The organism is Sinomicrobium halophytocola (genome assembly GCF_052983395.1).
Map to the genome: position 1 here is coordinate 1 of NZ_JBRKIT010000001.1, position 57,671 is coordinate 57,671.

The following is a 57,671-nucleotide window of genomic DNA, read 5'->3' on the forward strand; positions in this document are numbered from 1 at the left end:
ATGTAGCAAAAGTAAGTCATTGCACTAAACAAAAAAACCTCCCGGATGGGAGGTCATTTAAACTGTGGGCCCTACTGGGTTCGAACCAGTGACCCCCTGCTTGTAAGGCAGGTGCTCTGAACCAGCTGAGCTAAGAGCCCGGAAAATAATAGATCAAATTTAAACTGTGGGCCCTACTGGGTTCGAACCAGTGACCCCCTGCTTGTAAGGCAGGTGCTCTGAACCAGCTGAGCTAAGAGCCCTCACATATTACGATCTGTCAATAAAATATGAACTTATGAAGAAGCAGCGCCGTAAGTGACTGCCCTTGTTGTAAATCGCGGATGCAAAAATACGATTGTTTTTTACACGTGCAAAATATTTATTATATTTTTCTATAATATTTCAGCGACCACAAAGGTGCTTCCGCCGACATATATAAAATCGTTTTTCTCTGCCCGGGAAAGGGCATTTTCATATGCTTGTATGACAGAGGGATACGCTTCTCCTTCCAGGCCATACTCCAGGGCCTGTTGACGTAATTCTTCTGCCGGGAGCCCCCTGGAAATACCGGGTGCGGCGAAATAATAGATCGCATTTTCCGGAAAAAGAGGCAAAATACGTTTCAGGTCTTTGTCACGCACCACACCCAGGACAATATGAAGCCTTTCGAATTTCTCGCTTTTTACCTGGCGCAGGACAAGTTCCAGTCCTTCCGCATTATGTGCGGTATCGCATATGACTTTAGGTGCAGTTTGCAATTGTTGCCATCTTCCTTTCAGGCCGGTGTTCTGCACGACCCGGGACAATCCGGAAATGACATTGTCGCGGCTGATATTATATTTTTTCAGTTGTTGCACTGTTGCTATGACGGCACGTATATTTTTTTCCTGGTATATGCCTGTGAGATCACTTTTTATATGTTCCGGGGAGAGGTCTTCTGCAAGAGATAATCCGGCGTTATTTTCTTCGGCTATTTTTTGAAATACGGGAAAGGTCTCCGGGTGGTATTCGCTGATAACAACAGGGACCCCCGGTTTAATGATCCCCGCCTTTTCCCGGGCTATTTTTTCGAGAGTATCCCCGAGAATGTCCGTATGGTCATAACCGATATTGGTAATTACCGATACTTCAGGGACGATGATGTTGGTAGAGTCCAGCCGTCCGCCCAACCCGACTTCTATTACCGCTATAGCTGTTTTTTCACGGGCAAAGAAATCGAGTGCCATACCAACGGTCATTTCAAAAAAGGAAAGGTCATGGGCTTCGAGAAACGACTTATTATCCGCTATGAATTCCACAACAAAATCTTCCGGGATATCCATGCCGTTTATTTTTATCCGTTCCCGGAAATCCTTAAGGTGAGGGGAGGTGTATAGCCCGGTCTTATAACCCGCTTCCTGCAGTATGGATGCCAGCATATGACTTACGGAACCCTTTCCGTTAGTGCCGGCGATATGAATGGTTTTTATTTTTTTCTCCGGATTGCCGAGATGGTCGCAAAAATCCCGGATATTGTCCAGTTTGTGTTTGAGGGCTGTCTTTCCTTGCTGCTGATACATGGGAAGCCTGTTGAACATCCATTGCAGCACTTGCTGGTATGTCATGAAAATGGGAATGATTTTGAATTAACGACAAACTTATTACTCTCCGAGTTTAAAGTTAACCACTACAAATCCGATCTGCCGTGAAGGTGCGTCCGTATCCGGGTTCCATTTGAACATAAATGCTGTCTTCTTTGCCGGTTCCAACAAGCAGGGATGGTTATTGGTGGTTCCTTTTACGCCGGGGACCGCATCGATAACATTACCGTTTTTGTCCACTTCGATCTTTACCACAACGCGTCCTTCTTCATTGCAGTCCTGCTGTACTTTTCCCCTGGACAACAAGGAACGTCCGCTCAGTCCGTAGCCTACTCCTCCCGATCCGGAGCCGGGTGTTCCGTAATAGCTGCTGGCATAAGGATCGCCGTCGGGATTTCCTTTATCTCCCGCTTTGTTGTCATCTCCCTCTCCCTTGCTTTCCGTTCCGTCCGACTTGGGACCATTAAGTATGTTGGACAAAGCATCCGAGGTAGATTTGGAAGGTTTTTTGGGCTCTTCTTTAGGTTTTTCTTCGGCAGGTTTGGGAGTTTCTTTTACTACAGGTTTCTTTTCTTCCTTTTTGGGGGGAATAACAGGAGCGTCTTCGGTTTTGTCGTCGGTGAGTACCTCTTCCTGTGGTTTTTCCACTTCAGCGGGAACTTCGTCCGCTGTAGTTTCTTCGGGCTGTTCTTCCTCGACCTTTTCTTCGGGAGCAGATTTTATTTTTTCCAGAGGTTGTACATCACCCGATCCGAATTCCGTCATTCCGAAATTGACGGTAATGCCGTTTTCAGGAGGAGGGTCCATATATTGTAAGCCGATGAAAAACAGGAGCACCACGAGGATTGCCAGCAATACCGTGGTAAGTGTAAATGATTTCTTTTTATGTTTTGTATTCAGGAATGCCATAACGTTCTATTTCGGCCTAACTGCCAGGATCACTTTATAGCTGTTCCTGTTGGCTATATCCATAACATCAACCGCCTTTTCAATCGGAACTCCTTCTTCGGCCCGGAGTATGATAGTAGGGTTTTCCTGGTCTTTCAGTTTTCTTTTGAGCTCGGTTTCCAGGAATTCCGGATTGACTTTCAGATTATCCATGTAATATTCCAGTTTTTTGTTAATGCTCACGGATACGTTCTGCACATTGGTGGACTTTCCTTTGGCCTTTGGCAGCAGCAGATCGAGGGCATTCGGAACACTGGAAGTAAGCATGAAGAATACCAGCAACAGGAATACAATATCCGTCATGGAAGACATGCTGAATTCCGGCGATACTTTATTTCTTCCTTTTAATTTCATGTCTTATTTTATTGTTTTTCAGCGGTTACATGGAACCTTTGATGTTTAAAATGATCATCCTCTGTATGTTGAATGCCTTTTTTAAACATGTCGGTTTCATTGTAAAGATGTTATTAGTACATGACAAAAATCGAATTTCGATAATCCCTCGATTTGTTACCCCGACCCTAAAGGGAGCAAATCGAGGAAAATCAGGCTCCCTTTAGGGTTGGGGTTAAACTGATTTTCCGATCAAATTGTGCAAAACCGATTTTTGTCATATACCCTAAAATAATCTTTTAAAATCAATTAGCTCAGCTGATTTTGTATTTCTGTCTTCATTTATATCTATGCCGGTTCGTCCAGTAAATCAAGGAATTCTACCGCATGGGCTTCCATTTGATGTACTACCTTATCGGTACGTACCACCAGGTGGTTATAGCCGATATAAGCTATAATACCCACAATGAGACCCGCAACTGTGGTGGTCATGGCCGTATATATACCGGATGCCAGGGCCCCGATCTCCGCTTGTCCGCCACTGGTGGCCATTTCGTGAAATGCAATAATCATACCTATTACGGTACCGAGGAAACCGATCATGGGCGCCGCACCGGCTACAGTGGCAAGAATACTGACGTTTTTTTCGAGTTTATAGACCTCCAGCGTACCGGCATTTTCTATGGCCTTGTTAATGTCTTCCAGTGGTTTGCCTATTCGTGAGATGCCTTTTTCTATAAGTCGTGCCACAGGAGCATCTGTTTGGGCACAGAGGTTCTTTCCTGCTTCAAGTTTGCCGTTACTTACGTGGTCTCTGATCTGGTTCATGAAATTTTTATCGATCTGTGAAGCTGCTTTGATGGCAAATATCCGTTCGAAGTAAATATAAAGTGCAACAAAAAGCAGTATAAAAAGGATCAACACGATTATAATACTCCCCGGGCCGCCACTGACAATAAGATCTGCAATAGAGAGGGTTTTTTCCTCAGAGAGCGCTTCCTCGGCAACATTCTGAGCAACGTCTTGAAATAGCATCATATGATAAAATGTTTTTGATATTAAAACGATTAAGCGTGCATAAAATTATATTTCCGGTAATATCAGGACCATCCGGAAGGTTATTTATTAATCTATATTGTTTTCGTCATGTTCGGGGAAAGCCCGTTCCGGCTCCGGTATTTATTCCGATTCCCTTTGAGGAGGACAGCTTTATTTTTCTGATCCGGCTGCTTCTCTGCACCAAAGATAATTAAAAAGAAGAACCCCCAAATAGGTACGGGGGCAATTCTTTATACCGTTTCTAAGTTGTCTTTTGGAAATGGTTACACCAGTTGGCGTAATGCTATTTCGAATGCGGTACTGCTTATATTGGTTTTTGAAGCGCTTTGTTTGAAAGTTCGCTGCAATGCCTTCTTTACGATAGTTGAGGTGTCTTCAAAAATGGCCTCGTCGTTCATGGCTACCCTTCGTTCCATAAAATATGCGAAAACCCTGGCCATACCACAATTGGAAATAAAGTCCGGTATAAGGCTTACCTGTTTGTCGGTATATTCCATAATGGGGCCGAAAAAGATCTCTTTGTCGGCAAAAGGAACATTGGCGCCACAGGAAATGACTTCCAGTCCGGTTTCTATGAGTTGTGTGATCTGGTCTTTGGTAATAAGCCTGGATGCTGCGCACGGGGCAAATATCTCGGCGTGCAGCCCCCATATTCTTTCGTTCATTTCCTCGAACGAAATCGCGTGTTTGTGTATCAGGTTGTTGCTGCTTTTTTCCAGGAACATGGTTTTAATTTCTTCAAAAGAAAAGCCTTCTTCACGGATAACCCCGCCGGAAACATCCATGATACCTACAATTTTTGCACCCATTTGCGCGAGATAAAAGGCGGCAGCGGCTCCTACATTGCCAAATCCCTGTACGATGGCTTTTTTGCCTTCGACAGTGCCGCCGTATATATCGTAATAGTGCCGTGCGGCTTCGGCCACCCCATAGCCGGTGATCATGTCTGCCACAGTGTATTTTCTTCGTATATCGGGAGAAAATTTATCGCTCTCAATTACTTTGATAACGCCCTGGCGTAACTGTCCTATCCGGTTTATTTTATCGGCTTCGGAAGGTTTGAAATGACCGTTAAATACGCCTTCCTGCGGGTGCCATACCCCGCAATCTTCGGTAATAGGTATAACTTCGTGGATTTCATCTATGTTGAGATCACCACCCGTACCGTAATAACTTTTCAGTAACGGGGAAACGGCTTTGTACCATCGTTGAAGGACTCCTTTTTTTCTCGGATCCTTCGGGTCAAAATTAATTCCGGATTTAGCCCCGCCTATTGCCGGTCCGGATACGGTAAATTTCACTTCCATGGTCTTGGCGAGGGACAGGACCTCGTTTACGTCCAGTCCTTTTCGCATCCGGGTTCCACCTCCTGCTGCACCGCCTCTGAGGGAGTTGATGACGGTCCAGCCTTCTGCCTCGGTTTCCTGGTCCTGCCAGTGAAATACGATTTCAGGGGCTTTGTCCTCATACAGTTTAAGTAATTCTTTCATGTTGTTTTTTGTGTAGTTTAATGTTTGAATATAGCGTGAAGCGTGAAGCCTGAAGTATGAAGTGCGAAGTATTTTGGCTTTTTAACTTCACGCTTCGTGCTTCCACCTTCCACCTTTTTAACTTCACGCTTCGTGCTTCGTGCTTCCGGCTTTATACTCTTTCCAGAAATCCGCATTGCGGATTCCCAGTTTTTCCGGGTCGAAGACCGGATCTTTTTTGTTTTTTCTTTGTTCCTTGTAATCTTTCAGGGCTTTGAGGGCCGGTCTCTGGAGTATGAGGATAAAGATAATATTTATCCAGGCCATCAGACCAACACCGATATCACCCATATTCCAGGCGAGCTGGGCGCTTTTAATGGTGCCGTAGTATACGGAGAACAGTATGACCAGGCGTAACAGCAATAATTTGATTTTTGAGCCTTTTTTGTCCAGGTAACTGAGGTTGGTCTCGGCAATATAATAATAGGCCATTATAGTTGTAAAGGCAAAGAACATCAGGGATATGGCCACAAAAGCAGCACCGGCAGCAGGAAAGTGATGGGCAATAGCCGCCTGGGTAAAGGCCGGGCCGGCTTCTACGTTTTTGTCGAGGTTCTGTACGATGAACTCATTTTCTATATCCGGGTGTTTTACGTTGTATGAGTTGGTGAACAATATCATTAAAGCCGTGGCAGTACAAACAAACAACGTGTCCACATATACGGAAAAAGCCTGCACCAATCCTTGTTTAGCCGGATGACTCACTTCTGCTGCTGCGGCTGCATGCGGTGCGGTCCCCTGTCCCGCTTCATTAGAGTAAATACCCCTTTTAACCCCCCAGGCAATGGCAGAACCGAAAATACCGCCAAACATTTCTTCGGTACCAAAGGCAGAACGAAAGATCAGGGAGAACATTTCGGGTACTTTTTCTATATTTATGCCAATGATGATAAGCGCCATGAGTATATATCCGAAAGCCATGAAGGGGACAACGATCTCGGCCACCTTACTGATCCTCTTTATCCCTCCGAAAATGATGAGGGCTAACAAAAGGGAAATGCCTATACCGCTTGCCCATACCGGAACATTAAATGCTTCTTTTACGCTCAGGGCAATACTGTTGCTTTGTACACCGGGCAGGAAAAACGCGGTAGATGCGATGGTTACAATAGCGAAAAGTACGGCGAATACTTTGGTTTTAAGCCCTTTTTCTATGTAAAACGCCGGCCCTCCGCGGTACTGTCCGTCTTTTACTTCCTTATAGATCTGACCAAGGGTGGCCTCTACAAAGGCCGAAGCGGCTCCAAGCAGGGCAATGACCCACATCCAGAAGATGGCACCGGGACCACCGGAAGCTATAGCTGTGGCTACCCCGGCTATATTACCGGTCCCCACCCTGCCGGAAATGGCTATGGCAAATGCCTGGAAGGAAGTGACCCCTTTGTTGGAAGATTCTTTGGCAAAAAGCAGTTTTACCATTTCACGGACATACCGTACCTGTAAAAATCCGGTGACAACGGAAAAGTAAATTCCTGCGCCAAGACAGAGGATAACCAGGGCATTGCTCCATACAATGCCGTTAATACTTTTGATAATTTCTTCCATTTTGATTTGAGCTAGTGTCGTTAGTTTTTTAACCGGTCCTTCAAAATTTATAACCGAATAAAATATTTATGTGTTATTTTTATGTTATACGCCGGAGTTTTATTTTTCTCCGGCATAAAATAAAGAAAATTATAGCAGATTATGGAATAAGTTTAAATGAGTTCTGTGTAAAAATGGAGATATTTTTTTGTGAAAAATTAATTTTAGGCCCTATAAAATCGGTTTTTTATACATATTTTTCATTAATTTGTGTGGTTTGAAACAAATAATCATTATAAGAAAATGGATTTTACATTTACCGAAGAACAGCTTATGATCCGCGATGCGGCAAGGGATTTTGCCAGGAATGAATTGTTGCCCGGCGTTATAGAAAGAGATGAAAAACAAAAGTTTCCTACGGAGCAGGTCCGTAAAATGGGAGAACTGGGATTTTTAGGAATGATGGTTTCTCCGGATTACGGAGGTAGCGGACTGGATACCGTATCCTACGTTCTTGCTATGGAAGAAATATCCAGGATAGATGCTTCCGCTTCGGTGGTGATGAGTGTGAACAATTCCCTGGTGTGCTGGGGGCTGGAGCGTTATGGTACGGAAGAACAGAAGCAGAAATACCTGCTTCGCCTGGCAAAAGGAGAGATCATCGGAGCTTTTTGCCTTTCCGAACCCGAAGCGGGAAGCGATGCCACGTCTCAAAAGACCACGGCGATTGATAAAGGTGATCACTATATCCTCAACGGAACCAAAAACTGGATCACTAATGGAGGGACTGCCAGCGTTTACCTGGTTATAGCCCAGACCGATGCCGGAAAAAAACATCATGGTATTAATGTCCTGATCGTCGAGAAGGGAATGGACGGATTTGAGATAGGTCCCAAAGAACAAAAACTCGGTATTCGTGGTAGTGATACGCATTCCCTGATATTTAACGATGTAAAGGTGCCTAAAGAAAACCGTATAGGAGAGGATGGTTTCGGGTTTAAATTTGCTATGAGAACTTTGGCCGGGGGGCGTATAGGTATTGCCAGCCAGGCATTGGGCATTGCCTCCGGCGCTTATGAACTGGCCAGGAAGTATTCTAAAGTAAGAAAGTCTTTCGGTACTGAAATTTGTAATCACCAGGCTATCGCCTTTAAGCTGGCTGATATGCATACACAAATAGAAGCGGCCCGTCACATGGTAATGAAAGCTGCCTGGGATAAGGATAACGGAAATGATTATGACCTGTCCGGGGCAATGGCTAAATTATATGCATCGCAGGTGGCGATGGATACTACGATAGAGGCGGTACAGATACACGGGGGTAATGGTTATGTGAAGGAATATCATGTGGAACGGCTGATGCGCGATGCCAAGATCACCCAGATCTACGAAGGGACATCGGAAATACAGAAAATTGTTATTTCCAGGAGTATCTTAAAGGATTAAAGTGGCAGATGAAATTCCGGACCTCTTTTTTAGCTTTCTATGAAAACGAAATAGCAGATATGGTATTGAATTTGGCCATTGTGAGGTTTGGTTTTTATAAAAAGATATTTTATACGTTCCGGAGACCAACGAATATGTCGGAACATATTTTTTACATTATGCAATGCAGAATTTCAGATCCGGATTAAACAATACGTTGATTACCTGGAATTATATGTTCAGGGCGCAAAAAAGGATATTTGGATAACTGTTGCGGATTACCGGAATAAAAAAAGAGGCTGCTTTGACAACCTCTTTTTGTTTACTCTAATGTGAAATACGAATTATTTTTGTATCCATTCTCCGTTTTCATTAGCATAAAGCACACCGGTTTGCTCACCCATGGTAATTTCCAGTTTATACTCTTTTGCTTCATTTACAGATGCCTTGTCTATAGTAGCTCCGGCATAATCTCTCTCCAAAGCTTCTGTAATGGCAGAAGGAACTTCATCCGCTGAAATTTCCGTAAACTCTTCCTGGTTAACTGCAATTACTACATTCTCGTTAGCGTCTATGGTAGTTGCTGCCTGGGTAGCAAATCCTCCTAAAACTAATGCTGCTGCTAAAACTAACTTTTTCATGACTATTAAGATTTTAAGGTTAAACTTTGTTTGTGTCTGATACATTGAAAATTTGATGCCATCTTTCGGAAGATTTCGGACTCATGCGGATAATTTTCTGTTTATCAGAGTTTTATTTTATTTTGATGGAATGTGAGAGAATGAAATATGTGTAATATCTCGTGTGTACCAGGTGTGAAAGTGTGTAAAGACTATACATTATTTATTTGATATTAAATCGTATAGGTGTGCCTGATCTGGTATTTGCAGTTGGACAGTCATATCTAGTCGGACCCATCGTGTATCGCCATTTAAAAAGGAAAGATATCATGTCACCGACCGTCTGTAAACGGTATTGTGATCAAAAAGGATTTTGGCGAATCTTATCAGGAGTAGTAATAAGGTGTACCTTATATCGTGACAGACGGTGTTATTTTCACTGAATGTTGTATAGACAGATATCAGGCTCTTAATTTTCAAGTAACGAAAGTCCCGTATAAAGAAATGAATAAATATCCGGAACAGGGCACAGTACAAAGTGAGTAAAATTTACACAATGCACACTGCTTCTACCCCGAAAGTTATACACCTTTTACGTTTTGTTAAAAGATATGATGTTGCTTAAATGTTTGTTTTTCAGTAATTTTAAATAAGCTATGGAATTCTGTGAAACTTGGCACCTCTATTGATATTTACAACAACTTTAAAATTGCAATCATAAACAAATGAAAAAGAATACTAACGCAACACTCAGAACCGTATTAATCCCGGTACTTTCTTTTTTCCTTTTTTCCCTTAGCCTTATAAGTTGCAGGGAAAAAGAAGAGGAAGATACCGGTATACCCCTTCCTGTCATTACCTTGAAGGAAACCTCGGCTGCAGTGCCATTTCAATATCTTGGCTCTGTAGAAGGGGTAGAGGATGTGGAGATACGTCCCCAGGTAGACGGAATACTGGAACATATTTATGTAGACGAAGGGGATTACGTGGAAAAAGGGCAGCCTTTGTTTAAAATAAACCAGCAGCCCTACCTGGAAGACCTTAAAAATGCCCAGGCAAATGTAGCTTTGGAAAAGGCAAAATTGCGGAAAGCCAAGACCGAGCTCGACCGTCTGCAACCGCTTATTGATAATGAAGTAATCTCCGAAGTACAGCAAAAAACAGCACAGGCCGATTATGAAGTGGCTCAATCTTCACTGGACAGAGCGCAGGCCATGGCTGCGAACACAAGGATAAAAATGGAATTTACCACGATCAAGGCTCCGGTAAGTGGTTTTGTAGGCAGATTCCCGAAATCAGTGGGAAACGTGGTAAAACAAACGGATACCGATCCTTTAACGGTGTTGTCTAACGTTAATGATGTCTATATCTACTTTTCCATGAGTGAATCCGATTACCTGTATTACCAGCGGATGAAAAGAGACAGCACATCTTCTTCCAAGCGGATGAATCCCCATGTTAAATTGGTTCTGGCCGATGGTTCTGTCTATGACCACCCCGGTATAGTAGATGCTACCTCCGGGCAGATAGACCGTTCTACGGGATCTATATCGCTCCGGGCCAAATTCCATAATCCCGATACCCTTCTCAGGCTGGGAAATAGCGGTAAAGTTCTGATGGAGCAAATCTATCCTGAGGCCATGTTGGTGCCCCAGGGAGCTACGGTTTCTATTCAGGATAAAAAGTTTGTCTTTACGTTGAAAGACGACGATACTGCGGAAAGACAGGAAATTGAAATTGAAGGTATTTCAGGAGAAAACTACATCATAAAAGGAGAAGGTATTTCTCCTGGAGACAGGGTAGTGATTTCCGGCCTTGGCAAATTGGCTACTGGTGTTAAAGTAGCCCCTGTTAAAAAAGGGGAGTATTAGTATTGAATCTCATTTTCATTCTAACCTTTATCCGAATAACTTAAAGAAAGACGTGTAAATAATGATAAAAAAAATCATAGAAAGGCCGGTATTGTCCATGGTAATCTCTATTCTCCTGGTACTTGCCGGGGTGATGGCTATTACCAACCTTCCTGTAGAACGACTTCCCGAAATAGCGCCTCCGAGTGTAAGCGTAAGCGTAAAATATCCCGGAGGAAACGCGGAGACCATAGCTAGTTCTGTGTTATTGCCTATAGAAGAAGCTATCAACGGGGTGGAAGGGATGACCTATATCAGCTCCTCTGCTACCAATGCTGGTACCGGTAGTATTAACATATATTTTGAACCGGGGACAAATGCCGACATTGCGGCGGTAAATGTGCAGAACCGTGTTTCTGAGGTAACCGAGTTCCTTCCTCCCGAAGTTGTGGAGGCAGGGATTTCCGTCATGAAACGGTTGAAGGGTAGTATCATGACTATCAATTTTTACAGTGAAAATCCTTCTTATGATGAGACTTTCCTGCAAGCCTATGTAAAACGCGATGTCCGAAGAGCATTAAAACGTGTTGAAGGGATAGCCAAGGCAGATATACTGAGATCCAGGGACTATGCGATGCGGGTTTGGCTCAATCCTGAAAAAATGGCGGGTTATGATCTCACTCCCCAAGATGTGATCGAGCAGATACGCGACCAGAGTTTCGAAGCTGCTCCCGGTAAGTTCGGAGAAGATGCCGAGGGGGTCTTCGAAACCGTGATTCGGCACGAAGGGAGGTACAGTACACCGGACAGGTACGAAAATCTTGTGATCAAGGCTACCAGCGATGGTTCTCTGTTGCGTCTTAAGGATATTGCCAGGCTGGAATTCGGCGCCAGTAACTACGGTAGTGATAATAAGGTAGATGGTATGCCCGGGGTAACGATAGACGTAGTTCAGATGGAGGGGTCTAATGCCAAAGAGATAGATGGGAGAGTACGTGAAGTGCTTGAAGAACGCGCCCAGTATTTCCCCGAGGGAATGAAATACGATATTGCCTACAGTGTGAGGAAGCAGATAGATGAATCTATGGATCAGGTGATGCACACGCTTGTTGAGGCTTTTATCCTGGTATTCCTCGTAGTATTTATCTTTTTGCAGGATATTCGGATCACTATTATTACAGCCATTACCATTCCGGTTTCCCTGTTAGGAACCTTCTTCTTCCTGCAGCTTATAGGAGGAACCATGAATGTACTCAGTATGTTTTCTATAGTACTGGCCATCGGTATCGTGGTGGATGATGCCATAGTGGTGGTGGAGGCCATACACGAAAAGATGCATAAGCAGGGAATGGCTGTAAGACAGGCCGTAAATGCCGTTATGGATGAGATCACGGGAGCTGTAATATCTATTACCATTGTAATTGCGGCTGTGTTTATTCCCGTTGCCTTCTTAAAAGGGCCGGTAGGGGTCTTTTACCAGGAATTTGCCTATACTATTATTTTTGCTGTATTGATATCAGCGGTAAACGCACTTACCCTGGGCCCCGTATTGGTTATTTTGTTCTTTAAAGAACGCAATGGCAGTAAAAAGAGCAAAGGAAAGATATTGGAACGTATTAGCCGTTCCAGACGTTTGCGGAAAGCAAAAATTGTAAGGGATAAAGGCTTTAGGAAATTCGATACTGTTTTCGACAAATTTGTGAGCAGATACCTTAGGATCTTAACATGGACCATTAACCACAAGTGGCTGTCCGTAGGAGGATTGGTAGTTATTGTTGTATTAACTGTTTTACTCTCTAACCTGGCTCCAAAAGCGTTTATCCCTACGGAAGACGATAGCTTTCTTACGCTTTCTATAGGAATGCCTCCGGCATCTTCCCTGCACAGGACAACAAGTGCCTTGAAAGTAGCAGATTCTGTATTACAGAAACACGCCGCAATAGCGGGGGTAAATACTGTTTCCGGAGCTAATATTTTGGAAAATGCTGCCCGGAGCTCCTCTTTCGGATTGGCATATATTAAACTAAAGGAGATTAAGGAAAGAGGGAAGGTCAAAGATATGGAAGAGATTATCGGTGACTTGACCGAAAAACTGTCAGCTGTTATTCCTGACGCCAGTATCTACATTTACCCGAGACCTACAGTACAGGGATTCGGGGATTTTAGCGGATTGGAGTTTGTGCTGCAGGACAGGGAAGGTGGTGATCTCAGTGATTTTAACCAGGCTTCCAATGAGTTTATTAATGATGTTGTTCAACGAAAGGAAATAGAAGGAGCATTCTCTTCTTTTGATATTAATTACCCGCAGTATAAGATTACCATAGACTATGATAAGGCTAAAAAACTTGGAGTGAGCGTAAAAGAGATGATGAGGGTCGTGCAAGGGTATTTCGGTCGACTGCGGATAGGTGATTTTAATCGTTTCGGACGTCAATACCAGGTGTTTGCACAGTCAGATATTCAGTTCAGGAAAGATCCCAGAGCTATTAATTCCATATTTGTAAAAAATAACAAGGAAGAAATGGTGCCCTTAAACACCCTGGTTTCTTTGGAACAGACTTTTGGTCCGGAGATCGTGAGAAGGTACAATTTGTATACCGCGGTGAAGATAAGTGCTACTCCGGCAAAGGGGTATAGTACAAACGATGCCATGAAAGCCGTAGAAGAAGTGGCGGCGAAGCTCCCTCCCAATCTCAGTTACGAATGGACGGGGATGAGTCTGGAAGAGAAAAATTCGGGATCAGATACCATTATGATATTTATTATGAGTATAGTACTGGTGTATTTTATCCTTGCGGCCAAGTATGAGAGTTTCTGGTTGCCCATGGCAGTAATACTGTCCCTTCCTACAGGTATTTTTGGTGTATTTGCTGCCATAAACCTGGCGGGTATAGACAATAACATATATGTGCAGGTAGGTATAATAATGCTTATCGGACTTTTGGCAAAGAATGCCATCCTTATTGTGGAATTTGTATCGCAAAAAAGGAAATCAGGATTACAGGTACGCGATGCTGTCATGGAAGCCAGTGCTTTACGGGTGAGGCCTATCATTATGACGTCCCTTGCATTTACCGTCGGACTGATACCGCTGATGTTCACGGTGGGCTCTTCTGCCCAAGGGAATAAGTCAGTGAGTATAGGTACGGCCGGAGGAATGCTGTCCGGAATTTTCCTGGGGATTTTCATTATTCCGGTCCTTGCGTATATTTTCCAGAATCTGCACGACCGGTTTAATATACAGACAACGGAGGATGAGTAAAGATAATTTGACCATTAAAATTAATATACAGATAAATCCATGTTGGCAAAAAATATAAAAAGACTAGGTATAGTGGTTCTTCTCCTGGCAGCTGTAACGGGCTGTAAGGTAGGGGATCCGTATAAAAGACCCGATTTTGATGTGCTCCCTGAAGAATATAACGGAAGTATAAGCAGGCTGGATAGTGTTGTTTCGGATAGCCTGGACAGTATCCCCTTGGCAAAGATGAAGTGGATAGAGTTTTTTGGGGATTATGACCTGGTTTCTTTGATCGATACCGCACTGATCAATAATATAGATATGCAGAGAACGGTTCAGGTTCTGGAAATGAGTCGGCAAGATCTGTTGCAAGCCAGAGCAAGTTTTTACCCTTCGCTTGGAGTTGGGCCTGGCTATACCAGGGATTATCGGGGTTTGAATCACAATAATTACGGATCCAATCGCGGACGGAGGATTCATGGAGAGAACCCGCCTACAAGTATGTATACAGAGCGCCTGTCCTATAATGTCGGAGTAAGTTCCAGTTGGGAAGTTGGGCTCTGGGGAAAGCTTCGCTGGAAAAAAGATGCTGCCCGTGCGGCTTATATGCAAAGCGAAGAATTTAAGAAGGCGGTGCAGACCGCGTTGGTCGCAGAAGTGGCTTCTACATATTACGAATTGCTAAAGCTCAAAGCAGAACTGGCAGTGGCAGAGCGAAACCTCAACCTCAATGAAAATACACTGCGAATTGTTGAATTGCAGTACGAGGCCGGAGAGGCTACCTCGCTGGCTGTACGTCAGACCAAATCACAGAAACTGAGATTTGAAGCGCTTATACCACAAATAGAACGGGAGTACGCACTTCAGGAAAACAGGCTGAATGCCCTGCTCGGAAGAGAACCACAACCCATAGAGATTCATGGGCATTTGGACAATGCCGAGTTCAAGGGGAACTACAATACAGGGGTGCCTATGGAGCTCTTACAAAACCGTCCTGATGTGGCAGCTTCGGAATATGAGTTGATAGCGAGCAATGCGCAAGTGGGGATCGCCCAGGCATTGAAATATCCTTCTCTTACCATCGATGCCAGTATGGGGCTTGATTCCTATCAACCGAATAAGCTGTTCTCAACCCCGGCGGAATCTTTGTTTGCCGTGATTAACGGTGCTATTTTTCAGCCAATATTTCAACAGCGAAAACTAAAGACGAATTACAAAAAGGCATTGGCGAGGCGGCAACTGGCCCAGCTGGACTTTAAAGAGACTATTATCGATGCAGTGAGAGAAGTGTCCGATGCCATGATAACCTTAGATAAACTAGAAGAAGAACACGTTCTTACACAAGAACGGTTAAACACTACCCAGAGAGGAGTTACAGATGCTGCCCTCCTCTTTAGAAGTGGATTTGCTAATTATCTGGAAGTGATCACAGCCCAAAGTGATGCCCTTGATAGCGAACTGGGGCTCATTGATATAAAAATGCAAATACTACTCGCCAATGTCGAATTATACCGCAGCCTTGGCGGTGGCTGGCAGTAAAACATAGAAGAATAGAGAATTTTCCTCATATTCGTGAGGCTATTCTGATTTTAGTATTCGGATGTATACGAGAATCTATTCAAGAGGATAATAAGCCGGATGGAGAAAAGCATGCTGTAAATTCAGCGCTTTTCTCCTTTTTGTTTTTTAAAACCCTTCTTTTGAAGGGGGGTGTCTTTTCATTTTTACATTTAAACTACTTTGATATTATTTTGTTTAGGGGTATATTGTATTTTTTTATGATTTAAAACGATGTTTAGCTATATTTTGAGGGGGTTCCTTTAAAAAATGTGCTCAAAATAAGATATCTGTAATTTCCTCTGTCCTGAGTAATGTTTTTAGATTATCATCAATGATATTTTAAGAAACACGAATTAATTTGTGTCAATTCTAAAATCGTATGCGTAATTTTATGTATATGTGTTAATTTCGTTGATGATTTTTTAAACACCAATCATTTAGAGATATGAAACTTAAGCAGCAAGGACTTTATTCCCCGGAGTTTGAACATGACAATTGCGGAGCAGGTTTTATTTGTAACCTGAAAGGAAAAAGGACCAATGATATTATTCATAAGGCCCTGGATATCCTGATCCGTTTGGAACATAGAGGAGCTGTTAGTTCGGACGGCAAAACGGGAGATGGTGCAGGTATATTGATTGAAATACCCCATGATTTTTTTAAGAAAGCATGTAGCTTTGAACTCCCGGAGTACAAGGAGTATGCCGTAGGAATGCTTTTTTTGCCCAAATCCGCAAACCAGGTTAAAGTATGTACCAGGATATTCGAAGAGAATGTAGCCAGGCAGGGACTGCATATCATTGGCTGGAGAAAAGTTCCGGTAGATCACGATTGTATCGGGGCAATAGCGGCGGAATCCGAGCCAACCATCATGCAGGTTTTTGTTGGTAAAAACGGAAAAGACCTTTCCGAAAGTGAATTTAATGCCAAATTATACGCTGCCCGTAAGATTGCGGAACACCAGGTGCTTCAGTCCGGTTTTTCTGAAGCGGACTTTTTTTATTTTACCAGCCTGTCTACTACAACCATAATTTACAAAGGTCTGTTGATGCCCCAGGATATTAACAGGTACTACAAAGATCTTAACGAACCTGATGTGGTAACCAAGCTTGCTTTGGTGCACCAACGGTTCTCTACCAATACGTTCCCCACCTGGGATCTCGCACAACCTTTCCGGTATATGTGTCACAACGGGGAAATCAATACCCTCAAAGGGAACCTGAGCAGGATGAAGGCCCGTGAAGAACTGTTCAAAAGTGAGATCTTCGGAGAAGACCTGAAAGATATCCCCCCGATAGTGTTGGAAGGTAAGTCCGACTCGGCTTCTATGGACATGGTATTGGAATTATTATTACAAACCGGAAGGTCCTTACCCGAAGCTATGATGATGATGGTACCGGAAGCCTGGGAAAAACACCAGTCTATGGACGATACCAAGAAAGCATTTTACGAATACAACGCCTGTATCATGGAGCCCTGGGACGGCCCGGCCTCCATTCCGTTTACGGACGGGAACTATATAGGAGCCCTGCTGGACAGGAACGGATTGCGTCCTTCCAGGTATACGGTGACCAAGGACGGATATGTAATAATGTCATCCGAAACCGGGGTAATTGATATAAAACCCGAGAATGTGGAATACCACGGTCGTCTGGAACCCGGCCGTATGTTCCTTGTTGATATGAACGAAGGTCGTATCATAGGAGATGAAGAAGTAAAAAAAGAGATCACTTCACAAAGACCTTACCGCAAATGGCTGGACGAAAATCTTCTTCCGTTGGCCAGTATTCCTTATACGGGAAATAAAACACCGGTGGAAAAAGAGGATATCCACACCAGGCAAAAACTTTTCGGCTATACCCTGGAAGATATAAAGACCATTATCACCCCGATGGCCACCGAAGCTAAGGAAGCTATCGGCTCCATGGGATTTGATACCCCTCTTGCCGTACTTTCGGAAAAACCACAACTGCTTTACAACTACTTTAAACAACTCTTCGCCCAGGTGACCAATCCGCCGCTGGACGGTATCCGGGAGGAGATTGTAACAGATATAAGCCTTTCCATAGGAGGGGACCGGAATATCTTTGATGTTGTCCCGGAACAGGCGAAAAAACTGCGTATTCAGAATCCCGTAATTTCCAACGAGGACCTCGATAAGATTAAGTATATAGAACACCCGGATTTTAAAGCCAGGTCCATCTCCGTACTTTATGAAGTAGAAAAGGGATTGAACGGACTCGAATCCAGGTTGGACACCATGATTTCCGAGATATCCGCAGCGATAGACGAAGGGTCGAATGTTATTATACTATCCGACCGGAATGTGGAAAAAGGATATGCTCCTATCCCCGCGATACTGGCGTGCTCTTTTGTACACCATTCCCTGAAAAAACTCAGGAAACGGTCTTCCGTTGGTATCATTGTAGAATCCGCAGAACCGAGAGAACCACATCATTTTGCCATGCTGTTCGGTTACGGGGCAAGTGCTATCAATCCGTACCTGGTAAACGAAATTATCGCGGAGCTCGTAGCCAATGAAGACATTGTTGCAGAGAGTGCGGAAAAAGCGGTTAAGAATTTTAATAAGGCCATCGGAAAGGGGATCGTAAAGATCATGAACAAAATAGGAATATCTACATTGCATTCCTACAGGGGGTCCCAGATATTCGAAGCTTTGGGCCTCAATAAAAAACTTGTGGACAAATACTTCTGCAATACCGCCACGCGGGTAGAAGGTATAGGACTTTATGAAATAGAGAAAGAAATCCGCAAGCGCTATGATACGGCTTTTGAAAAAGAGAAGATATCTGCCGATCTCAACCTGGATATAGGAGGTGATTACCGTTGGCGAAGAAACGGGGAGCGGCATATGTTCAATCCTGCTTCCGTAGCTAAACTGCAACAGGCGGTGCGTACCAATAAATACGAGAGCTTTAAAGAATATTCCGATATCATCAATGAGCAGAGCGAACGGCTCATGACACTTCGCGGTATGTTTAAGTTCAGGAATCTAAACCCTGTTCCGCTGGAAGAAGTGGAACCCTGGACCGAAATCGTAAAGCGTTTTAAGACCGGGGCCATGTCTTTTGGCTCTATCAGCCAGGAAGCTCATGAAAACCTCGCTATTGCGATGAACCGTATCGGGGGAAAAAGCAACTCCGGAGAAGGCGGAGAGGACCCGAAAAGGTTCCACAAAGATATGGACGGAACCTGGAAGAACAGCGCCATCAAACAGGTAGCTTCCGGTAGGTTTGGAGTGTCTATCAATTACCTGACCAATGCTAAGGAAATACAGATAAAAATGGCCCAGGGAGCAAAGCCCGGGGAAGGAGGACAACTTCCCGGCCCTAAGGTATACCCGTGGGTAGCCAAAGTAAGGAATTCGACCCCGTATGTAGGGTTGATCTCTCCGCCCCCGCACCACGATATCTATTCTATAGAAGACCTGGCCCAGCTTATTTACGATCTCAAAAATGCCAACCGCGAAGCCAGGGTCAATGTAAAACTGGTATCCGAAGTAGGTGTAGGTACGATAGCCGCCGGTGTGGCCAAGGCCAAAGCGGATGTTATCCTGGTTTCCGGTTATGACGGAGGCACCGGGGCATCGCCTTTGACCTCCCTCCGGCATGCCGGACTTCCCTGGGAACTCGGAATCGCAGAAGCACAGCAAACACTGGTTCTCAATGATCTCAGGAACAGGATAGTGCTGGAGTGTGACGGACAGTTGAAAACCGGGCGCGATGTTGCTATTGCCTGTTTGCTCGGGGCCGAGGAGTTCGGTTTTGCCACTGCACCCCTGGTTGCTTCCGGATGTATTATGATGCGTGCATGCCACCTGAATACCTGTCCGGTAGGTATCGCCACCCAGGACCCGGAGCTGCGCAAAAACTTTACGGGAACCCCGGAGCACGTTATCAATTTCATGTATTTCGTAGCCCAGGAATTGCGGCAGATCATGGCCGACCTCGGTTTCCGCACCATTAACGAAATGGTGGGGAAAAGCGAGAAGCTGGACATGAACCGGGCGGTAGATCATTACAAGGCACAGGGAATAGATTTCTCTAAAATACTCTACAAACCCCGGGTTGGAGATCATGTAGACCTGTATAATACGAAGAAACAAGACCACGAACTGGAAAATGTCCTGGATTTCGATATACTGAGCAAGGCCCACCCGGCAGTGTACAGGAAAGAAAAAATGGAGCAGTGCTTTATTATCAACAATACCAATCGTACTACCGGGGCGATTCTCAGTAATGAGATTTCCAAAATTCACGGGGCCCACGGCCTCCCCGAAGATACGCTTACCCTGAAATTTACCGGGTCTGCCGGGCAGAGTTTCGGAGCGTTCGCCACACACGGACTTACCATGGTGGTGAATGGGAACACCAATGATTATTTCGGGAAAGGCCTTTCGGGAGGTAAACTGGTAGTAAGAGTACCCGAAAAAGCCACTTTTAAACCTGAAGAAAATATCATTATAGGTAACGTGGCATTGTACGGAGCGATTACCGGAGAGGCGTACATCAACGGAATAGCAGGTGAGCGTTTTTGTGTGAGGAACTCCGGCGCTAAAGCCGTAGTGGAAGGTATCGGTGATCACGGTTGTGAATATATGACCGGAGGAATAGCCGTCATACTCGGGAAGACCGGAAGGAATTTTGCTGCCGGAATGAGTGGTGGTACAGCTTATATCTACAACGGTTCCAACGAAATAGACGAACACAATTTCAACCTGGAAATGGTGGAACTGGAAGAACCTTCGTCCGAAGATATGGATGAGGTAAGACAACTGGTGGAAAACCATTATCTCTATACCGAAAGTCCGTTGGCAAAACGACTCCTGGACAACTGGAAAGCGCAGAAAAACAAATTTATCAAGGTAATGCCTGTAGAATACAAAAAAGCGCTGGAAAGACTGGCCAGGGAAAAAGCACTGGACAGTGAGGAATTAATGGCAAATGTAAATAGCTGATAGCGGCTGTCTACCGGAATAAATAAGTAAGGGCAATAAAAAGACAACGACCATGGGAAAACTAAGAGGCTTTTTGGAATATGACAGAAAAGTTGAAAACTATATAGAAGTTAAAAAACGGGTTCAGAATTACGAAGAGTTTACCGTAGATCTTACCGAAAGTGAACTGAACGAGCAGGGGGGAAGGTGTATGGATTGCGGAATACCCTTTTGCCACAGCGGTTGCCCGCTGGGAAACCTGATCCCCGATTTTAACGATGCGGTATATCAGAATAACTGGATCAGGGCGTTGGACATACTTCACGCAACAAATAACTTCCCCGAATTTACGGGCAGGTTATGCCCGGCGCCATGCGAATCCGCTTGTGTTCTCGGGATCATTAATCCTCCTGTTGCTATAGAACTTATTGAAAAATATATCGTAGAACGGGGATTCAAGGAAGGCTGGATAAAAGCAGATCCGCCAAAAGAACGTACCGGTAAAAAGGTAGCGGTGATTGGTTCCGGACCGGCAGGACTTGCCGCCGCGCAGCAACTGAACCGGGCAGGACATACCGTTACTGTTTTCGAAAGAGATAAAAAAGCCGGCGGACTACTTCGCTACGGTATCCCGGATTTTAAACTGGAAAAACACATCATAGACCGCAGGCTGACCATACTCGAAGAAGAAGGTATCGAATTTAAGACCGGGGTTCATGTGGGGGTTAATTACGATGTGGAAGAACTGAAGGGATATGATGCCATAGTACTGTGTGGTGGTGCTACCGACAGGAGAGGACTGCCTATTCCCGGGGCAGATGCCGAAGGAGTGGTACAGGCTATGGAATTCCTCAAGAGAAATAACGAAGTGGTAGACGGAGAGGAAGAACCGGTCAAAGACCTTCACGCTAAAGGGAAACATGTTATTGTGATTGGTGGTGGAGACACCGGGTCGGACTGTGTAGGAACTTCAAATCGTCATGGAGCAGAATCGGTGACCAATTTTGAGATCCTGCCTATGCCATCTGAGGAAAGATCAGCTGAAAACCCGTGGCCTTTCTGGCCGTTTACCCTGAAAAACACTTCTTCCCATGAAGAAGGTTGCGACAGGAACTGGAGTATTGCGACAAAGGAATTCATAAAAGATGATAAGGGTAACTTAAAAGCCCTGAAAACCATAGAGGTGGAATGGGTTAAAGTTCCCGGCGGACGTCCGCAGCTCAAAGAAGTGGAAGGTACGGAAAAAGAATGGCCCTGCGACCTGGCCTTGCTGGCACTCGGGTTTACCGGACCGGAAAAAACGCTCGGACAACAACTGGGACTCAAACTGGATGCCCGGACGAATATTAAAGGTGAAAATTACCAGACCAATGTGCCGAACGTCTTTGTTGCCGGCGATATGCGAAGAGGACAATCGTTGATTGTATGGGCCATATCCGAAGGCAGGGAAGCGGCACATCATGTAGATAAATTCCTCATGGGAACATCCTCCCTTCCGGTTAAGGAAAAAGGGGATCTCCCTGCTGCATAATCAAGGAGAAGATTGAGATAGAGAACTATTTTTCCTCTATTTTATTTGTGTTAGTGTAAGTGGAAAGAGCCGGGTGTTATGTGCCCGGCTCTTTTGTGTTTAATGATAAGTGATTTATTGCTGTAAGGAGACTTTTACAACAACAGGCATGTGATCCGAATAGTCTGTTTTGCGAACGTCGACAGACGCGATTTTCCAGTTGCTGTTTTTGCTCAGCCATATGTAATCTATCCGCGACCGGGGAGCATCCGCCGGGATGGTAAACTCAGGTGCCCCGAACGCTTTGGCCGAATCGGTCCAGTTTGGTTTCAGAACCTCGTAAGGAGCGGAATTTTCCCTGAAATTCAGGTCTCCGGCAAGGACCACGGGATGGTCCAGTTTCAAAAGGAAATTGTTGATGGCCTGAGCCTGTGCTAACCGGTTTTCTTCATATTCATGACAGAGGTGGGTAGCGGCAAAAGTTATTTTCTTTCCTTCGTCGTAGGCATATGTAGCATATACAAGCGCTCTTCCTTCCCCTCCTTTGGGTGTTGGTAAATGGATAATTCCCGTTTCTGCCGGTTTTGCCGTTAACAGCCCTTCGCCATAACCACCTTCGCTATAATCAATGGCTTTACCAAAGGTTCCGTGCATTCCGGTAAGGGTTTCCAATCCTTTGACAAGGTCTTTTTTCTCCCCGTCATTGAACCCGGCAGTACGTATGGTCATACTGTCTACTTCCTGTAAGGCGACAAAATCGGGACGGATATCCCGGATAACAGAAGCAATGCCTGAGATATTGCTCTCTCCTCGTTTGTAATAGTTCTCTCCGTGATAAATATTATAGGTCATTAAGGTAAATTCAACCGCTTTGTGGTCGTCTTTACAGGAGAATATGGCTACAAGGGCCATACATAAAAAAATATTTCTGATATATTTCATGAGTATTCGGATTATAGTATCGTGCGTTAATAATGTGAATTAAGGGTTGAAATTCAATCTTTATAACCTTCAGGAGCATATTTTGATAAAGAATGAAATTGCACTTTAGTTATTGGTTATTAAGCTATTGAGTTATTTAGGCAATACCTATAAACTGAATAACTCAATTACTCGGTAACCTAATAACTCGACTATTTTTTTATTGAAAAACCACAACTAATTGATCTTTAACTAAAACAAAAATCTGACCCTTAATTAGCGTTAATAACTGTGCGGAATATAAGTATTGGTAAATGTTCCGTCGGCATAGAGTTCCAGGATAGCATATCCCGGGGGAGTTTCCTGGCAATAGCCCTGCGCTGCGGAGCTTTTATCCCCTTTTTCCCACCAGAACCCGCTCATGGCACCGTTGCAGAAATAGGAAACCCCGTTATAGGTAACACTGTCCAGCAGGTGCTGATGTCCGCTGAGACATATTTTTACCTTGTCCCTGTGTTTGTAAAACAAGGCTTTGAGTTCGGCATAATCAGCATGCATACCGCCTTCCCAATATGGGGTTACGCCCAGGATAGGGTAGTGCGACATAATGAGAACGGGCGTGTTTTCCTTTAGTTGCTCCAGTTCTTTTTCTAACCATTGGAATTGTTCTTCGTCCAGGGATACGGATGTATTATTTCCGTCGAGTACAATAAAATGCCATCCCTTTTCGGAAAAACTGTAGAACCGGCCGGGAATATCCAGGCATTTTACCACGTGATCCTTACCGTACATGGCATCCTTCTTATCCGGTGCAGCCCACCATATATCATGATTACCAATACAACTGTATATACGTTCCCCTTCGATTTCCTCTAGACAAGTTTTCCATATATCCCATTGTTCATTTACCCTTTCACGGGTAATGTGATCGTAATCGGCAGCATAAATGGAGTCCCCGCCATTGAGAAAAAAATCTACACCGAGCTTGCGGACTTCCTTTAAGCATTGCCTGAAGCGCTGCGGAGCGTCTTCTTCCGGACGGATATGGACATCGGTAATATGTGCGATTTTTAATATGGGACCTTCCTTTTTCATCGTGTTTTTTGTCCCGGGGGCTGCAAGCAATGGTGTGGCAAAAAGGGAAGAGATACCGGCAGTACCTGCGGATATAATTTCTATAAAGTTTCTTCGTTTCATATTTTAAAGGAACCGGTAAAAGATGAAAATTTAAAAGATCAGGGCGGGAACGCACAAAATATTCCCACACCTGATCTCTACTCAACACACATATTTTTATTCGGAAGGAGAATTCCCTCCCTGGCCATTTTTGGATTCAAATCATGTGTTCGTGCACATTAATTGTAGCGAATATACTAAAATTTAGTATATAACAAAATTATATTTTTGGAACGGAATACAACTTTCGTATGTGCATCCGGCTTAAATAGGTTTGGAATTAGTGTGTTACGGATATTTTAAAGAAAAATTCATCGGGAAGGATAGTTAAGGTTTTGTCTCCCCTTCCCGATGCTATTATCAGATTTATTTCTCCAGGTTGTATATTTCCATAATATCTTTTAGAAGGTTGTCGAAATCGATCTTAAGGTCTATGAGTTTTCCGCTGTGGATATCAAAGACCCAACCGTGAACTTTAAGGCCGCGTTCTTTATAGGCTTTCTGTATTGCAGCGGTTTTGATGAGGTTGATACACTGTTCCTGTACATTCAACTCTACAAGACGGTTGTACCTGTCGGTCTCGTTCGTAATAGTGTTGAGTTCTCTTTTGTGCAGGCGGTACACATCTCTGATATTCCGTAGCCACGGATTCAGTATGCCTAAGTCTTCGGATTGCATGGCAGCTTTTACACCTCCGCAGAAGTAATGGCCACATACAACCACATGATTCACTTTTAAATGGTTGACGGCATAATTGATCACGGACATTACATTGAGGTCTATACTGATTACCATGTTGGCAATGTTACGATGTACGAATACTTCTCCCGGTTGGGCCCCCATCAGTTCTTCGGCCGTAACCCTGCTGTCGGAGCATCCTATGTACAGGATTTCGGGACTTTGTCCTTTGGATAGTTTCTCAAAATAACCGGCATCGGTTTCCAGTTTTTTTGCGATCCACTTTTTGTTGTTTTCAAAAACTTTGGTTAATTCCATTTGCGCGACGAATTACATTAATATATTATTTACCGGCTCTATGGCAGGTGGCAATTCCGTTTCATCCAGCATATCCCTCAGGTCGATCTCAATGGTACGGCTCAGGGCAGCCATAGGGATATCGTTAGCGCTGCCTTCGAAAGGGTTTTCCGTACTTTCTCCTACCTGTTCAAGGGAGGTGAATACCCAGCCCACTACGATACTGAAGGGAATGGTAAGCCAAACCCAGTGCTCACCCAGTTTGTCAAATTCATTAAGCATACCAAAAGGTAGCATCCACACCAGCAAACGTATGAAAAATAAATTGATACTGGCAAATTGCCGGGGGTAAGGGAAATTCTTGATACGTTCGCCCTGGCCCTGGAAGACGTAAAAATCATTCAGTACGTTTTCCATTTCCACAAGACACAATGTGTCCAGTTGCCCGTTCCGGTTGAGCTCCCTGAGATGACGGGATTGAAGGGCTATAAGTTGTGTGGCCCGGTTCTTTTTGCCCAATACGTACTGCCGGTCGTTTTCGGAAAGATAGGGTCTAAGCTCTTGCTCAAGGTCGGTTTCCCATTCGGGGACGGAGTATTTTTTCCGATATTCGCTGTTGTATTTTTTGGTATGGATATTTTCCCAGCCCTTTGGAATACGAAGCTGAAAACGCAACGCGGTCAACCAGGCTATATGACGGTAAATAAGGACTCGTTGGGTTTCTTTTTCTGTTTCGGGATCATTGTTTCGGGTATAATCTTTTACCATAATTCCCCAGGTACGGCTGCTGTTTACGATGCCTCCCCATATTTTCCGGGCCTCCCACATGCGGTCGTAGGTGGCATTGTTCCTGAAGCCTGCAATAAAAGCTGCGGCCGTACCTATCAGGGCCACGGGGACCCATGGAACTCCCAGCCATTTCCACCCGACTATTTCGTAGAGAAAGGTAGGGATAAAGGCAATGGCAAATAACAGCAGGACAGAGTGACGTGTCCAGAGTAAAAATTCTTTGAGTCGGTAATGGCTTCCGGTATGCATAGTATTCGGGTTTGGTTATTTACTGTTTTGTATAGAAGTGTACTTGCTTATCATAATACCGATGAGAACTACGGTATAAAACTGGCCTGCCAATCCCAGCATGGCAGTGGTCAGCTTGGAAAAGTGATTGTTAGGAGTGATGTCCCCGTATCCTATGGTGGTCAGGGTAATATTGCAAAAATAGACCAGGTCCAGGTAAATGGTAATAAAGTTATCCGTATCTATCCCGGTAAATGAATCCGGGACGGAGTAGTAGACCAGCTGCATGGTAAAGATGCCGATCTCAATAAGAAGCAGGTAGCCACAGGCTGAAGCGGAAACAATATCCAGGCTTATGTTTCCGGGTTTAACCAGGTAGCGTAAAATTTCCATAAAAATAATGATATAAAATGCTATGTGGGTTGCACTTACCACCTGCATAAACCAGGCATCGGGTTCCAGGAAGGACGAGGCTGCCGGGATGGCGACGACAAGGACAAAAAGAATATTCCGGATGGCCCGCCAGGTACGGTTCTTACAGGAAAAGACACCAATACTGAAAATTCCGAGCAATATCATATTCAACGGCCATATCACATGTGCGTAAAATTCGAGATTGGTAAAGAAGACGCCGATATACAGGTGTAGCAATAAAGCTATGAGTAAAAACTCGTACTTTTTCTTTGTGAGGATATTCCAATAGTTTTTTTTCATAGGCTTCAAGGTGCTATAAGGGCGGCATAGAGCATATCGTTCCCGTAAAGAGAGGCCTTTTCCCCGATCTTTTCTACGGAAGTGTAGCCCAGGGAACGGAACAGTTGCCCGAGCCGGGCAAAACTTACCGGGTAGGGAACCCATGCAGATACCGGAACGGTTTTGTCATATTCTATGATAATGAACCTAGCGCCCGGTTTCAGATAAGGGTGTAAACTTCTTAGAAAAACGGACTGGTCCTTGACATAATGCAGGGAATTGGCCATCAGTATACCGTCCAGTTCTTCCAGGGGAAGAGTGTCTTTAAGAAAGTCGGCCTGTATAAACCTTACCTTCCCGGTATCCGGGCGAAAAGACTTGGTTTTATCTACGGCAAAAACGGTACTGCCGTTTGGCAGGTAATAGGACAGGGCTATGGAAAACAGCCCGGTTCCACAACCCAGGTCTGCCCAGTTTCCGGATGATGTCAGCTTGTTTCCGGCAGGTTCTATAAGTGCAATAGCCTCTTTAGTTTTCACAATACCATAAAAATACGGCAAATTTTAATAATCGGCCTGCCCGATATCCAGTCGGTATATTTTTCCGTCGTCATTCACGGAGAATTTAAAATATGTTTTGAAGTCACCCCATTGATCGGAATGAAACCGGCCGTAGATATCTTTTCCGTTATTCTCCACTTTGTCAACAGAGGTAAAGCGTTCATGACCTATAGCGCTTTTATTAAATGCCTTAAGATCCCTGAGGTTACCGTCATCGTATAACTCGGCATCGGCAGTGAACAAAGACGACCAGGTTTCTCTGTCTCCCTTTTGCAGTGCGTCAAAGGCATTCTTAACGGTTTTATGGGTGAGTTGACTTGTGTCCATAGTTTATATCATTTTAATGTTGTGTATTAATGCGTTTCGATCGTTCGATAATTCAGGTATTGGGAATGTTTTTAAAAGGTAAAGGATATTTGAGATATATGATAATGAGATGGAGAAGCAGGAACGGGAGTTCGATGGCCACTCCTTTTAAGTCACCATCCCTGAGGTGGAAACCTATAATGAGAAGTATAGTGGATGCCATGAGAACATTGCCGTATACAAAGGTTTTGGAGAACAAAATCATCAGCGCACTGCATATGGTCAACAGCCCCAGCATTTTCAGCCCTGTCGGGGAAAAGTTCCACTTACCGAACATTTCGGTCATTTTCGGGGATACCGAAAGCATGGCCCATCCCTGTTTAAGTCCCATGAATACCGCTATGGCAATCAAAGCAGAATTTATGATTTTAGTTACGGTAACCATACATTTGATTTTTAGGCGGCAATTTTCGTTGTGTTCTTATAGTTACTAAGTACGGATATACCTGAAGGCCCGGGTAAAGAAACAAGGTGAAGCGAATGTCCACCTTGTTTTTGGGAGTAGGATTATCGTGTAGTATATCCCCCGTTGGCAAAAATGGTTTGCCCGGTAATCCACCAACCATCCGTGGCCAGGAATTTTACTATGGGTACAATGTCTTCGATGACCGTAAGAAAGCTGTTCATGGCCTGAGATTTATGGAACTCCACCCGTTCCGGTGTTTCCTGTCCGTAAAAGAAGGGCGTATCCATAGGGCCGGGGCCAATGGCGGTAACGGAAATACCTTTTGTGCCGAATTCTTTGGCGGCAGCCCGGGTAAAATGTTCTACGGGGGCTTTACCTCCCGCATAAGTAGAATATCCATCGGTGAAAGCCGCGAGTAGTGAGGTGACTATGGTAATGATCTTCCCGTCTTTTTCCAGGTTCTTTCCGGCTTCCTTGATAAAAAAGTAAGCGGCTTTGGAGTTGATGCCGAACATAGAATCGTATTCTTCTTCCGTCGTTTCCGCAATAGGCTTCCGCAATACCATACCAACGGTGTTAACCGCTATATCCACGCGTCCGAATTCCTCTTTGGCAACACGAAAGAGTTCTGCGACATTATCCGGTTTGGTCAGGTCTGCCTGGAAAAGTACGGCTTTTCGTCCCAATGCTTCCACTTCCTTTTTTGTTTCTTCAGCAGCCTGTTGGCTGGCGTCGCTGTTATAATGGATGAGTATATCCGATCCCTCTTTGGCAAAAGAAGTACTGATGAGTCCGCCGAGGTTTTTGGCACCACCGGCCACTACGGTTACTTTGTCTTTTAGCGCAATTTTAGCCATTGTTATCGTGTTTTAAATTAGACATATGACCAAAATTATGAGGTTCAGACTGAATATTCGTTCAGTATTTGTTAAAAAAAAGTTAATGAGGAGGTCTCCTACTTTTTAACCGAGTCCCACGCCATTTGCAGGAACTGTGCCCTGAGCTTATGATCTACCGTGATCCGGAGTTCGGAAGCACACTTCAGCCAATAACACACGGAACCGAAAACAAAGTAGGTGAGGTGCCCGGGCTGAAGGTCTTTGAAAAGCCCTTGTTCCAGTCCCCGGGCATACATTTCGTCAAAAGGATGGAACCGGGACATGGCCTTTTGCTGTGTCTTTTTTTCAATGACAGGCGAAAAGGCGTACTGACTTATAAAATTAAACTTCAGGGGGTTTTGCAGAAAGTATTCGATCATGCGCCCGTATACATCCCGGAAGGTTTTTTCAACCCCATTGTTTTTGTCGTAATTAACAAAGATCACCGCAGCTTCTTCTGTTTTGATCTTTACATAAATACCATTGACAATATCTTCCTTATTCCTGAAGCGCTTGTACACACTGCCCATGCCGACTTCCGCCCTGTCTGCTATCTGCGACATGGGCGTATGCTGTAATCCCTGGCTTATAATGAGGCCCAAAGCGGCATCGAGTATTTTTTCTCTTTTTTCCATGGTGAAAGGATTGCGGACAGATTTCGGGCGAGGGACAAAAGTATTTATTTTTTAGTCAACCGGGAAAAGCCGCAACGAGTTCTGTGCAAAAGAGACTAAGGGACCGTTGAATATGACGGTAATGGAGGTTCGGGAGATCATGACATTTCAGGCAAAAAGGGGAAAGCTCGTTGTATTGATGACTTCGTTCATCACAAAATGGCTTTCCATATGCCGGACATTCTTGATGGAAGCGAGTTTTTTAAAATTGAATTCGTGAAAATGATCGATGTCCTTGGCGTATACCTTTAGCAGAAAATCATATGCCCCCGTAATGTGAAGACATTCCACGACCTCGGGGAATTTTTTTACTCCGTTCATAAACGTGAGCGCCCCTTCTTCCGAATGCTTTTCTATATTCACAAATACCAGGGCCATGACATTAAGCCCTAATTTCTTCCGATCGAGTATAAAGACCTTCTTTTTGAGTAACGCCATGAAATTCAGCTTTTTGATCCTTTCGTATACCGGGGTTACCGTAAGTCCCGTTGCTGCCGCAAGTTCTTTATTACTTATGTTGGCATCTTCCTGTAAAAGAGATAGGATCTTTAAGTCTTTATCGTCTAGTTTCATGTTCTAGTAATTTTATTCTGAATATGAAGTGTTAAGCTGAAATATTTAGTGTTTTATTATGGATGTTATTAAAGAGAATAGATTTATATTCCAAAAATAACAAAAATTATAATATTTGTTATTGTATAATTGTGTTTTTTGGTAGATTTACACGGAATCAATAGGTTTTTAATAATTTTTATCCGGAAAACAAAATGTATTCCTCCGGCAATTTGTTACCTTAACGGGTATCTTAAGAAATATAGGAGAGGTCTTTCTTCGGCAGCTATAATAGCGTATCGGGAACTATGCACAGAAGAGCCTAAAAGTCCGGCCTCCGTAAGTTTTACACGACAACTAACCGGAAACGGTAAACAATAATCAACCATGAGTGAAGTTCAGCTAAATAAGGCTCTGACCCCCCTTATGTTGTGGGGACTCGGAGTAGGATATGTGATTTCTGGGATGTATTTCGGATGGAACCTGGGATTGGAAAAAGGAGGGACTTATGGTCTGGCCATAGCCACTTTTTTCATCATTATCATGTATTTTACCTTTACTTTTAGCTATACCGAAATGGCCTGTGCCATTCCCAAGGCCGGCGGGGCTTTCGAATATGCTAACCGGGGTTTGGGAAAACATCTGGGTTTTGTGGCCGGGATTGCCCAGAATATCGAATTTGTATTTGCGCCTCCTGCCATTGCAGCGGCGATAGGCGCTTACCTGAACCTGTTATATCCTTCTGTCAATCTTATGGTATTTGCCATAGGCGCTTACATTATATTTACAGGGATCAATATCCTCGGAGTGAAGTTTGCAGCTTCTTTTGAACTGGTGATTACTATATTGGCCATAGCGGAGTTGCTGATCTTTGCCGGGGTTGCACTTCCCGAATTTGATTCCGCGAATTTAAGCATTAACCCCATGCCGGATGGTTTTGCCGGAATATTTGCGGCCATTCCTTTTGCTATCTGGTTTTTTCTCGCTATCGAAGGGGTGGCCAATGTAGCCGAGGAAACCATTAATCCGCAACGGAATGTGCTTCTGGGCTTTGGTTCTGCCATCGTTACACTTGTATTGTTGTGTGTGTTAACGTTCGTCTCGGCCGTAGGTGTGGCGGGTTGGGAGGCCATCGTGTATCCGCAGGGGAGTACCGTGGCGTCAGATTCGCCCCTGCCGCTGGCATTGTCCAGAATTATTGCAGAAGGACATATTTTATACAAGTTGCTCATAGGTATAGGCCTTTTAGGGCTTGTCGCTTCCTTTCACGGCATTATCCTGGCCGGGGGCAGAGCTACTTTTGAATTCGGAAGGGTAGGTTATGCACCCCGGATATTGGGTAAAGTACATCCTAAATTCCGGACTCCGGCAAATGCATTGATAGCAAATACATTGGTAGGTATTGTGGCCCTGATTACCGGAAAAACGGGCGATATCATAACAATAGCCTGTTTCGGAGCCCTTGGTCTGTATATCGTGTCCATGATCTCCTTTTTCGCACTGCGGCGCAAAGAGCCCGGTATGGAGCGACCGTTCCGGGTGCCGTTATATCCCTTGTTTCCGGCGACCGCATTGGTTATAGCAGTTATTGCCATGATAGCCATGTCCTATAATTACCCGGGACTGGCTTTGATCTTCTTAGGTATCGTAGGGTTGTCCTATGTGTACTTTTTAGTATTCCTGAATAAAAAAATGAGTTATTCCGCATTATGAACAAACAAGAGATAATTGCCAGATTAAAAGAAAGTAAACACACCAGGATAAAGATTGCCGTTACCGACATAGATGGTGTTTTGCGGGGAAAGTTTATGCATAGAGATAAATTTCTCTCTGCCCTGGAGAATGGATTCGGATTTTGTTCGGTGGTTTTCGGATGGGATGTTAATGACAGCGCTTACGACAATACCAAAGCGGTAGGCTGGCATATGGGATATGGGGATTTTGACGCAAGTATAGATATAAACACCTATAGGGAAGTGCCGTGGGAAGGAAATATTCCTTTTTTTCTGGGAGATTTTAGCCAGGAAGGCCCCGGAGGTATTCTTTGTCCCAGGAATCTCCTCAAAAAAGTAATGACCGAGGCCGAAAGCCTGGGATACAAACCGATGTATTCGCAGGAGTTCGAATGGTTCAATTACAGGGAAACTACAGACGCCCTTCATGAAAAGGATTTTAAGTACCCGCAGGCTATGATGCCCGGGATGTTCGGTTATTCTGTTTTGAAGATGTCGGAGAACAGCAGCTTTTTTCATGATCTCTTCGATCAGCTCGAAGATTTCCGGGTGCCTCTCGAAGGGCTTCATACCGAAACGGGCCCCGGTGTTACCGAAGCTGCCATTTTATATAGTGATATCCTGGAAGCGGCAGACAGGGCTACACTGTTTAAAGCAGCAACCAAAGAAATAGCCTGCCGGCACGGTATTACGGCAAGTTTTATGGCCAAACAATCCAGGGAGCTACCGGGGTGTGGCGGACATGTACACCAGAGCTTATGGGATGCGGATAAAAAGAAAAACCTGTTTTTCGATGCTTCTGATACCGGCAATATGAGTGCTCTTATGAAGAGTTTCCTCGCGGGTCAGTTATACTGCCTTCCGGATATATTGCCCCTTTTCGCGCCTACGATAAACAGTTACAAGCGGCTTGTAGAAGGCGCCTGGGCGCCCACCACCATTACCTGGGGCCGGGATAACCGGACCGTTGCGTTGCGCGCCCTGACCGCTTCCGAAAAGTCGGCCCGGATAGAGCACAGGGTGGTGGGGTCCGATGTTAATCCTTATCTCGCCATGGCCGGATGCCTGGCCAGCGGGTTGTACGGAATAAAAAAAGGATTGAAGCTTGAAATTCCCGACACCAAAGACAATGGTTATGAAAACAAGGATAACGGGATCCTCCCGGCAAACCTGTATGAAGCGACATTGCGTATGAAAAACTCCGGCCTGGCCAATGAATTGTTCGGACAGGAATTTATAGCTCATTTTGCCAGTACGCGCGAATGGGAATGGCGGCAATTTTCAGCCGAGGTTACCGACTGGGAGACCAAGCGATATTTTGAGATTATTTGATATAAGATGATAGATATAAATAAAGTATACGGATTTAATTTTCCTGCCCCCATCCGGTTCGGAGCCGGGGTAGTAAGTGAATTGGGCACATATTTAAAAGAAAACGGTCTTGAAAAACCGCTATTGGTTACGGACCCAGTGGTGTCTGAACTGGATTTTTTCAGGAAGATCGTAAAGGACCTTGAACAAACGGGTCTGAGTGTTGAGGTGTTTAATGAGATGCACAAGAACCCGGTGAAATCGGATGTGCTCAAAGGAGGTGATGTATATGAGCAGACCGGCAGGGACAGTGTTGTGGGAATAGGCGGTGGAGTAGCTCTCGATGTTGCCCGTGCCATTGTATTACGGGTGAATCACCGCCGGGACCTTTTCGACTATGACGATCTGATCGGCGGGGATAAATATGTCACCGGTGAAGTACCTCATTTCGTAACCGTACCTACTACTGCCGGAACCGGGAGTGAAGTTGGCAGGAGCGCCATTATATCCGAAGACGAAACCAAAAAGAAACGGATATTGTTCAGTCCGAAACTGATGGCAAGAATCGTATTTGCCGATCCGCTGCTGACTATGGAATTACCACCTTTTATTACGGCGGCAACGGGTATGGATGCCCTGACACACAATCTTGAAGCTTATCTCGCCAAAGGATTTCACCCGATGTGCGACGGTATAGCCCTGGAAGGTATGGGGCTTATAGCCCGATCGCTGGAAAAGGCCACGAAAAATCCCGATGTGGAATCCCGGGCCAAAATGCTGCTGGCATCCCTGATGGGGGCCGTAGCCTTTCAGAAGGGGCTTGGAGTTGTACACAGTCTTGCTCATCCCCTTTCCGGTTTACTGGATACACATCATGGTCTGGCCAATGCCGTAAACCTGCCCTACGGTATGCGGTTTAACTATGAAAAGTCCGAGGATAGGTTCGATACGATGGCTTATGCTTTGGGCCTCGGAGCAGGGCAAGGCAGTAAAGTTGTGGCATATCTTTTTGAATTGAATGATAAACTCGACTTGCCTTCCAGGCTTTCCGGTATCGGAGTGGAAGAAAAACATATCGAAGAATTGTCCGACCTGGCCATTGCCGACTTTTGCCATCCGAATAATCCGAAACGGGTGACCCGGGAAGATTTTAATAATCTGTATAAAGAAGCATTGTAAAAGATGAAAAAGATAGGGATCACCTCCTGTTTTATGTACCCTGACAGGCAGCGGAATGTCTTCGGACCCAAGTCCTTGGGTTATCTGGAAAGCGACATGGCCCGCTTTGTTACCCGTAAGGGAATATTACCTGTTTTGCTTCCGGATGTTGATGTCGTTCTTATGGACGATATTCTGGCGGAAATGGATGGTTTTGTCTTCCAGGGCGGCACAGACCTTGCCCCGGAGACTTACGGAGAAACTCCCATAGGACGATGGAAAGGAGATGCCTACCGGGACAGGTACGAACTGTATATTCTGGATTTTGCCGTGAAGAACGATAAACCCGTCCTGGCCATTTGCCGGGGGATGCAACTGATGAATGTATATTTCGGCGGGACCTTGTACCAGGATATCGCTACCCAGACCACAGGGAAAGAAGAACATCGCTCGGCAGAACTGTACGATACCATAAAGCACCCGGTAAATTTTGTGCCCGGCAGCTACCTGGACAGGCTGTATAAAGACGAATCCCGGCCTTATGTAAATACGGTACATCACCAGGCCGTTAAAGAACCGGGAAAAAACCTGGAAGTTTATGCCACATCCCCCGACGGGTTAATAGAAGCTTTCGGCTATACCGAAGCCCCGGAAGGCAAGGTCATGGGAGTGCAGTGGCATCCTGAATTCACGCATACACTCCGGGAAGAATTAATACATGAAGATATCCTCTATAACGCATTTCTAGAACACGTAAAATATTAGCCATGAATATACTTAACCCTGCTACGGGAGAATTGATTGCCGATTGGAAAGAAGATACCCCGGAAATTCTTTCCGGTAAATTTGAAGCATTAAAAGCGGGACAAAAAAGATGGTCTGCACGCCCGGTAGAAGAACGCCTGGAATGCATAAAAAAATTCGGGAGCCTGGTACAGGAAAATAAAGAAGAACTCGCAGTGGTGCTCACCGCTGAAACCGGTAAACCCATACAACAATCAAGGAATGAGATCGCAGGGGCTCATAACCGGATAGAGCACTTATCGGCGTATGCCCTCCGGGCCCTGGCAGATGAGGTTATGATAGATACGGGCAGTACACACGAAAAAATCCGTTACGAACCCCTGGGAGTGATAGCCAATATATCCGCATGGAATTTTCCGTATAATGTGGGTTATAATGTGTTTTTATACGCGCTTACGGCGGGCAATGCGGTGATGTATAAACCGTCGGAATACGCCATGATGACCGGTAAACAATTTGAGAAATACCTGCATCTTGCCGGCGTTCCGGAAGATGTCTTTCAATGTGTGACAGGAGGCGGGGCGTTGGGACAATCGATGCTGGAAATGAATTTTGACGGCTACTTTTTTACCGGATCGTACCGGACAGGCCGGCATCTAGCCGAAACGGTCGCACATAAGCTGGTACCGGTGCAACTGGAATTGGGAGGAAAAGACCCGTTGTATGTTGCAGACGATGTACCCGACATCAAGCAGGCGGCAATAAATGCTGCGGAAGGTGCTTTTTACAATAACGGGCAGAGTTGTTGTGCCGTGGAACGCCTCTACGTATCGGAACGTATTTACGACCAATTTGTAGAAGCGCTGGTTGAGGAAGTGCGTTCCTATACTATCGGGGAGCCGATGTCTCCCGATACTTTTGTGGGCCCTGTTACGCGAAAAGCCCAGCTGGAAGTGCTGCGCAAACAGGTAGAGGACGCGGTACATAAAGGGGCCATACTAAAAACCGGAGGATTGCCCATGGAACGAAAAGGATATTATTTTGAGCCGACAGTGCTGGTCAACTGTGATCACCGGATGGATGTGATGAAAGAGGAGTCTTTCGGACCCGTTATAGGAGTGCAGAAGGTAAGTTCGGATGAAGAAGCTATAGCGCTGATGCAGGACACGGCTTACGGACTTACCGCCGCAGTTTTTTCTTCCGACGAGCAACGGGCCGGGACTATTCTGAACGCAATGGATGCCGGTACGGTTTACTGGAATTGTTGTGACCGGGTAAGTCCGTATGTGCCGTGGTCGGGACGAAGAAATTCGGGAGTAGGAGCCACCTTGTCGGTACAGGGCATCCGGGCATTTACGCAACCTAAAGCATACCATTGGAGAGCTCCTTTGTAAAAATAACATTAAGCGGGTGTTAAGATTAAAATTGAAAATACAGATGAGATAGTGTGTTCATGTTAATTGACTTTTAGAGGATTTGCATGGAAAAACGGTCGCAATAAAAACAGTGGGATAAGCCGGGTGTAAATGTAACCGTAACTTTTTTATTACTTTAAGAAAACCGGGAGAGCAACTATTATCAGCACCTTTGCGGGGATAATTTGAGACATATTTAAACTTGTGATTTAATACTGATTTTTCATAAATGTTATCGATAACACTTATGACAGGACCTCTATTGCCTGATTCTTTTGGCTTGTGTACGGCGCTGTGTTATGTGTTTTTTAGGTCTGACGGATAACCCGAAGAACATTTTCCGGTGTCTGCATAAAAAGAAGCAGGAGAGAATAAATTAATGCTAATTAACTAAAACCAGATTAACAATGAAAAACAAAATTAAACGAGAGAATCCGCTTTGGGTAAAAGCAGGGTTTTTACTGGTCTCGTTACTGCATGTTGCAGCGTTGTTTGCCGTGGAAGGTGACCACAACAGCAGGCAAAAGCAGGCGAGCCAGGGTATTCAGGTAAGCGGACAGGTAACATCTGCCGGTGACGGTTTTCCCCTGCCGGGCGTGTCTGTCTTCGTAAAAAACGGACCACAGGGAACCATAACCGATATGGACGGGAATTACGAACTGGTAGTTCCGGATGCAGAGAGTGTATTGGTGTTCAGCTACATCGGATTTCAAAGAAAAGAAGAAACAGTGGGTACACGCACCACTATAAGCGTAGCCATGGAAGAAGATGTGCAGGCGCTGGAGAATGTGGTGGTTACGGCACTCGGTATAAAAAGGGAGGAAAAGAAACTGGGATATGCCGTGCAACGTGTTGGCGGTGATGCGGTGCAGGAAGTAAAAGGGGTGGATGTAGCCACTTCACTGACCGGTAAGGTGGCAGGACTTCGTATACAAAACAGTACGGAGTTTAACCAGGCGCCGCAGATACGATTACGCGGGGCAGGTGACGATCCGTTACTTGTAGTAGACGGTGTTCCTTATAAGAATATGACCCTGCAGCAAATAGCCCCGGATGATATAGAAAGCATGGATGTCCTTAAAGGGGCTACGGCATCTGCGCTTTACGGGATACGCGGAGGCGGAGGAGCCATTATTATCACTACCAAAAGCGGAGGAAACGGTATTTCTGTAAACAGTAACAATATGATCTTTGCCGGTTACCTGGCTTTGCCCAAGGTACAACACTCTTACAGCGCCGGTATCGGGGGAGAGTACAATGCTGTGGATTACGTCTGGGGAAATAAACTGGATGCAGGGATTATGGAAGAACAGTGGAATCCCGAAACCAAACAGATGGAAGTAATGGAATTGACTTCACGGGGAAAAGATAACTTTAAGAATTTTCTCGAACCCGGGTTTATAGCCAATAACAACATAAGTTTTGCCCGTTCCGGAGATCTGGGGTTTATACGGACATCCCTTACACACGTGTACAATAAAGGACAATACCCCAACCTGCGCCTTAACAGGTTAAATGCCAATGTTTCCGGGAAACTAAAACTCGGAGATGATTTTGAACTGCAAAGTAACCTGGGATATAACCGCAGTACCGCACCGCAAACTACAGGAGCGGGATACGGAGACCAGGGGTATATCTATCAATTATTGATGTGGACGGGACCGGAATACGATGTCACCAAATTCCGGGATTACTGGGTAGTGCCTAATCAGCAACAAAACTGGCATTACAAAGCCTGGTATGACAACCCTTACCTGATTGCCTATGAAAAACTGAACGGGCAGGAAAACAATATGATAAACGGTAACTTAACGTCCACTTATAAACCTTTTGAAGGTGCCAAAATTACGGCCCGTGTAGGATATGATTTCTATTCCAATACCAATAGGAGGAGAAACCCTCCCGGGATCAACTCTACCCGGGGATGGCATGCCAACGGGATGTACAGTGTAGATCAGTCTAAAGGATACAGCCTGAATACGGATTTACTGTTCAGTTATGAGAAAAAGGATGTCTGGACCGATTTTGATGTAGATTTGACAGCAGGGGCCTCCATGTTTAAGTGGGAAAACGAATACCTGGGCAGTTCCACCCGGAACGGATTGGTAGTTCCCGGGATATACTCGCTGGATAACTCCAAGGAAAGGCCGGATGTATATTCCTCCAGGGCCAGCAAACAGGTAAACAGCTTGTTGGCACTGGCTTCGTTTTCGTGGAAGGATGCTGTTTTTGTAGATGTTACCGGGCGTAATGACTGGAGTTCCTCGCTCCCGGCTTCCACCCGGTCGTTTTTCTATCCCTCGGTAGCGGGAAGCGTGCTGATCAATGAGCTGGCTACTTTACCCGATTGGATGGACTTCTGGAAAGTAAGGGGGTCCTGGACACAGTCCAAAGCAGATCTCGATGTATATGATACCAATATCAATTACAGTTTGAATATCGGAACCTGGGGAGATTATAACAGCGCTGGCTATACCCGGAATATCCGGAAGGATGATGATATTTCTCCCGAAGTAAAAAGGACCTGGGAAATAGGGACGGCCGCTTATTTTTTAAAGAATCGCCTGAATTTTGATGTGGCGTATTACAACGTTTACAATTACGACCGGCAGATCTATGCGAATATAGCAGAATCTTCCGGTTTTTCCGGGATACTCGTAAATACCCAAGAAACTTTTCTGAGAAAAGGTCTGGAAATTACCCTGAATGCCGGGATCATCAAAAAAGAAGATTTTACCTGGGATATGAGTATAAACTGGTCAAAAACACATCTGTACTATAAAGACCTGGACCCGGATTACTCGGCAAACAATCTATGGACAAAATCGGGAGGAAGAGTAGATGCTTATACAGGAAATGCCTGGTTGCGCGATCCGGATGGCAATGTTATTCACAATACCGGGGGACTTCCGGTACAAAGTGATTACGGTTCGGTATTCGGATATACAGACCCGGATTTTTTCTGGGGTTTTACCAATTCACTCACCTGGAAGGATTTTGATTTTCACCTGAGCTTTGACGGACGTGTGGGGGGAACTTTGGATAACCGGACTTCCTATAAAATGTGGGATACCGGGGCACACCCGGACAGCGATAATCAATGGAGGTATGACGAAGTAGTTAACGGCAATACCTCGTATGTGGGTAATGGTGTGAAAGTGGTATCCGGCGCTGTGACCTACGACCAGTACGGCCGAATTGCAGAAGATACGCGTACCTATGCCCCGAACGATACGGAGGTGTCTTACGAAACCTATGCCAGGCGTTACGGAGACGGAACCCTCGGTGCTACCGATGCCACCTTCTTTAAACTGCGCGAAATAGCCATAGGGTACACGCTCCCGAAGTCTGTAAGTGAGCGCTGGGGAATGAGCAGGGCAAGAGTTTCCCTGACAGCGCAGAATGTATTTCTGTGGACCAAAGATTTCCGCTTTGCCGATCCGGACTTTAATAATGACAGCGAACTTTCTTCCCCTTCACAACGGTTTGTAGGGTTGAACATTAACCTGCATATAGCAAATCCAGATAAATCTAAAAAATAAACAGATGAAAAGTATATATACAAAAGCAGTTATAGGAAGTGCTTTATTACTTCTTCTCCATACGGCGTGTACGGGTGATTTTGATGAAATAAATACCGACCCGGACGGAATTACTGCCGGAAGCCCGGAAACCCTGGCTTCACAGGTAATCCTGAATATTACCAGAGAAGATATTGCCGATAATTTTATGGGGCAGCATATGTACAGCAAGTACATCCTGTGGAGCGAATTTCCCAGGAACGAACAATACAACAGGTTCAACCGTTCGGACTTTGAGAAGATGAACAGGCTGGTTGACGCAGATAAAATGGTAGCATATGCCGAATCCACCGAAGGTCTGGATGAGGGGATCGTAAATTCGTACCGGGCATTGCGGCATTTTGTCCGGGCCGTTAATTTTTTCAATATAACCATTGAGGTTGGCGATATCCCGTACAGCGATGCGCTTAAAGGGGAGAGCGAAAATAATCTCAGGCCTGTATACGATGCACAGAAGGCAGTTTTTGTGGGAATTCTGGACGAATTGGACAAAGCGGATGCACTTTTTGCGGAAGGAGCGGATTTTGACGGGGATATGATCTACGAAGGTAATACCGGACAATGGCGAAAAGCAGTAAATGCCTTCGAACTGAAAGTGCTGTTGTATTTACATAAGAAAACAGGAGACAGCGACCTGAGTGTAAAGGAACGTTTTGCGGAAATAGTGAACAACCGTCCGATGATGCAGGGAAACGAGGATAATTTCGAATTGAAGTACGTAAACGCAGCCAACCAGATGTATCCTTTTCACAAGTTGGGCAACCAGTCCGTTATATATCCTATGGTGTCCGGTGTTATTATCGATAAATTAAAGGAATTCGAAGACTTTCGCCTGTTCTACTATGCCGCTCCTTCACCCGTAGCGATAGAAGGAGGCGCCGATGTTTCGGATTATGATGCTTATAAAGGGACAGATCCTTCCATGCCGTATGCGGATATGCAATCTATTCATGCTACCGAAGACTATTCGGATATCAATGACAGGTATAAGGAGATACCGGAAGGAGAACCGGTATTTATAATGAGTTATGCACAAGTACAGTTTATGCTTGCCGAAGGGAATATTCGCGGATGGATTTCCGGGAATGCGGAAAGTTTTTACAGGGAAGGTATCCGGGCGGCAATGTCTTTTGTAGCGGAGAACACTCCCGACAAGGAAGAATTTAATCATGGCCGGTTGATGGATGCCAATTATATCGATAACTACTACGATAATACCCCGGCAGTACAGTTTGCTGCAACCTTCGAAGAGCAGTTGGAGCAGATCATTACCCAGAAATATATTTGTACATTTATGCAGGCTCCGAGGGAAGGTTTTTATGAAAATCGCAGAACCGGGTACCCGGAATTTCCGCTCAATCCGGCTACGAATGAAAATGTTCCTTCCGACAGGTTGCCGGTACGATGGCTGTATCCGCAGAATGAACTTGATTATAACAGTTCTAATCTCAACGAAGCGGTAGACCGCCAGTATAACGGCAATGATAATGTCAATGAACTGATGTGGATATTGAAATAGTAAAAAAGGAAAGTCCCGGGTTGGTGTGAGTCGTCGTATGAGCATTCCGAATCCCGGGACTTTTCCAATCCAAAATAATAGTAATGGATACCAGAAGAGATTTTTTGAAAAAGACAGCTTTGCTCACCGGGAGTATGGGGGTTACTATGGCATTCCCCCCGTCAATCCAAAGAGCACTGGCCATTAACCCTGATGAAGGAACTTCTTTTGAGGACGCGGAGCACGTAGTGATGCTTATGCAGGAAAACCGTTCTTTCGATCATTGTTTCGGAACATTGAAGGGGGTAAGGGGGTATAATGACCCCAGGGCGATTACACTACCCGATAAAAACCCGGTATGGTTGCAAAGTAATGACAAAGGACAAACATATGCGCCCTTTCGCCTGAATATGCGGGAGACCAAAGCGACCTGGATGGGAGATCTTCCCCATTCCTGGGAAAATCAGGTGGATGCGCGTAACGACGGAAAGTACGACAAATGGCTTACAGCAAAACAAACCGGGAGGAAAGCGTATCAAGACATCCCTTTTACTCTGGGGTATTACAACCGGGAAGATATTCCTTTCTATTATGCTTTTGCAGATGCATTTACCGTTTTCGACCAGCATTTTTGTTCTTCTTTGACAGGAACTACAACCAATCGCCTGTTCTTCTGGAGCGGTACCCATAAAGCTTCCCCGGGTGCAAGTCCTAACGTCCGCAATTCCGAAGTGTATTACAACCGGGAAGCAAACTGGAAAACTTTCCCGGAACGGTTGGAGGAAAACGGTATATCCTGGAGGGTCTATCAGAATGAGATAAGTCTGCAAACCGAACTGGAGGGAGAGGACGAATCCCTCCTGGCTAATTTTACGGATAACAACCTGGAATGGTTTTCGCAGTTTAATGTCCGGTACTGTGAAGGACATCAAAAGTTTTTGAAGAAAAGGCTCGACGAACTGCCGGGTGAAATATCGGAATTGGAGAAAACCGTAAAGAAACAGCCGAAATCGCAGGTACAGAAGCTCAGGAATAAACTGGAGCAGAAAAAGAAGCAGTTCGAAAAGATCCGGGAAGAATTGCAGATATGGAATCCCGATAATTTTGAAAAACTTTCGGATTATGAAAAAAACCTGCACAAAAAAGCTTTTACCACCAACATAAACGATCCGCATTATCACCGGACAGAAACCATTGCCTGGTCGGATAACGGGGAAGAGCGCACCATTAAAGTGCCTAAAGGAGATATATTGCACCAGTTCCGTGAAGATGTAAATCACGGCGAATTGCCTGCTGTTTCCTGGCTTGTGGCCCCCCAGAAATTTTCGGACCACCCCAGTGCTCCGTGGTACGGGGCCTGGTACGTATCGGAAGTGCTGGACATTCTTACCAAGAACCCCGAGGTATGGAAAAAAACCGTGTTTATCCTCACCTATGATGAGAATGACGGTTATTTTGACCATGTACCTCCATTCGTAGCGCCAAACCCGAAACACAAAAAAGCGTATTCCGAAGGATTAAATACCTCACAGGAATATGTTACTATGGAAGAAGAGCTCGGGAAAGAAGGGATGGACCCCAAAAATGCCAGGGAAAGTCCGGTAGGGCTGGGGTACAGGGTGCCGATGGTTGTGGCCTCGCCCTGGACGCGTGGCGGATGGGTGAATTCCGAAGTCTGTGATATAACTTCCACGCTTACGTTTATGGAAACATGGTTGCACAAAAAAACAGGGAAGAAGATCGAAGAAAGTAATATCAGTTCTTGGCGACGAACAATTTGCAGCGATCTTACTTCCGCATTCCGTCCCTACGATCCTTCCGCATTTCGATATGACGATTTTGTAGATCGCAATCAGTTGATGGAGGAGGTATACAATGCTTCGTTTAAAGCAACACCTTCCAATTTTGCACCCCTGTCTGCGGCTCAGATAAGACAGGCAGGAGCGGAGATCGATGCCCCTTTTATGCCCGGACAGGAAAAAGGCACCAAAGAGTCCTGTGCATTACCTTATGAGCTTTATGTAGATGGTACACTGGCAAAGGATAAAAAGTCTTTTAAGATATCTTTCCATGCGGCCGATATGGTCTTTGGAAATACGGCTGCCGGAGCCCCTTTCCACGTATATGCCCCGGGGAAGTATATGCAGGAAAATGCCGAAGGAAGCCGATCAATGGAGATCGTTAAAGCCTGGCCTTTTGCCGTGACTCCGGGAGACACGATAGGGGATACCTGGCCGCTGGACCATTTTGAAAATGAAAATTATCACCTGAGGGTCTATGGTCCCAACGGCTTCTACAGGGAATTTTCGGGAGACAGTAGCGATCCGGAGGTAGAGCTCCTTTGCGGCTATGAAAAAAAGGGCAGGTTCCTGAAAAAGATTTCCGGTAATGTCGAGTTGGAAGTGATAAACGGATCCGGTAAGGATATCCGTATTACCGTTACGGACCAGGCATATAAAAACCCGGAGATCAGGCAACGTATTAAAAAGGACAGTTCGGAAAAGATCATCATACCTGCGGTAAAAAGTTACGGATGGTATGACTTTACCGTAGCCATAGGAGGTGATACAATGTTTGTGCGCAGATATGCGGGAAGAGTGGAAACAGGTAAACACTCCCGGACAGACCCTTTTATGGGCAGGGAGATTTAGGGCCTGTTAACACTACCTAAAAGCACCTTTGAGTGTGTAGTGTTAACAACCCCTGGTTTCTTTGTCATGGATCATGGGCATTCCGGAAAGGTTACAGGAAACCGGGATTTATCCCTGTCTTATAATAAATCCAGTACCCTTTCCAGGGCCATTCCCCTCGATCCTTTGATGAGTAAGGTTTTTCCGGGAAGCCCGTTTTCCGGGATATAGGATTGAAGCGCTTCGAAATCCCGGAATTGGAGGTGTACGGATGTTGTCCTGAAAAAGTTTTCACCCACGAGTATCACGCTTCCCCCGGGTAATCCGGATACCAGGTCTGCTATATGCTGATGCTCTGTCGCCGCTTCGTTGCCAAGTTCGAACATATCCCCGAGGATGAGCACTTTATCCGGGTAGGGGAGTGCCGTGAAATTCTCAATGGCCAGTTGCATACTGCTGGGGTTGGCATTATAAGCGTCCAGTATGATTTTGCGCCCGTTCTTTTCGACGATCTGTGAGCGGTTATTAGAAGGAATATATGCTTCAATAGCGATTTTGATATCTTCGGCGGGAATCTCAAAGTATGTTCCTATGGTGACCGCCGCTGCAATATTATTAAAGTTATAACGCCCGATGAGTCCCGAGTGTATGTCCCGATCGTTAAGCTTAAGACTTACAAAAGGAGCGGCTCCGGTAAATTCTATCAGTACTTCCGAAGTTCCTTTGGAATTATACCCGAACGTATGCGGGTAAGCCTTTAGTTTTTCCGATTGGATCGGGTCTTCGGCATTGTAGAAAATGAGTTTTTCCTTTTGTGCAAGGTATTGGTATAGTTCACTCTTGCCCTGTATTACACCCTCAATTCCCCCGAAGCCTTCCAGGTGCGCTTTGCCGAAATTGGTAATATAGCCGTAATCGGGATCGGCGATGGAACAGAGAAACGCTATTTCCCCGATGTGATTGGCACCCATTTCAACGATCCCTATTTGAGTATCTTTGTTCATGGATAAAAGCGTAAGGGGTACGCCTATATGATTGTTGAGGTTGCCTTTGGTGGCTACGGTACGGAATTTTTTGGAGAGTACCGAATGTATGAGTTCCTTGGTGGTGGTTTTCCCGTTACTTCCCGTAAGTGCCACTATGGGGAGGGCCAGTTGTTTTCTGTGGAAACCGGCCAGTTGCTGAAGTGCTTTTAAAACATCATCAACAAGAATCGTTTTCCTGCCGGTATGGTAATTACCTTCGTCTATAACAGCAAATGAAGCCCCTTTCTCCAGGGCCTGGGCGGCAAAAGTATTGCCGTTAAAATGATCTCCCTTAAGGGCGAAAAAAAGATCTCCTTTTTCAATATTCCGGGTATCGGTACAAACCTTGTTGCACGATTGGTATACCTGGTAGAGTGCTTCCGTGTTCATGTGGTAAAAATAGCAAAAAGCCCCGACCTGTTTACAGTGCCCGGGGCTTTGATATTATTTTTTTCTAAGGTATTATTAACCTCTTGGTCTTTTTCTTTTTTGTTTGGCTTTGGAACCGACCCTGGACATGGCGCACCGGAAACCTATGTAATCCGTAGCCATGTATTGCGGCAGGTATCTTCGTTGTGCAGGATCGAGCCAATACGCGCGGTCTCTCCAGGAACCTCCTTTAAAAACCCTTACATCATCGCCGATAAGCGTGGTCCTGCGGTTGGATTTATCATACTCCATTACCATCTTCCCTTCCTCATCCACTTCGATCTTGTGGTTGGGAGAGTTATACATTTTTCTCGTATCTCCACCGGCAGTAGAGTCGTCTTCTTCGTAAAATCTGTCGAAATACCTGGACGAACTGAAGTCACCGTCCCGATAGTTTCTGTTGTCACTTTTGGAAAAGTTAGGTCTCAGGTATGCATCTTCCTCGGTGATAGGTACTTTGACGACTTCTCCGGGAAGGTTTTTGGCAATGATTTTTCCGTTCGGTAAAGTGTCGTAAACTACCTGGTCCGGATCCAGTACGGTTACGGTACCATCGTCGTTTATGGAGGTTTTGGTATATACGTTACCTCTGTAGTAGTTGAAGTCATTGGCTTCGTCATCCACTACCGGCCGGTATACATCCGCAACCCATTCCGCCACGTTTCCGGCCATGTCATAGAGGCCGAAGTCATTAGGCGGGTAGGTTTTAATCTGGGCAGTAATATCGGCTCCGTCATCGGACCATCCTGCAATACCTCCGTAATCACCTCTTCCTTGTTTAAAATTGGCCAGTTGATCTCCTTTTGCGGATTTTTTTGATGACCTGGTGTATTCACCGTCCCAAGGATATTTTTTTCTGCCCCTTACATTGTTGTACTCGCGGTTGCCCACAATAGCTATGGCAGCATATTCCCATTCGGCTTCTGTAGGGAGTCTGTAACCGGGAAGTATAACACCGGAAGTGAGTTTTGCATATACATTGGTACTGTCCTCGGCTTTTTTCTTTTTGCCTTGCAGGCTATCGACATTACCTCCGTAAGCAGCCCGGGGATTCATCAGGTAAGTTCCGGTACTGAATGTTCCGCTTACCTCGCCCACTGTAACAGCATTTTTCGTGCCTTCGGCGAGATAACCTTCCTTTTCGAGGGCGAGTTCATTTACCCTGTCGGTCCGCCATTCGCTGAACTGTACGGCCTGTACCCAGTTTACACCTACTACCGGGTAATTGGCATAAGCAGGGTGACGAAGGTAATTGTTGGTCATAACCTCGTTATATCCTAACCGGTTTCTCCATACCATAGTGTCCGGAAGAGCCCCGGAATAAATGTTTTCATACATGGGAGTTCCGGGAGGGAATACTTTTTTCAGCCAGTCCAGGTATTCCAGGTACATAAGATTGGTTACCTCGGTTTCGTCCATATAGAAAGACTGCACATGCTGTTGCGTTGGTGTGTTGTTCCAGTCGTGCATAATATCATCCTGTACTTTTCCCATGGTAAAAGTACCTCCTTCTATAAAAACCAGGCCGGGTGCGGTTTCCTGTTCTTTAAAATTGGTATTATATTCAAAGCCTCCCTCACCGTCATTTATCTTCCATCCGGTGGCTCTTGATGTGTTCTTGTAATCCGATTTGGAGTTTTTACACCCCGTAAACCCGCCGGTGATAGCAATGAACAATACCAACAGTTTAAAATTAATCTTCATAGAAAAAAGATTTGAGTTGTCCGAGAAATATGCGTGCAATATAGCAATTAACGAAATATTTTTGCTTTTTATACCGAAATTCTTTTTTTAAAACTAGCGGTATTAAGACACTTGTTATAACGTTGAATGCCTGTTATTATTATGTCGGGCGGAAAATACTTTGGCTGAGATGTGGCTCCATAGACCTGATGTTAAAATGCGCATTGTGCGTAGTATGGATGCTGTGTGTGATTCTCTATGCTTTTTTTAGTACAAAAAGAAAGAAAATATATACAAGATAATTGCAAAAATAACGTTAAGAAAAATAGAATGCCTTGTTAACCGAAACTTGTATAACTGTAATTATAGATTATATTTGTTACAAATCTACCAATCTGAACATGAAAAAAATATGCTTTCTAATTGCTGTTGCGTTTTTTGCAATGCCGGGACCATTGCACGCTCAGAATAGTGATTACCGTCCCATAAACCCGGCAATGCCTTTTCTTCGGGTTGCTGCGGATGCCAGGTCGGCGGGTATGGCAGATATGGGGGTAGCTACATCGCCCGATGCCTTTTCCCAACAGTGGAATCCTGCCAAATATGTTTTTTCCGAAACCCAATACGGTATCGGGGTAAGTTATACACCTTATCTTACCGAACTGGTGGACGATATGGGGCTGTTGAATCTTAACTTTTACAAACGTGTGAACGATCGGAGTGCTTTTGCTTTTAGTTTACGGTATTACGGACTAGGAGGATTTGAGTTCCGGCAAACGGCTTTTGACCAGGCACGTGAGGTAAAACCCAATGAAATAGCTTTGGATGGTTCGTACTCCCTGAAACTCGGTGAGCAGTTCTCTATGGCAGTTGCCGGGAGATACCTGCGTTCAGACCTGCGGCTTACCGAAGTGGATGGGGCTGTAGATGCCAGGGCCGCTAATTCCTTTGCCGTGGATATCGCCGGATATTACCAGTCTCCCGAAATCGCGTATGCTAACTTTAACGGTAGATGGCGCGGCGGATTTAATATTTCCAATATCGGACCGAAGATCAGTTACAGCAGTGATAACACCCAGGAAGAATTCCTTCCTACCAATTTAGGGCTTGGAGCCGGTTTTGATTTTATTTTTGATGCGGATAACAGGTTGATGACCTCGGTGGAATTTAATAAGTTGCTGGTGCCGACACCGAGCGATTCCAATGATGATGGAATTATAAATATGGAAGATGATTATTACAATAAAGGATTTGTAGGAGGCATCTTTGATTCCTTTGGCGATGCTCCCGATGGATTTAGTGAGGAACTGAGCGAGGTGACCTGGGCTTTGGGACTGGAATATATGTACCAGGAGGCTTTTGCCTTGCGCACCGGTTATTTTAATGAGAGTAATGATAAAGGAGCACGGAAGTTCTTTTCTCTGGGTGCAGGGTTTACATTTAATACAACTACGATAGACCTGTCTTACCTGTTTTCAACATCAAAAGTACAGAATCCTCTGGAAAACACCCTGCGTTTTTCGCTGCGGTTCAATTTCGGAGATAACTTCAGGGAATTTTAGTTATGAAAGAAGTGGAGATTACATCCAGGCTTATGGTATATGATGATACCAATGAGCTTCCGGAAGCTATCCGGGCCCTGATGCAAAAGGCCGTGGAAGCACGAAAAAATGCGTATGCTCCTTATTCCAGGTTTAAAGTAGGCGCGGCTTTGCTGTTGGACAACGAGGAAGTGGTGATAGGAAGTAATCAGGAGAATGCTTCGTATCCTTCCGGGCTATGTGCCGAACGGGTTGCGATATTTCAGGCAGGGGCCAGGTATCCCGGTGTGAAGGTCCGCGCCATGGCCATATCTGCAGCTTCTGACAATCGTACCGTACTGACCCCTATTCCTCCGTGTGGTGCCTGTAGACAGAGCCTGGCGGAATATGAAGTGAAACAGGCAGAGCCCCTGGAACTGTATTTTATGGGGGAAACCGGGAAAGTGGTAAAGGCGGCTTCGGTAAAAGACCTGCTACCCCTCCTGTTCGATAAATCCAATTTATGACATCGGGTATATTTTACGGAAATAACCGTTTCGGGTACTGATAGACATAGTGCAAACCAACAACAGAAGATCCGTTCCGTTTAAAATGCACAACAGCTCCTTTTAACTTCCGGCGCCGGACTTTTTTAATTTAACAAAAAACAAAAATAAAACTCTTCTTTTCGTTTTTTCACTTTTATTGAAAATGTTACTTTTGTAACTCGCAATTAAAAAGCCCCCTTTTTCGTAATTTTGGGGCGCGGCATGAATTTTAAAGACTAATTAAGATATTTGATGAGGCGGACATGGGTTTTTAGAGGTGGCAGAAATGTGGCCGGAATAAATTCATGTACGGAAAAAGCGGTTCCAGGTGCGGAAAACATCCCGATATGTGTCGGGATGGTGTATTTTGATCGCTGAAAAAAATTAAACACATGAAAAAGATCACAAAAGAAGTGTACCTTAAGTGGTACGAAGACATGCTGTTCTGGAGAAAGTTCGAAGATAAACTGGCTGCAGTTTACATCCAACAGAAAGTAAGGGGGTTTCTTCATTTGTACAATGGTCAGGAAGCTGTTCTTGCAGGGTCGCTCCACGCGATAGACCTGTCCAAGGATAAAATGATAACAGCATACAGAAACCACGTTCAACCTATCGGTATGGGAGTTGATCCGAAAAGGGTAATGGCCGAGTTGTACGGAAAATCGACGGGCACTTCCCAGGGACTCGGAGGTTCCATGCACATCTTTTCCAAAGAAAAAGGCTTTTACGGAGGTCACGGTATCGTCGGAGGACAAATTCCTCTGGGGGCCGGTTTGGCCTTTGCCGATAAATATTTCAAAAGAGATGCCGTAACCCTGTGTTATATGGGAGATGGTGCTGTGAGACAAGGATCACTTCACGAAACTTTCAACCTGGCTATGTTGTGGCAGCTACCGGTAGTGTTTATTTGTGAGAACAACGGGTATGCCATGGGGACTTCCGTTGCCAGGACTGCACATACTACAGATATATGGAAACTCGGTCTCGGGTATGAAATGCCTTGCGGACCGGTGGACGGAATGAACCCGGTAAAAGTGGCCGAAGCTGTAGATGAAGCGGTAGAGAGAGCAAGAAGCGGCGGTGGCCCTACTTTCCTGGAGATGAAAACATATCGTTACAGAGGGCACTCCATGAGTGATGCGCAGCAGTACAGGACCAAAGAAGAGGTAGAGGAGTATAAGAAAATAGACCCTATTACCCAGGCTCTTGATGTAATAAAAGAAAAGAAGTACGCTACGGACGAAGAAATAGAAGCAATAGACAAACGGGTAAAAGACCTGGTGAAAGAATGCGAAAAATTTGCCGAAGAATCACCGTATCCGGATAAAAGTGTAATGTATGATGTAGTGTATGCACAGGAAGATTATCCGTTTTTACCTCATAAATTATAGTTCTTATGGCTCAAGTAATTAATATGCCGAGATTAAGCGATACCATGGAAGAAGGTGTCGTGGCAAAGTGGTTAAAAAAAGTAGGAGACAAAATAGAAGAAGGCGACATCCTTGCGGAAATAGAAACCGATAAGGCTACTATGGAGTTTGAATCTTTCTACTCCGGTACACTGTTGCACATAGGAATAGGGGAAGGCGACGGGGCACCTGTTGATTCCCTCCTTGCTATTATAGGAGAGGAAGGAGAAGATATCTCTTCATTGTTAAATGGTGAAGGAGAAGGATCGGAAGACAAAGAAGAAAAGACGGAGAAGAAAGATTCTTCCGGATCTGAAAAAGAAGAAGAGACCAAAGAAGCTCCCGGAGAAATTCCTGAAGGAGTGGAAGTGGTTTCCATGCCACGTCTGAGCGATACGATGGAAGAAGGCACCGTAGCCAGTTGGTTGAAGAAAGAGGGTGATAAAGTAGAGGAAGGCGATATTCTTGCGGAAATAGAGACCGATAAGGCTACTATGGAGTTCGAATCTTTCTATTCCGGTACCTTACTGCACATTGGTCTGCAGGAAGGGGAATCCGCACCTGTTGACGCTGTTCTGGCGATTATAGGGCCGGAAGGCACGGATGTGGATGCTGTTCTCAAAGCTGTTTCCGGCGGAGGGACCAAAAAGGAAAAAAGCGCCGGTAAAGAAACATCCGAAGCTGCTTCAAAAACCGAAGATTCCAAGGAAAGTCCGAAAGAAGGTACTTCGGTGTCTCAGGACGGAGGTAGAATATTCGCGTCGCCGCTTGCCAAAAAGATGGCGGAAGACAAAAGTATTGACCTCTCCAAAGTAAAAGGAAGCGGAGAAAACGGAAGGATTGTAAAGAGAGATATAGAAAATTATACGCCTGCGGCGGCAGAAACCGCTCCGGCGACATCTGCATCCAAAGAGCAGGCGGCCCCGGCGGTCCAGGCCATGCCTTTTGTTCCCGCCGGTGAAGAAAGTTCCGAGGAGGTCAAAAATTCGCAAATGCGAAAAACCATAGCCAAGCGCCTGGGAGAATCCAAGTTTACCGCACCACATTACTATCTGACCATAGAAGTCGACATGGATAATGCCATTGCATCCAGGGGGCAGATCAATGCACTGCCGGATACCAAGGTTTCTTTCAATGATATGGTCGTGAAAGCATGTGCCATGGCCCTGAAGAAACATCCGCAGGTGAACACATCGTGGAAAGGAGATACCACATTATACAACCACCATATACATGTAGGGGTGGCTGTGGCTGTAGACGAAGGATTGGTAGTTCCCGTGGTACGTTTTACCGATCAGATGAGCCTTACACAGATCGGGGCACAGGTTAAGGACCTTGCCGGGAAGGCCAGGAACAAAAAACTGACTCCCAAGGAAATGGAAGGCAGTACTTTTACCGTGTCTAACCTGGGAATGTTTGGTATACAGGAATTTACTTCTATCATAAATCAACCCAACTCTGCCATCCTTTCCGTGGGATCAATAGTGCAGAAACCCGTTGTTAAAGACGGCCAGATCGTGGTAGGTAATACGATGAAAGTAACCCTGGCCTGTGACCACCGTACGGTAGACGGGGCAACAGGGGCACAATTCCTGCAGACATTACAACACTATCTGGAAAATCCGGTGACCATGCTCGCATAGTCCCGGACAGGAGAAATAAATAAGAGAATCCCGTTCCCTTCATTATAAGGAACGGGATTTTTTATATATTTTAGCCAATACAATAACAAATCATTTTCAGAATGAAATGCCCATTAACAAGTTTGTGTAAACCTCATCATCCGGATAGATATCGGGATTTGCAGGCAGAAGATGTTTCCGGGACACTACATCAGACCTATTAAAAACAATATAAATTAAACACATGAAAAAATATCTTTATTCCGTTATTTTCTTTTGTGGCGTGGTCTCCGGGCTGAATGCCCAGGCCGTGGAAGCCGTGGCAGCTTTCAGGGTGAACGCCGCGGATGTTCAGGGAACTTTGGAGTTTCTCGCATCTGACGAACTGGAAGGAAGGGATTCCGGAAGCCCCGGAATAGAAAAAGCAGCACAATATATAGAAAAGGTATTTGCTGACCACCAGGTAAAACCTTACTTTACTTCTTATCGCGATACACTGGATAATTTTAAGGAACCCGCCTTCAATATCGTAGGATATGTGGAAGGGAATGATCCCGGGCTCAAAGAAGAGTTTATTATTATTGGAGCTCATTACGATCATATCGGTATACAGGAACAAGGAGAAGGGGATGATGTTATAGCCAACGGAGCCAATGACAATGCATCGGGAACTACGGGTGTTCTGGAACTGGCCAAATATTTCGGGGATTCCCGAGTCAACAAAAGAAGTTTACTTTTTGTATTGTTCTCCGCCGAAGAAAAAGGTCTTCTCGGCTCGCGGCACCTGGCGCGGAAACTACGTACGGAAAAACTCAATCTCTATACCATGGTGAATCTGGAAATGATAGGAGTACCTATGACGGCCGACTATACGGCTTATATCACAGGCTATGAAGATACCAATATGGCAGAAAAAATGAATGCATATGCCGGGAAAAACCTGATTGGGTTTCTGCCTAAAGCCAAAGATTTCCAATTGTTCAAGAGATCGGATAACTACCCCTTTTTCCTGGAATTTCGGGTTCCTTCGCAAACAGTTTGTACGTTTGACTTCACCAACTTTGAACACTATCACAAAGTAGGGGATGAGGTAGAATTGATGGATATAGATCACATGACCTCATTTATTTCGGAAATGATCCCTGTTATGGAGAAAATGGCCAATACAGGGACCAAAGAAATAGAGTTTACAAACGAATAAATTCCGGGTTTGAATAATATATTGCCGGGACTCGGTTTTCGGTCTTATATCTAAGATCTCAAATCTAATATCTAAACGATTTTATGAAGAATGTCATAATCACAGGAACAAGCCGTGGGATAGGCCTGCAACTGGCCAGGATATTTGCGGAAGCAGGGCACCGGGTACTCGCCCTTTCCAGGAATGAACGTCCCGTTCTGGAGTGGAAACACCCGAATATCACCGCTTTTTCATTTGATCTGTCGGCTAAGGCCGATCTGGAAAAACTGTGTGATTTTATTTTCGGGGAGTGGAACGGAAAAGTGGATATTCTGATCAATAATGCCGGAAAGCTGGTGAATAAACCTTTTGTTGAAATCACCCCGAAAGAATTTGAAGAGGTATACCGGGTAAATATTTTCGGAGTTGCGGAAATGATACGGAATGTCCTTCCCTTTATGTCAGGAGAGGGGCACGTAGTAAACATCAGCAGTATGGGAGGTGTGCAGGGGAGTGTTAAATTCCCGGGACTTGCAGCGTACAGTTCTTCGAAAGGGGCGGTAATCAGCCTTACCGAATTGCTGGCCGAGGAATATAAAGAAACAGGTCCTTCTTTTAATGTACTGGCCCTGGGTGCGGTACAGACGGAAATGCTCGAAGAAGCGTTTCCGGGATATCGGGCACCACTATCCGCTTCGGAAATGGCTTCGTATATTTTCGATTTTGCCTTGAAAGGGAATGCGTATTACAATGGTAAGCTGTTACAGGTATCCAATTCCACACCGTAATTTTTGGAGTTTAGATTTTTTGTGATATTATGCAGGCTATAATAGTTAGCGATAGGGTTACAGGATAAACATGGAGATCATATACCAGTGAAGGATATTTTACAGAAATACCTACCGGAGAGAGCGGTGGACCCTTGTTTTGACCTGGTTCGGAGTAATGGGGTCTATCTTAAGATTGTCAATGAGCGGGTTACCCGGCACGGAGATTACCGGCGCTTACCCGGGGGGATGCATCAGATTACGGTAAATGCCAGTCTGAACAAATATAAGTTTCTCATTACCCTCGTACACGAAGTAGCCCATTTGGTGGCGTTCCGGGAATACGGGCCGAATATCAAACCGCACGGTATGGAATGGAAAACGATATTCCGGAGGTTAATGTTACCCTTTTTAAATCCTGCTATTTTTCCGGATAGCCTGTTGCCTCTGCTGGCCAGACATTTCAGAAACCCACGGGCGAGTAGTGATACGGATGCTTCATTGGCGCTGGCTTTAAAGCAATTCGACCCGGAAAACGATAAAAATTATATATTTGAACTCCCTTACGGAAGTTTTTTTCGTATATATAACGGACGGATTTTTCGCAAAGGCCCAAAAAAAATAAAACGGTACGAATGTGTAGAAGTGACCTCCGGGAAGATCTATCTCTTTAATCCCAATGCTGAGGTGGAATTGTTGCCGGACCCATAAGTGCGGGCCTTTCCCGGTTTTATATCGGCAGGTGTGTTTGCGCTTGAAATTTGACAATCGAACTATAACTACCCGTAAACTATTTTGAAATTGAATAAAAATTACTATGCGATATTAATGGCCGGAGGGATCGGCTCTCGTTTCTGGCCCGTAAGTACTACGGAATTGCCAAAACAATTCCACGATATGCTGGGCACAGGGGAAACCCTTATCCAGAAGACTTTCAGTCGGTTAAGTCGTATCATTCCCGAAGAAAATATCTGTATCCTTACACACGAACGCTACAAAGACCTTGTATTGGAACAGTTACCAAGGGCAAACCCCGGGCAGATATTGCTGGAGCCTGCCATGCGAAATACGGCCCCCTGTATTCTGTATGCCTCCATGAAGATACAAAAGGAAAATCCGGATGCAGTGGTACTTGTAGCCCCCAGTGATCACTGGATAGAAGAGGAGGAAGCATTTGGGGAGGACGTAAAGCGTTGTTTTACGGCATGTGCGGAGAGGGATATTCTGATGACCCTGGGTATTACCCCTGCTTTTCCCAATACCGGATATGGCTATATCGAGTACGATGCGGCATCCGGAACGGAAAATGACGGTATCTGCGCGGTGGTGAAGTTTACGGAAAAACCGAATTATGAAACGGCAAAACAGTTCCTGAAACAAGGGAACTATTTGTGGAATGCCGGTATATTTATCTGGAGTGCGAAAAGTATTTTACAAGCTTTTGAATCCCTTCAGCCGGAAATGTACCAGCTGTTTTTAAAGGGAAAGTCGAAATATAATACCCTTGCGGAGAGAACATTTATACGTAAAAACTATTCCAAAGCAGATAATATTTCCATAGATTACGCTATTTTAGAACGTTCGGATAACATACATGTACTGCCGGCTGATTTTGATTGGAATGACCTGGGTACCTGGGGATCGCTCTATGAAAAACTTCCGAAGGACGATGCCGGCAATGCCGTGGTAAATGCCAGGACACTGATTGAAAATGGCGGTAACAATATGATCCGTACCAGCGGAAAGAAACTGGTAGTGATCGACGGTCTGGATGACTATATTGTTATCGAGAAAAAGAAAGTATTATTAATCTACCCCAAGCAAAAAGAACAGGACATTAAAGAAGTATTGCAAAAAGTAAAACAAAAGTTTGGAGAAGATTTAATATAAGAGTTTATGCAAGAAAATCAGAATTCTTCGGCGCAGCCTGAAGAGCAGGAGGATGGCCAGAACAGTAGCACGGAAAATGTAAAAAAAGATTTTTCGGGCTTGTTGGGTAGCCTCAAGACCTTTTTCGGGGAGCTTCTGGATATCCGTTCCAATACGGACCAGGAAACGACCATAGAACATATTAAGAACGATATTCCGTTTAAAGGGCACAATTCCTGGATTTTGATATGTTCCATATTTATTGCATCTGTCGGGTTAAATGCCAATTCTACGGCGGTAGTTATCGGGGCGATGTTAATATCCCCGCTCATGGGACCTATATTGGGTATGGGTATGTCTATTGCTATTAATGATGTGGATACGTTACGAAGGTCCGTAAAGAACTTTCTGGTCATGGTGGGGTTAAGTATCCTTACGGCATTCCTGTTCTTCCGTTTTTTCCCGCTCAGGGATGAATCTTCGGAACTACTGGCACGGACAGCGCCGGATATACGGGACGTACTGATAGCCTTTTTCGGCGGACTGGCACTGGTTATTGCCCGTGCTAAAAAAGGTACTATTGCCAGTGTCATCTTCGGGGTGGCCATAGCCACGGCTTTGATGCCGCCACTTTGTACGGTAGGCTTCGGTCTGGCTATTGGGAACTGGGAATACGCTATGGGAGCCATGTACCTTTTTTTGATCAATACCATATTTATAGGTCTGGCGACCTTCCTGGTGCTCAAAATATTGAGATTTCCTATGGTGAGGTATGTGAATTCGGCCAGAAGAAGGCTTATTTCCAGGGTGGCTTCGTTGATAGCCGTTATAGTTATGATCCCTGCCGGATACACCTTTTTTAATGTGTGGAAAGAATCGAGATTTCGCAACGACGCCAGGAAATTTATTCATACCGTAGTAACCCCGTATCAGTTCTCAAAAGGAGGTATGTTCCTGGAAAACCTTTCTGAGATAAATTATAAAAGGGATGGAAATTCTACCATAGAGCTTGTTTTTATGGGAGATGAAGTTATCCCGGAAAATGTTATCAATACCTGGGAAAATCAAAAACAGGCGGATTACCCTACACTGAAAAATGCGGACCTTCGCATTGTACAGGGGGGGCAAAGTGATTCGGAGCAGAAGTATAATTACGTTCACGAACTGTATGAATCGAGCAAAAAGGAGCTGGTAAACAGTACGGAGAAAATCC

Annotated in this window: 43 protein-coding genes and 2 tRNA genes (1 of these 45 running past the window's edge); 23 read left to right on the plus strand and 22 right to left on the minus strand. The window is 44.9% G+C overall.

The features are described 5' to 3' along the window. Positions 1 to 65 precede the first annotated feature (65 nt). The 8 genes from ACVBDY_RS00005 to ACVBDY_RS00040 all read right to left on the minus strand — a co-directional run bounded on the left by ACVBDY_RS00005 (position 66) and on the right by ACVBDY_RS00040 (position 6,976). Positions 66 to 140 (minus strand) — tRNA-Val (locus ACVBDY_RS00005). Between the two features lie 27 nt (positions 141 to 167). After that, positions 168 to 242: transfer RNA gene (locus ACVBDY_RS00010), tRNA-Val, on the minus strand. Between the two features lie 132 nt (positions 243 to 374). Further along, a complete protein-coding gene (locus ACVBDY_RS00015) occupies positions 375 to 1,586 on the minus strand; it encodes a bifunctional folylpolyglutamate synthase/dihydrofolate synthase (RefSeq protein ID WP_447173433.1) in 1,212 nt (403 codons plus the stop codon). 36 nt (positions 1,587 to 1,622) lie between these two features. Continuing rightward, a complete protein-coding gene (locus ACVBDY_RS00020; protein WP_447173434.1) occupies positions 1,623 to 2,471 on the minus strand; it encodes an energy transducer TonB in 849 nt (282 codons plus the stop codon). 6 nt (positions 2,472 to 2,477) lie between these two features. After that, positions 2,478 to 2,864 carry an ExbD/TolR family protein gene (locus ACVBDY_RS00025; RefSeq protein ID WP_447173435.1) on the minus strand — a complete coding sequence of 129 codons (387 nt, stop codon included), beginning with the start codon at positions 2,862 to 2,864 and terminating at the stop codon, positions 2,478 to 2,480. Positions 2,865 to 3,191: 327 nt separating this feature from the next. Next, complete coding sequence (locus tag ACVBDY_RS00030) at positions 3,192 to 3,881, minus strand: MotA/TolQ/ExbB proton channel family protein (protein ID WP_447173436.1); 690 nt, start codon at positions 3,879 to 3,881, stop codon at positions 3,192 to 3,194. A 284-nt stretch (positions 3,882 to 4,165) separates the two neighbouring features. Further along, positions 4,166 to 5,392: a Glu/Leu/Phe/Val dehydrogenase dimerization domain-containing protein gene (locus ACVBDY_RS00035; RefSeq protein ID WP_447173437.1), complete on the minus strand. Its 1,227-nt coding sequence runs from the start codon at positions 5,390 to 5,392 to the stop codon at positions 4,166 to 4,168. A gap of 123 nt (positions 5,393 to 5,515) precedes the next feature. Continuing rightward, positions 5,516 to 6,976 (minus strand): alanine/glycine:cation symporter family protein, encoded by a 1,461-nt coding sequence (locus ACVBDY_RS00040; RefSeq protein ID WP_447173438.1) that lies wholly within the window; start codon positions 6,974 to 6,976, stop codon positions 5,516 to 5,518. A gap of 282 nt (positions 6,977 to 7,258) precedes the next feature. On the opposite strand from ACVBDY_RS00040, the gene ACVBDY_RS00045 reads away from it, so the two are divergent. Next, positions 7,259 to 8,401, plus strand: a complete 1,143-nt coding sequence (locus tag ACVBDY_RS00045) for an acyl-CoA dehydrogenase (RefSeq protein ID WP_447173439.1) — start codon at positions 7,259 to 7,261, stop codon at positions 8,399 to 8,401. 323 nt (positions 8,402 to 8,724) lie between these two features. Here the strand turns inward: ACVBDY_RS00045 and ACVBDY_RS00050 are convergent, their stop codons facing one another. Continuing rightward, positions 8,725 to 9,021 carry a hypothetical protein gene (locus tag ACVBDY_RS00050; RefSeq protein ID WP_447173440.1) on the minus strand — a complete coding sequence of 99 codons (297 nt, stop codon included), beginning with the start codon at positions 9,019 to 9,021 and terminating at the stop codon, positions 8,725 to 8,727. A 704-nt stretch (positions 9,022 to 9,725) separates the two neighbouring features. Here ACVBDY_RS00050 and ACVBDY_RS00055 point away from each other — a divergent pair. The 5 genes from ACVBDY_RS00055 (at position 9,726) to ACVBDY_RS00075 (ending at position 22,139) form a co-directional block, all read left to right on the plus strand. Then, on the plus strand, positions 9,726 to 10,871 hold the full coding sequence (locus tag ACVBDY_RS00055; RefSeq protein WP_447173441.1) for an efflux RND transporter periplasmic adaptor subunit: 1,146 nt from the start codon (positions 9,726 to 9,728) through the stop codon (positions 10,869 to 10,871). Positions 10,872 to 10,932: 61 nt separating this feature from the next. Beyond that, positions 10,933 to 14,112 (plus strand): efflux RND transporter permease subunit, encoded by a 3,180-nt coding sequence (locus ACVBDY_RS00060; RefSeq protein WP_447173442.1) that lies wholly within the window; start codon positions 10,933 to 10,935, stop codon positions 14,110 to 14,112. A 39-nt stretch (positions 14,113 to 14,151) separates the two neighbouring features. Further along, the gene (locus ACVBDY_RS00065) at positions 14,152 to 15,630 is read left to right on the plus strand and encodes an efflux transporter outer membrane subunit (protein WP_447173443.1); all 1,479 of its coding nucleotides are present in this window, start codon (positions 14,152 to 14,154) and stop codon (positions 15,628 to 15,630) included. 466 nt (positions 15,631 to 16,096) lie between these two features. Further along, positions 16,097 to 20,629, plus strand: a complete 4,533-nt coding sequence (gene gltB / locus ACVBDY_RS00070) for a glutamate synthase large subunit (protein ID WP_447173444.1) — start codon at positions 16,097 to 16,099, stop codon at positions 20,627 to 20,629. 52 nt (positions 20,630 to 20,681) lie between these two features. Further along, positions 20,682 to 22,139 carry a glutamate synthase subunit beta gene (locus tag ACVBDY_RS00075; protein ID WP_447173445.1) on the plus strand — a complete coding sequence of 486 codons (1,458 nt, stop codon included), beginning with the start codon at positions 20,682 to 20,684 and terminating at the stop codon, positions 22,137 to 22,139. Between the two features lie 114 nt (positions 22,140 to 22,253). Here the strand turns inward: ACVBDY_RS00075 and ACVBDY_RS00080 are convergent, their stop codons facing one another. The 11 genes from ACVBDY_RS00080 to ACVBDY_RS00130 form a co-directional block, all read right to left on the minus strand. Then, a complete protein-coding gene (locus tag ACVBDY_RS00080) occupies positions 22,254 to 23,060 on the minus strand; it encodes an endonuclease/exonuclease/phosphatase family protein (protein ID WP_447173446.1) in 807 nt (268 codons plus the stop codon). Positions 23,061 to 23,321: 261 nt separating this feature from the next. After that, entirely contained in the window at positions 23,322 to 24,236 is a 915-nt protein-coding gene (locus ACVBDY_RS00085) for a metallophosphoesterase family protein (protein ID WP_447173447.1), read from the minus strand. 345 nt (positions 24,237 to 24,581) lie between these two features. Beyond that, the gene (locus ACVBDY_RS00090; protein ID WP_447173448.1) at positions 24,582 to 25,211 is read right to left on the minus strand and encodes a carbonic anhydrase; all 630 of its coding nucleotides are present in this window, start codon (positions 25,209 to 25,211) and stop codon (positions 24,582 to 24,584) included. Positions 25,212 to 25,223: 12 nt separating this feature from the next. Beyond that, positions 25,224 to 26,228 carry a bestrophin family protein gene (locus tag ACVBDY_RS00095; RefSeq protein ID WP_447173449.1) on the minus strand — a complete coding sequence of 335 codons (1,005 nt, stop codon included), beginning with the start codon at positions 26,226 to 26,228 and terminating at the stop codon, positions 25,224 to 25,226. 15 nt (positions 26,229 to 26,243) lie between these two features. Continuing rightward, the gene (locus tag ACVBDY_RS00100) at positions 26,244 to 26,921 is read right to left on the minus strand and encodes a potassium channel family protein (protein ID WP_447173450.1); all 678 of its coding nucleotides are present in this window, start codon (positions 26,919 to 26,921) and stop codon (positions 26,244 to 26,246) included. Between the two features lie 5 nt (positions 26,922 to 26,926). Next, positions 26,927 to 27,439 (minus strand): class I SAM-dependent methyltransferase, encoded by a 513-nt coding sequence (locus ACVBDY_RS00105; protein ID WP_447173451.1) that lies wholly within the window; start codon positions 27,437 to 27,439, stop codon positions 26,927 to 26,929. Between the two features lie 24 nt (positions 27,440 to 27,463). Further along, positions 27,464 to 27,787, minus strand: a complete 324-nt coding sequence (locus ACVBDY_RS00110) for a nuclear transport factor 2-like protein (protein WP_447173452.1) — start codon at positions 27,785 to 27,787, stop codon at positions 27,464 to 27,466. A 52-nt stretch (positions 27,788 to 27,839) separates the two neighbouring features. After that, positions 27,840 to 28,211, minus strand: coding sequence for a DoxX family protein (locus ACVBDY_RS00115; RefSeq protein WP_447173453.1), 372 nt, complete (start codon positions 28,209 to 28,211; stop codon positions 27,840 to 27,842). 122 nt (positions 28,212 to 28,333) lie between these two features. After that, complete coding sequence (locus ACVBDY_RS00120) at positions 28,334 to 29,089, minus strand: SDR family oxidoreductase (RefSeq protein WP_447173454.1); 756 nt, start codon at positions 29,087 to 29,089, stop codon at positions 28,334 to 28,336. Between the two features lie 98 nt (positions 29,090 to 29,187). Then, entirely contained in the window at positions 29,188 to 29,745 is a 558-nt protein-coding gene (locus ACVBDY_RS00125; RefSeq protein ID WP_447173455.1) for a TetR/AcrR family transcriptional regulator, read from the minus strand. Between the two features lie 147 nt (positions 29,746 to 29,892). Beyond that, on the minus strand, positions 29,893 to 30,357 hold the full coding sequence (locus ACVBDY_RS00130; RefSeq protein WP_447173456.1) for an Lrp/AsnC family transcriptional regulator: 465 nt from the start codon (positions 30,355 to 30,357) through the stop codon (positions 29,893 to 29,895). Between the two features lie 366 nt (positions 30,358 to 30,723). Between ACVBDY_RS00130 and eat the strand changes: the two genes are divergently transcribed. The 8 genes from eat (at position 30,724) to ACVBDY_RS00170 (ending at position 44,427) form a co-directional block, all read left to right on the plus strand. Continuing rightward, the gene (gene eat / locus ACVBDY_RS00135; protein WP_447173457.1) at positions 30,724 to 32,049 is read left to right on the plus strand and encodes an ethanolamine permease; all 1,326 of its coding nucleotides are present in this window, start codon (positions 30,724 to 30,726) and stop codon (positions 32,047 to 32,049) included. Then, on the plus strand, positions 32,046 to 33,401 hold the full coding sequence (locus tag ACVBDY_RS00140) for a glutamine synthetase family protein (RefSeq protein ID WP_447173458.1): 1,356 nt from the start codon (positions 32,046 to 32,048) through the stop codon (positions 33,399 to 33,401). The genes eat and ACVBDY_RS00140 overlap by 4 nt, the downstream gene beginning before the upstream one ends. Positions 33,402 to 33,407: 6 nt before the next feature. Next, positions 33,408 to 34,559, plus strand: coding sequence for an iron-containing alcohol dehydrogenase (locus tag ACVBDY_RS00145; protein ID WP_447173459.1), 1,152 nt, complete (start codon positions 33,408 to 33,410; stop codon positions 34,557 to 34,559). Positions 34,560 to 34,562: 3 nt separating this feature from the next. Continuing rightward, entirely contained in the window at positions 34,563 to 35,303 is a 741-nt protein-coding gene (locus tag ACVBDY_RS00150) for a gamma-glutamyl-gamma-aminobutyrate hydrolase family protein (protein WP_447173460.1), read from the plus strand. A 2-nt stretch (positions 35,304 to 35,305) separates the two neighbouring features. Next, entirely contained in the window at positions 35,306 to 36,676 is a 1,371-nt protein-coding gene (locus ACVBDY_RS00155) for an aldehyde dehydrogenase family protein (protein ID WP_447173461.1), read from the plus strand. A gap of 428 nt (positions 36,677 to 37,104) precedes the next feature. Then, complete coding sequence (locus tag ACVBDY_RS00160; protein ID WP_447173462.1) at positions 37,105 to 40,239, plus strand: SusC/RagA family TonB-linked outer membrane protein; 3,135 nt, start codon at positions 37,105 to 37,107, stop codon at positions 40,237 to 40,239. A gap of 4 nt (positions 40,240 to 40,243) precedes the next feature. Continuing rightward, positions 40,244 to 41,797 carry a SusD/RagB family nutrient-binding outer membrane lipoprotein gene (locus ACVBDY_RS00165; protein ID WP_447173463.1) on the plus strand — a complete coding sequence of 518 codons (1,554 nt, stop codon included), beginning with the start codon at positions 40,244 to 40,246 and terminating at the stop codon, positions 41,795 to 41,797. An 83-nt stretch (positions 41,798 to 41,880) separates the two neighbouring features. Then, positions 41,881 to 44,427 carry a phosphocholine-specific phospholipase C gene (locus tag ACVBDY_RS00170; protein ID WP_447173464.1) on the plus strand — a complete coding sequence of 849 codons (2,547 nt, stop codon included), beginning with the start codon at positions 41,881 to 41,883 and terminating at the stop codon, positions 44,425 to 44,427. Positions 44,428 to 44,546: 119 nt separating this feature from the next. On the opposite strand, the gene ACVBDY_RS00175 is transcribed toward ACVBDY_RS00170, so the two are convergent. Both ACVBDY_RS00175 and gldJ read right to left on the minus strand, forming a co-directional pair. After that, positions 44,547 to 45,821, minus strand: coding sequence for a UDP-N-acetylmuramoyl-tripeptide--D-alanyl-D-alanine ligase (locus tag ACVBDY_RS00175; RefSeq protein WP_447173465.1), 1,275 nt, complete (start codon positions 45,819 to 45,821; stop codon positions 44,547 to 44,549). 75 nt (positions 45,822 to 45,896) lie between these two features. Continuing rightward, complete coding sequence (gldJ, locus tag ACVBDY_RS00180) at positions 45,897 to 47,564, minus strand: gliding motility lipoprotein GldJ (protein WP_447173466.1); 1,668 nt, start codon at positions 47,562 to 47,564, stop codon at positions 45,897 to 45,899. A gap of 380 nt (positions 47,565 to 47,944) precedes the next feature. Here gldJ and porV point away from each other — a divergent pair, with 380 nt between their 5' ends. The 9 genes from porV to ACVBDY_RS00225 form a co-directional block, all read left to right on the plus strand. Further along, positions 47,945 to 49,105, plus strand: coding sequence for a type IX secretion system outer membrane channel protein PorV (porV, locus tag ACVBDY_RS00185; RefSeq protein ID WP_447173467.1), 1,161 nt, complete (start codon positions 47,945 to 47,947; stop codon positions 49,103 to 49,105). Positions 49,106 to 49,107: 2 nt separating this feature from the next. Further along, on the plus strand, positions 49,108 to 49,590 hold the full coding sequence (gene cdd / locus ACVBDY_RS00190) for a cytidine deaminase (protein WP_447173468.1): 483 nt from the start codon (positions 49,108 to 49,110) through the stop codon (positions 49,588 to 49,590). A gap of 413 nt (positions 49,591 to 50,003) precedes the next feature. Continuing rightward, positions 50,004 to 51,002 (plus strand): pyruvate dehydrogenase (acetyl-transferring) E1 component subunit alpha, encoded by a 999-nt coding sequence (gene pdhA, locus ACVBDY_RS00195; RefSeq protein WP_447173469.1) that lies wholly within the window; start codon positions 50,004 to 50,006, stop codon positions 51,000 to 51,002. Between the two features lie 5 nt (positions 51,003 to 51,007). Next, positions 51,008 to 52,663 (plus strand): pyruvate dehydrogenase complex dihydrolipoamide acetyltransferase, encoded by a 1,656-nt coding sequence (locus ACVBDY_RS00200; RefSeq protein ID WP_447173470.1) that lies wholly within the window; start codon positions 51,008 to 51,010, stop codon positions 52,661 to 52,663. Positions 52,664 to 52,886: 223 nt separating this feature from the next. Beyond that, positions 52,887 to 53,843: a M20/M25/M40 family metallo-hydrolase gene (locus tag ACVBDY_RS00205; protein WP_447173471.1), complete on the plus strand. Its 957-nt coding sequence runs from the start codon at positions 52,887 to 52,889 to the stop codon at positions 53,841 to 53,843. An 83-nt stretch (positions 53,844 to 53,926) separates the two neighbouring features. Further along, complete coding sequence (locus ACVBDY_RS00210; RefSeq protein WP_447173472.1) at positions 53,927 to 54,610, plus strand: SDR family NAD(P)-dependent oxidoreductase; 684 nt, start codon at positions 53,927 to 53,929, stop codon at positions 54,608 to 54,610. An 87-nt stretch (positions 54,611 to 54,697) separates the two neighbouring features. Further along, positions 54,698 to 55,300, plus strand: a complete 603-nt coding sequence (locus ACVBDY_RS00215) for a SprT-like domain-containing protein (protein ID WP_447173473.1) — start codon at positions 54,698 to 54,700, stop codon at positions 55,298 to 55,300. A 90-nt stretch (positions 55,301 to 55,390) separates the two neighbouring features. Continuing rightward, positions 55,391 to 56,479 carry a mannose-1-phosphate guanylyltransferase gene (locus tag ACVBDY_RS00220; protein ID WP_447173474.1) on the plus strand — a complete coding sequence of 363 codons (1,089 nt, stop codon included), beginning with the start codon at positions 55,391 to 55,393 and terminating at the stop codon, positions 56,477 to 56,479. Positions 56,480 to 56,485: 6 nt separating this feature from the next. After that, positions 56,486 to 57,671, plus strand: the 5' portion of a protein-coding gene (locus ACVBDY_RS00225; RefSeq protein ID WP_447173475.1) for a TIGR00341 family protein. Its footprint extends 284 nt past the window's final position; 1,186 of the gene's 1,470 nt are visible here — the first part of the coding sequence; its start codon is at positions 56,486 to 56,488; the stop codon falls past the right edge of the window.

Coding starts and splice junctions, on each gene's coding strand:
- ACVBDY_RS00035 (WP_447173437.1), bottom strand. CDS start 5,392: ATGAAAGAATTACTTAAACTGTATGAGGACAAAGCCCCTGAAATCGTA.
- ACVBDY_RS00080 (WP_447173446.1), bottom strand. CDS start 23,060: ATGAAATATATCAGAAATATTTTTTTATGTATGGCCCTTGTAGCCATA.
- ACVBDY_RS00065 (WP_447173443.1), top strand. CDS start 14,152: ATGTTGGCAAAAAATATAAAAAGACTAGGTATAGTGGTTCTTCTCCTG.
- ACVBDY_RS00025 (WP_447173435.1), bottom strand. CDS start 2,864: ATGAAATTAAAAGGAAGAAATAAAGTATCGCCGGAATTCAGCATGTCT.
- ACVBDY_RS00205 (WP_447173471.1), top strand. CDS start 52,887: ATGAAAAAATATCTTTATTCCGTTATTTTCTTTTGTGGCGTGGTCTCC.
- ACVBDY_RS00155 (WP_447173461.1), top strand. CDS start 35,306: ATGAATATACTTAACCCTGCTACGGGAGAATTGATTGCCGATTGGAAA.
- ACVBDY_RS00030 (WP_447173436.1), bottom strand. CDS start 3,881: ATGATGCTATTTCAAGACGTTGCTCAGAATGTTGCCGAGGAAGCGCTC.
- ACVBDY_RS00075 (WP_447173445.1), top strand. CDS start 20,682: ATGGGAAAACTAAGAGGCTTTTTGGAATATGACAGAAAAGTTGAAAAC.
- ACVBDY_RS00055 (WP_447173441.1), top strand. CDS start 9,726: ATGAAAAAGAATACTAACGCAACACTCAGAACCGTATTAATCCCGGTA.
- eat (WP_447173457.1), top strand. CDS start 30,724: ATGAGTGAAGTTCAGCTAAATAAGGCTCTGACCCCCCTTATGTTGTGG.
- ACVBDY_RS00140 (WP_447173458.1), top strand. CDS start 32,046: ATGAACAAACAAGAGATAATTGCCAGATTAAAAGAAAGTAAACACACC.
- gldJ (WP_447173466.1), bottom strand. CDS start 47,564: ATGAAGATTAATTTTAAACTGTTGGTATTGTTCATTGCTATCACCGGC.
- cdd (WP_447173468.1), top strand. CDS start 49,108: ATGAAAGAAGTGGAGATTACATCCAGGCTTATGGTATATGATGATACC.
- ACVBDY_RS00090 (WP_447173448.1), bottom strand. CDS start 25,211: ATGGAATTAACCAAAGTTTTTGAAAACAACAAAAAGTGGATCGCAAAA.
- porV (WP_447173467.1), top strand. CDS start 47,945: ATGAAAAAAATATGCTTTCTAATTGCTGTTGCGTTTTTTGCAATGCCG.
- ACVBDY_RS00130 (WP_447173456.1), bottom strand. CDS start 30,357: ATGAAACTAGACGATAAAGACTTAAAGATCCTATCTCTTTTACAGGAA.
- ACVBDY_RS00095 (WP_447173449.1), bottom strand. CDS start 26,228: ATGCATACCGGAAGCCATTACCGACTCAAAGAATTTTTACTCTGGACA.
- ACVBDY_RS00165 (WP_447173463.1), top strand. CDS start 40,244: ATGAAAAGTATATATACAAAAGCAGTTATAGGAAGTGCTTTATTACTT.
- ACVBDY_RS00040 (WP_447173438.1), bottom strand. CDS start 6,976: ATGGAAGAAATTATCAAAAGTATTAACGGCATTGTATGGAGCAATGCC.
- ACVBDY_RS00060 (WP_447173442.1), top strand. CDS start 10,933: ATGATAAAAAAAATCATAGAAAGGCCGGTATTGTCCATGGTAATCTCT.
- ACVBDY_RS00200 (WP_447173470.1), top strand. CDS start 51,008: ATGGCTCAAGTAATTAATATGCCGAGATTAAGCGATACCATGGAAGAA.
- ACVBDY_RS00015 (WP_447173433.1), bottom strand. CDS start 1,586: ATGACATACCAGCAAGTGCTGCAATGGATGTTCAACAGGCTTCCCATG.
- ACVBDY_RS00145 (WP_447173459.1), top strand. CDS start 33,408: ATGATAGATATAAATAAAGTATACGGATTTAATTTTCCTGCCCCCATC.
- pdhA (WP_447173469.1), top strand. CDS start 50,004: ATGAAAAAGATCACAAAAGAAGTGTACCTTAAGTGGTACGAAGACATG.
- ACVBDY_RS00085 (WP_447173447.1), bottom strand. CDS start 24,236: ATGAAACGAAGAAACTTTATAGAAATTATATCCGCAGGTACTGCCGGT.
- ACVBDY_RS00120 (WP_447173454.1), bottom strand. CDS start 29,089: ATGGCTAAAATTGCGCTAAAAGACAAAGTAACCGTAGTGGCCGGTGGT.
- ACVBDY_RS00170 (WP_447173464.1), top strand. CDS start 41,881: ATGGATACCAGAAGAGATTTTTTGAAAAAGACAGCTTTGCTCACCGGG.
- ACVBDY_RS00175 (WP_447173465.1), bottom strand. CDS start 45,821: ATGAACACGGAAGCACTCTACCAGGTATACCAATCGTGCAACAAGGTT.
- gltB (WP_447173444.1), top strand. CDS start 16,097: ATGAAACTTAAGCAGCAAGGACTTTATTCCCCGGAGTTTGAACATGAC.
- ACVBDY_RS00210 (WP_447173472.1), top strand. CDS start 53,927: ATGAAGAATGTCATAATCACAGGAACAAGCCGTGGGATAGGCCTGCAA.
- ACVBDY_RS00115 (WP_447173453.1), bottom strand. CDS start 28,211: ATGGTTACCGTAACTAAAATCATAAATTCTGCTTTGATTGCCATAGCG.
- ACVBDY_RS00100 (WP_447173450.1), bottom strand. CDS start 26,921: ATGAAAAAAAACTATTGGAATATCCTCACAAAGAAAAAGTACGAGTTT.
- ACVBDY_RS00020 (WP_447173434.1), bottom strand. CDS start 2,471: ATGGCATTCCTGAATACAAAACATAAAAAGAAATCATTTACACTTACC.
- ACVBDY_RS00160 (WP_447173462.1), top strand. CDS start 37,105: ATGAAAAACAAAATTAAACGAGAGAATCCGCTTTGGGTAAAAGCAGGG.
- ACVBDY_RS00045 (WP_447173439.1), top strand. CDS start 7,259: ATGGATTTTACATTTACCGAAGAACAGCTTATGATCCGCGATGCGGCA.
- ACVBDY_RS00150 (WP_447173460.1), top strand. CDS start 34,563: ATGAAAAAGATAGGGATCACCTCCTGTTTTATGTACCCTGACAGGCAG.
- ACVBDY_RS00110 (WP_447173452.1), bottom strand. CDS start 27,787: ATGGACACAAGTCAACTCACCCATAAAACCGTTAAGAATGCCTTTGAC.
- ACVBDY_RS00125 (WP_447173455.1), bottom strand. CDS start 29,745: ATGGAAAAAAGAGAAAAAATACTCGATGCCGCTTTGGGCCTCATTATA.
- ACVBDY_RS00050 (WP_447173440.1), bottom strand. CDS start 9,021: ATGAAAAAGTTAGTTTTAGCAGCAGCATTAGTTTTAGGAGGATTTGCT.